This window comes from Bradyrhizobium cosmicum (assembly GCF_032290525.1).
In the GTDB taxonomy this organism is placed as follows: domain Bacteria; phylum Pseudomonadota; class Alphaproteobacteria; order Rhizobiales; family Xanthobacteraceae; genus Bradyrhizobium; species Bradyrhizobium cosmicum_A.
In genome coordinates this window covers 113815-170865 of sequence record NZ_JASXTA010000014.1, presented here as the reverse complement: position 1 = coordinate 170865, position 57051 = coordinate 113815, and the positions used below count along the sequence as shown (strand labels likewise).

General features: G+C 63.3%; 52 protein-coding genes (1 of these 52 only partly in view). 40 read left to right on the top strand and 12 right to left on the bottom strand.

Going from position 1 to position 57051, the window contains the following annotated elements; all coding sequences use genetic code 11:
- Nucleotides 1-254: 254 nt before the first annotated feature.
- The 5 genes from QSV46_RS24605 (at nt 255) to QSV46_RS24585 (ending at nt 6746) form a co-directional block, all read left to right on the top strand.
- Nucleotides 255-3098, top strand: a complete 2844-nt coding sequence (locus QSV46_RS24605) for an ATP-binding protein (protein WP_314957725.1) — start codon at nt 255-257, stop codon at nt 3096-3098.
- 118 nt (nt 3099-3216) lie between these two features.
- The gene (locus QSV46_RS24600; protein ID WP_314957723.1) at nt 3217-3924 is read left to right on the top strand and encodes a hypothetical protein; all 708 of its coding nucleotides are present in this window, start codon (nt 3217-3219) and stop codon (nt 3922-3924) included.
- A 198-nt stretch (nt 3925-4122) separates the two neighbouring features.
- On the top strand, nt 4123-4824 hold the full coding sequence (locus QSV46_RS24595) for a type 1 glutamine amidotransferase domain-containing protein (RefSeq protein ID WP_314957721.1): 702 nt from the start codon (nt 4123-4125) through the stop codon (nt 4822-4824).
- Nucleotides 4825-4901: 77 nt separating this feature from the next.
- Nucleotides 4902-5855 carry an alpha/beta hydrolase gene (locus QSV46_RS24590; RefSeq protein WP_314957719.1) on the top strand — a complete coding sequence of 318 codons (954 nt, stop codon included), beginning with the start codon at nt 4902-4904 and terminating at the stop codon, nt 5853-5855.
- A gap of 171 nt (nt 5856-6026) precedes the next feature.
- Nucleotides 6027-6746 (top strand): hypothetical protein, encoded by a 720-nt coding sequence (locus QSV46_RS24585; RefSeq protein WP_314957717.1) that lies wholly within the window; start codon nt 6027-6029, stop codon nt 6744-6746.
- Between the two features lie 5 nt (nt 6747-6751).
- Here QSV46_RS24585 and QSV46_RS24580 read toward each other — a convergent pair whose 3' ends face one another.
- Nucleotides 6752-9631, bottom strand: coding sequence for an ATP-binding protein (locus QSV46_RS24580; protein ID WP_409997207.1), 2880 nt, complete (start codon nt 9629-9631; stop codon nt 6752-6754).
- 333 nt (nt 9632-9964) lie between these two features.
- On the opposite strand from QSV46_RS24580, the gene QSV46_RS24575 reads away from it, so the two are divergent.
- Nucleotides 9965-10942, top strand: a complete 978-nt coding sequence (locus tag QSV46_RS24575; RefSeq protein ID WP_314957715.1) for an AraC family transcriptional regulator — start codon at nt 9965-9967, stop codon at nt 10940-10942.
- 167 nt (nt 10943-11109) lie between these two features.
- Here the strand turns inward: QSV46_RS24575 and QSV46_RS24570 are convergent, their stop codons facing one another.
- Both QSV46_RS24570 and QSV46_RS24565 read right to left on the bottom strand, forming a co-directional pair.
- Nucleotides 11110-13431 (bottom strand): molybdopterin guanine dinucleotide-containing S/N-oxide reductase, encoded by a 2322-nt coding sequence (locus QSV46_RS24570; protein WP_314957713.1) that lies wholly within the window; start codon nt 13429-13431, stop codon nt 11110-11112.
- A gap of 148 nt (nt 13432-13579) precedes the next feature.
- Nucleotides 13580-14434, bottom strand: a complete 855-nt coding sequence (locus QSV46_RS24565; protein WP_314957711.1) for a LysR family transcriptional regulator — start codon at nt 14432-14434, stop codon at nt 13580-13582.
- 178 nt (nt 14435-14612) lie between these two features.
- On the opposite strand from QSV46_RS24565, the gene QSV46_RS24560 reads away from it, so the two are divergent.
- The 3 genes from QSV46_RS24560 to QSV46_RS24550 all read left to right on the top strand — a co-directional run bounded on the left by QSV46_RS24560 (nt 14613) and on the right by QSV46_RS24550 (nt 17075).
- Complete coding sequence (locus QSV46_RS24560; RefSeq protein WP_314957709.1) at nt 14613-16178, top strand: MFS transporter; 1566 nt, start codon at nt 14613-14615, stop codon at nt 16176-16178.
- A gap of 123 nt (nt 16179-16301) precedes the next feature.
- On the top strand, nt 16302-16661 hold the full coding sequence (locus QSV46_RS24555; protein WP_314957707.1) for a RidA family protein: 360 nt from the start codon (nt 16302-16304) through the stop codon (nt 16659-16661).
- A gap of 204 nt (nt 16662-16865) precedes the next feature.
- Entirely contained in the window at nt 16866-17075 is a 210-nt protein-coding gene (locus QSV46_RS24550) for a hypothetical protein (protein ID WP_314957705.1), read from the top strand.
- Between the two features lie 220 nt (nt 17076-17295).
- Here QSV46_RS24550 and QSV46_RS24545 read toward each other — a convergent pair whose 3' ends face one another.
- Nucleotides 17296-17520, bottom strand: a complete 225-nt coding sequence (locus QSV46_RS24545) for a hypothetical protein (protein ID WP_314957704.1) — start codon at nt 17518-17520, stop codon at nt 17296-17298.
- A 265-nt stretch (nt 17521-17785) separates the two neighbouring features.
- Between QSV46_RS24545 and QSV46_RS24535 the strand changes: the two genes are divergently transcribed.
- Complete coding sequence (locus QSV46_RS24535) at nt 17786-18889, top strand: DUF305 domain-containing protein (RefSeq protein ID WP_314957700.1); 1104 nt, start codon at nt 17786-17788, stop codon at nt 18887-18889.
- A 52-nt stretch (nt 18890-18941) separates the two neighbouring features.
- Here QSV46_RS24535 and QSV46_RS24530 read toward each other — a convergent pair whose 3' ends face one another.
- Nucleotides 18942-20744 (bottom strand): SDR family oxidoreductase, encoded by a 1803-nt coding sequence (locus QSV46_RS24530; RefSeq protein WP_314957699.1) that lies wholly within the window; start codon nt 20742-20744, stop codon nt 18942-18944.
- A gap of 264 nt (nt 20745-21008) precedes the next feature.
- Here QSV46_RS24530 and QSV46_RS24525 point away from each other — a divergent pair, with 264 nt between their 5' ends.
- Both QSV46_RS24525 and QSV46_RS24520 read left to right on the top strand, forming a co-directional pair.
- A complete protein-coding gene (locus QSV46_RS24525; protein ID WP_314957698.1) occupies nt 21009-21347 on the top strand; it encodes a hypothetical protein in 339 nt (112 codons plus the stop codon).
- 937 nt (nt 21348-22284) lie between these two features.
- Nucleotides 22285-23253 (top strand): Crp/Fnr family transcriptional regulator, encoded by a 969-nt coding sequence (locus QSV46_RS24520; RefSeq protein ID WP_314957696.1) that lies wholly within the window; start codon nt 22285-22287, stop codon nt 23251-23253.
- 18 nt (nt 23254-23271) lie between these two features.
- On the opposite strand, the gene QSV46_RS24515 is transcribed toward QSV46_RS24520, so the two are convergent.
- Nucleotides 23272-23670: a DUF6894 family protein gene (locus QSV46_RS24515; RefSeq protein WP_314957694.1), complete on the bottom strand. Its 399-nt coding sequence runs from the start codon at nt 23668-23670 to the stop codon at nt 23272-23274.
- 125 nt (nt 23671-23795) lie between these two features.
- On the opposite strand from QSV46_RS24515, the gene QSV46_RS24510 reads away from it, so the two are divergent.
- The 4 genes from QSV46_RS24510 (at nt 23796) to QSV46_RS24495 (ending at nt 28089) form a co-directional block, all read left to right on the top strand.
- Nucleotides 23796-24221: a type II toxin-antitoxin system ParD family antitoxin gene (locus tag QSV46_RS24510; RefSeq protein ID WP_314957839.1), complete on the top strand. Its 426-nt coding sequence runs from the start codon at nt 23796-23798 to the stop codon at nt 24219-24221.
- Nucleotides 24218-27358, top strand: coding sequence for a CheR family methyltransferase (locus tag QSV46_RS24505; RefSeq protein ID WP_314957693.1), 3141 nt, complete (start codon nt 24218-24220; stop codon nt 27356-27358). Before QSV46_RS24510 ends, QSV46_RS24505 begins: the two co-directional genes overlap by 4 nt.
- On the top strand, nt 27348-27737 hold the full coding sequence (locus QSV46_RS24500) for a response regulator (RefSeq protein ID WP_314957692.1): 390 nt from the start codon (nt 27348-27350) through the stop codon (nt 27735-27737). Before QSV46_RS24505 ends, QSV46_RS24500 begins: the two co-directional genes overlap by 11 nt.
- Nucleotides 27738-27882: 145 nt before the next feature.
- A complete protein-coding gene (locus tag QSV46_RS24495; RefSeq protein WP_314957690.1) occupies nt 27883-28089 on the top strand; it encodes a hypothetical protein in 207 nt (68 codons plus the stop codon).
- A gap of 12 nt (nt 28090-28101) precedes the next feature.
- Here QSV46_RS24495 and QSV46_RS24490 read toward each other — a convergent pair whose 3' ends face one another.
- The 4 genes from QSV46_RS24490 to QSV46_RS24475 all read right to left on the bottom strand — a co-directional run bounded on the left by QSV46_RS24490 (nt 28102) and on the right by QSV46_RS24475 (nt 30545).
- Nucleotides 28102-29055 (bottom strand): cation diffusion facilitator family transporter, encoded by a 954-nt coding sequence (locus QSV46_RS24490; protein WP_314957688.1) that lies wholly within the window; start codon nt 29053-29055, stop codon nt 28102-28104.
- A gap of 34 nt (nt 29056-29089) precedes the next feature.
- Entirely contained in the window at nt 29090-30007 is a 918-nt protein-coding gene (locus QSV46_RS24485; protein ID WP_314957687.1) for an NAD(P)/FAD-dependent oxidoreductase, read from the bottom strand.
- 113 nt (nt 30008-30120) lie between these two features.
- The gene (locus QSV46_RS24480) at nt 30121-30336 is read right to left on the bottom strand and encodes a hypothetical protein (RefSeq protein WP_314957838.1); all 216 of its coding nucleotides are present in this window, start codon (nt 30334-30336) and stop codon (nt 30121-30123) included.
- Nucleotides 30337-30338: 2 nt separating this feature from the next.
- The gene (locus QSV46_RS24475) at nt 30339-30545 is read right to left on the bottom strand and encodes a hypothetical protein (RefSeq protein WP_314957685.1); all 207 of its coding nucleotides are present in this window, start codon (nt 30543-30545) and stop codon (nt 30339-30341) included.
- A 619-nt stretch (nt 30546-31164) separates the two neighbouring features.
- Between QSV46_RS24475 and QSV46_RS24470 the strand changes: the two genes are divergently transcribed.
- The 3 genes from QSV46_RS24470 to QSV46_RS24460 all read left to right on the top strand — a co-directional run bounded on the left by QSV46_RS24470 (nt 31165) and on the right by QSV46_RS24460 (nt 33837).
- On the top strand, nt 31165-32340 hold the full coding sequence (locus QSV46_RS24470) for a zinc-dependent alcohol dehydrogenase (RefSeq protein WP_314957684.1): 1176 nt from the start codon (nt 31165-31167) through the stop codon (nt 32338-32340).
- 16 nt (nt 32341-32356) lie between these two features.
- Complete coding sequence (locus tag QSV46_RS24465; RefSeq protein ID WP_314957683.1) at nt 32357-32890, top strand: hypothetical protein; 534 nt, start codon at nt 32357-32359, stop codon at nt 32888-32890.
- A 164-nt stretch (nt 32891-33054) separates the two neighbouring features.
- On the top strand, nt 33055-33837 hold the full coding sequence (locus QSV46_RS24460) for a Crp/Fnr family transcriptional regulator (protein ID WP_314957682.1): 783 nt from the start codon (nt 33055-33057) through the stop codon (nt 33835-33837).
- On the opposite strand, the gene QSV46_RS24455 is transcribed toward QSV46_RS24460, so the two are convergent.
- Together QSV46_RS24455 and QSV46_RS24450 are read right to left on the bottom strand one after the other, a co-directional pair.
- Nucleotides 33774-34766 (bottom strand): hypothetical protein, encoded by a 993-nt coding sequence (locus QSV46_RS24455; protein WP_314957680.1) that lies wholly within the window; start codon nt 34764-34766, stop codon nt 33774-33776. The genes QSV46_RS24460 and QSV46_RS24455 overlap by 64 nt on opposite strands.
- Before the next feature lie 13 nt (nt 34767-34779).
- Nucleotides 34780-35094, bottom strand: coding sequence for a hypothetical protein (locus QSV46_RS24450; RefSeq protein ID WP_314957836.1), 315 nt, complete (start codon nt 35092-35094; stop codon nt 34780-34782).
- A gap of 317 nt (nt 35095-35411) precedes the next feature.
- On the opposite strand from QSV46_RS24450, the gene QSV46_RS24445 reads away from it, so the two are divergent.
- The 21 genes from QSV46_RS24445 to QSV46_RS24345 form a co-directional block, all read left to right on the top strand.
- Nucleotides 35412-36512, top strand: coding sequence for an inositol-3-phosphate synthase (locus QSV46_RS24445; protein WP_314957678.1), 1101 nt, complete (start codon nt 35412-35414; stop codon nt 36510-36512).
- Complete coding sequence (locus QSV46_RS24440) at nt 36512-37108, top strand: histidine phosphatase family protein (RefSeq protein WP_314957676.1); 597 nt, start codon at nt 36512-36514, stop codon at nt 37106-37108. The genes QSV46_RS24445 and QSV46_RS24440 overlap by 1 nt, the downstream gene beginning before the upstream one ends.
- Nucleotides 37105-38208: a glycosyltransferase gene (locus tag QSV46_RS24435; RefSeq protein WP_314957675.1), complete on the top strand. Its 1104-nt coding sequence runs from the start codon at nt 37105-37107 to the stop codon at nt 38206-38208. Before QSV46_RS24440 ends, QSV46_RS24435 begins: the two co-directional genes overlap by 4 nt.
- A 1-nt stretch (nt 38209) precedes the next feature.
- Nucleotides 38210-39019, top strand: a complete 810-nt coding sequence (locus QSV46_RS24430; protein WP_314957673.1) for a nucleotidyltransferase family protein — start codon at nt 38210-38212, stop codon at nt 39017-39019.
- Nucleotides 39016-39780: a TIGR04290 family methyltransferase gene (locus QSV46_RS24425; protein WP_314957672.1), complete on the top strand. Its 765-nt coding sequence runs from the start codon at nt 39016-39018 to the stop codon at nt 39778-39780. Before QSV46_RS24430 ends, QSV46_RS24425 begins: the two co-directional genes overlap by 4 nt.
- Nucleotides 39780-40733, top strand: coding sequence for a beta-xylosidase (locus QSV46_RS24420; RefSeq protein WP_314957671.1), 954 nt, complete (start codon nt 39780-39782; stop codon nt 40731-40733). The genes QSV46_RS24425 and QSV46_RS24420 overlap by 1 nt, the downstream gene beginning before the upstream one ends.
- Complete coding sequence (locus QSV46_RS24415; protein ID WP_314957670.1) at nt 40721-41929, top strand: phosphopentomutase; 1209 nt, start codon at nt 40721-40723, stop codon at nt 41927-41929. The genes QSV46_RS24420 and QSV46_RS24415 overlap by 13 nt, the downstream gene beginning before the upstream one ends.
- 204 nt (nt 41930-42133) lie before the next feature.
- Nucleotides 42134-43246 carry an NAD-dependent epimerase/dehydratase family protein gene (locus QSV46_RS24410; protein WP_314957668.1) on the top strand — a complete coding sequence of 371 codons (1113 nt, stop codon included), beginning with the start codon at nt 42134-42136 and terminating at the stop codon, nt 43244-43246.
- A complete protein-coding gene (locus tag QSV46_RS24405; protein ID WP_314957667.1) occupies nt 43246-44313 on the top strand; it encodes an SDR family NAD(P)-dependent oxidoreductase in 1068 nt (355 codons plus the stop codon). The genes QSV46_RS24410 and QSV46_RS24405 overlap by 1 nt, the downstream gene beginning before the upstream one ends.
- Nucleotides 44310-45596 (top strand): TIGR04295 family B12-binding domain-containing radical SAM protein, encoded by a 1287-nt coding sequence (locus QSV46_RS24400; RefSeq protein ID WP_314957666.1) that lies wholly within the window; start codon nt 44310-44312, stop codon nt 45594-45596. Before QSV46_RS24405 ends, QSV46_RS24400 begins: the two co-directional genes overlap by 4 nt.
- Nucleotides 45593-46705 carry a glycosyltransferase family 4 protein gene (locus QSV46_RS24395; RefSeq protein ID WP_314957665.1) on the top strand — a complete coding sequence of 371 codons (1113 nt, stop codon included), beginning with the start codon at nt 45593-45595 and terminating at the stop codon, nt 46703-46705. Before QSV46_RS24400 ends, QSV46_RS24395 begins: the two co-directional genes overlap by 4 nt.
- A complete protein-coding gene (locus QSV46_RS24390; RefSeq protein ID WP_314957664.1) occupies nt 46702-47829 on the top strand; it encodes a glycosyltransferase in 1128 nt (375 codons plus the stop codon). The genes QSV46_RS24395 and QSV46_RS24390 overlap by 4 nt, the downstream gene beginning before the upstream one ends.
- A complete protein-coding gene (locus QSV46_RS24385; RefSeq protein ID WP_314957663.1) occupies nt 47826-48914 on the top strand; it encodes a glycosyltransferase in 1089 nt (362 codons plus the stop codon). Before QSV46_RS24390 ends, QSV46_RS24385 begins: the two co-directional genes overlap by 4 nt.
- Entirely contained in the window at nt 48911-50035 is a 1125-nt protein-coding gene (locus QSV46_RS24380; protein ID WP_314957661.1) for a glycosyltransferase, read from the top strand. The genes QSV46_RS24385 and QSV46_RS24380 overlap by 4 nt, the downstream gene beginning before the upstream one ends.
- Before the next feature lie 12 nt (nt 50036-50047).
- Nucleotides 50048-51109 carry a UDP-glucuronic acid decarboxylase family protein gene (locus tag QSV46_RS24375; protein ID WP_314957660.1) on the top strand — a complete coding sequence of 354 codons (1062 nt, stop codon included), beginning with the start codon at nt 50048-50050 and terminating at the stop codon, nt 51107-51109.
- Between the two features lie 214 nt (nt 51110-51323).
- A complete protein-coding gene (locus QSV46_RS24370; protein WP_314957659.1) occupies nt 51324-52916 on the top strand; it encodes an alpha-amylase family glycosyl hydrolase in 1593 nt (530 codons plus the stop codon).
- A gap of 93 nt (nt 52917-53009) precedes the next feature.
- Complete coding sequence (locus QSV46_RS24365; RefSeq protein ID WP_314957658.1) at nt 53010-53135, top strand: hypothetical protein; 126 nt, start codon at nt 53010-53012, stop codon at nt 53133-53135.
- A gap of 82 nt (nt 53136-53217) precedes the next feature.
- Nucleotides 53218-54228, top strand: coding sequence for a cytochrome c oxidase subunit II (coxB, locus tag QSV46_RS24360; RefSeq protein WP_314957657.1), 1011 nt, complete (start codon nt 53218-53220; stop codon nt 54226-54228).
- Nucleotides 54225-56138, top strand: coding sequence for a cytochrome c oxidase subunit I (gene ctaD / locus QSV46_RS24355; RefSeq protein WP_314957656.1), 1914 nt, complete (start codon nt 54225-54227; stop codon nt 56136-56138). The genes coxB and ctaD overlap by 4 nt, the downstream gene beginning before the upstream one ends.
- Nucleotides 56135-56734 (top strand): cytochrome c oxidase subunit 3, encoded by a 600-nt coding sequence (locus QSV46_RS24350; RefSeq protein ID WP_314957655.1) that lies wholly within the window; start codon nt 56135-56137, stop codon nt 56732-56734. The genes ctaD and QSV46_RS24350 overlap by 4 nt, the downstream gene beginning before the upstream one ends.
- 149 nt (nt 56735-56883) lie before the next feature.
- A protein-coding gene (locus QSV46_RS24345) for a hypothetical protein (protein WP_314957654.1) crosses the window boundary here: on the top strand, nt 56884-57051 show its 5' portion. It continues 33 nt past the right edge of the window; 168 of the gene's 201 nt are visible here — the first part of the coding sequence; it begins with the start codon at nt 56884-56886; its stop codon lies off the right edge, out of view.

The following is a 57051-nucleotide window of genomic DNA, read 5'->3' as shown; positions in this document are numbered from 1 at the left end:
CCTTGCGAGATTCTGTTATGATCAAAGCATCACCATCAGTGGCGTCAGACCGTCCTCCCAACGGTCAAGCACGCTGACGAGCCGCCCCCGATCGCTTCGTAAGCCGCTCACGTTTAAGCAAAATTTGTGACGGATAATCCCCGTGCAACTGACAGAGCGCCACGCGATTTCGCCACTTTCGGCCAGTTTACTGATGGCCTCGTTCTGCTAGATCAGAGTGCAGACGACGGCCCTTTCACCGGGATCATTGGCGCGTGCCGGACACCAACGACCAGGATTCGGCGATTTCCTTCGGGCCATTCCGACTATTCCCCAAGTCGCGCCTGATCGAGAAGGACGGCGTTCCGCTTCACCTCGGCGGCCGCGCGCTCGACATCCTGATTTTTCTCGCCGGGCGCGCCGGTGAGGTCATCGACAAGCGTGAGCTGATCAAACGCGTCTGGGCCGACGTGACAGTCGACGAAGGCAGCCTGCGCTTCCACATCACGACGCTGCGCAAGGCGTTGGGCGATGCCGGCGAAGGCTCCCGTTATGTCATCAACGTGCCCGGCCGCGGCTATTGCTTCGCGGCCCCGCTGGTCCGGCCTGAATCGCCGGAGAAACGCGCAGGCCCGGCCGTTCCGTCGCCACATGTACTCCCCTCGCCACTTGCCAGAATGATCGGACGAGACGACGCGGTCGCGCGGATTTCCGCCGAGCTTGCGCAGCATCGCTTCGTCACGATTGTCGGTCCCGGCGGGATCGGCAAGACGTCCGTCGCTCTCGCTGTCGCACATGGCGAGCTCCAGGCGTTCGACGGACAGGTCAATTTCGTCGATTTCGGCGCGCTGACGGATGCCAGGCTCGTTCCCGCCACCATCGCCGCCGCGCTCGGGCTGACCGTCAGTTCCGAGGACCCGATGCCGGGCCTGCTGACGTTCCTGCGCAGCCGGCGGTCGCTGTTGGTCTTCGACAGCTGCGAGCACATCATCGACGAGCTCGCGCCCCTGGCCGAGCGCATCGTCCAGGACGCACCCAGGCTGCATATTCTGGCCACCAGCCGCGAGTCCTTTCGCACCGAAGGCGAACGCGTCCACCGGTTGTTTCCGCTGGACTGCCCGCCCCAGCGGGGCGGGCTCGGCATCGCGGATGTCCTTGCCTATCCCGCAAGCCAGCTCTTCGTGGAACGCATTGCCGAGAGCCTGGGCGAATTCGAACTGAGCGAGGAGGATGCGCCGCTCGTCGCCGAGATTTGCCGGCGGCTGGACGGGATTGCACTCGCGATCGAGCTCGCGGCCGGACGCGTGAATGCCTACGGCATTGCCGGGACCGCCTCGCTGCTCGACAGCCGATTTTCGCTGCGGTGGCGGGGGCGACGCACCGCGATTCCGCGGCACCAAACCCTGAGCGCCGCACTCGCCTGGAGCTACGATTTGCTGCCGGCAGCCGAAAGCGCAACGCTGCGCGGCTTATCGGTGTTCGTCGGGCCGTTCACGCTGGAGGCCGCGCTCGCCGTTGCATCCAGCCAGGGCATCGGCGAGCCCGAAGCGGTCGAGGCGGTCTCGAACCTGCTCTCCAAGTCGCTGATCGCGACCTCGCCCGCGGAGCGGCGGCTGCGCTATCGCCTGCTCGACACGACCCGCGCCTTCGTCGGCGACAAGCTGGCCGAGAACGGAGAAGCCAATCGCGTCGCACGGGCCCATGCGGAATATTTCCGCGACTTCCTGCGCGACATCGCGATCACGTCCACGGGCATGCAGAGCGCGGGCGGTTTCCTTCCCTATGCCGACCATTTGCCCAACGTCCGGGCCGCGCTGTCCTGGAGCTTTTCGGATCATGGCGACCGGGCCATCGGCGTGGAGCTGGCGGCCTCGGCCGCCCAGTTCTTCATCGAGCTGACCTTGCTGACGGAGTGTTTTCGCTGGACGCAGCAGGCGCTGGCCGCTTCCGATGCGAGCACATTGGACGGCCGTCAGGAGATGACGCTGCAGGCGGCGCTCGGCGTCTCCGTGATGTTCACCCAAGGAAATACCGAGGCGGTCCGGTCGGCCTTCATGCGCAGTCTTCAGCTAGCGCGGGAGCTCGAGGATCTGCACTGGCAGCTCTGGCTGCTGCGCGGATTGCACATCTACCTGACCAGGGTGGGAGACTTTCACGGCGCGCTCGGCACCGGCGAGCAGGGCGAGAGTGTTGCGCGCAGGTTGAACGATCCTGCCGCCACGCTGAACGTGGAGTGGATGCTCGGCGTCGCGCATCATTTGATCGGCAACCAGGACAAGGCCGTACAGTTCTGCGAGAGCGCGATGGTGCACAATCCCGGCTCGCAGCGGCTGAACATCGGTCATCTCGGCTATGACGACCGCATCGTCGCCCTGGTGGCGCTGGCGCGCGGGCTGTGGCTCACGGGCCGGCCCAATCGTGCGATCGAGGCGGCGCGATACACGGTACGCGAGGCCGAGCTGCTCGAACAGCCGCTCACGCTCGGCATCTCGCTGATCTGGACGATCTACGTATTCCTCTGGGTCGGCGACTGGGCCAACGCCGAAATCCTGATCGAGCGGCTGATCGACCATTCGGCACGGCACTTCCTCGGCCCCTATCATGCGGTCGGCATCGGCCAGAAGGGCGAGCTGCTGCTTCGCCGCGGCGACATCGCGGGCGGGATCGAGCTTCTTCGCCGCAGCCAGGCCACGCTGTACGCAACGCGGCACCGGATCATGACGACGGTGTTTGCGACGGCGTTGGCGGAGGGCCTCGCCTCACAGAACCAGCCCGACGAAGCCTTGCGCACGATCGATGGAGCCATCGCGGAGATCCCCGATCACGGCGAATCCTTCGACATGCCGGAAATGCTCCGGGTCAAGGCGGATATCCTCGCCCGGTCGGGCAAGGCCGCGGAAGCCGAAAACTGCTTCCGGACGTCGCTCGATCTGTCGCGCCGGCAATGCGCGCTCGGTTGGGAGCTGCGCGTGGCGATCGGCCTCGGCCACCTCTGGCACCAGACCGGAAAGGCCGGCGAAGCACGCGCCCTGCTCGCCCCGCTCGTCGCGCGCTACCAGGAAGGCCTCCAGACCCGCGATCTGATCGCCGCCAGGGAGCTCCTTGGCGCGCTGAATTGACAATATCTTCAACGGGATACTGCCAAGGTGCCTGCTCGCAAGTCCTAACAACTTCTAACACGCCAAGCCGCATCCGCCCCGCCATGGTGGGGACACTTCATGGTGGATATGGCGGGACATGGCGCTTCTTGACGATGTAATCGATGCCAGCGGCGGAATGGCTCGCTGGAACAGCTTGAACCGGTTCACGCTCCACCTTTCCATCAGCGGCTCACTGTTCTCCGGCGCCGGACACGCCACTGAATTCAAGGATGTGACCGCGGAGGGGTCGACCCGGACCCAGTCGGTCCGCTTCACCGGTATTACCGGCGGCGAATACTCCGGCTCGTTTCAGCCCGACGCGATCACGATCGAAAGCCTCGAAGGTGAGGTCCTGCGCACCTGGAATAATCCGAGCCTTGCATTCCCCGAGACCGGCTCCCCCGCGCTCGCGGACGAACTGCACCTCGTCTTCTTCTGCGGCGTCGCGATCTGGAATTATCTGACCAACCCCTTCCTGCTCGCCCATCCCGACGTCGTCACGGAGGAGCTCACCCCGTGGCGCGAAACCGCGGACACCTGGCGGCGGCTGCGGGCGCAATTTCCTCCGCACCTGATCACGCTCGCACCCGAGCAGATATTCTATTTCGACGAGAACGCGCTGCAACGGCGCACGGACCACGATCTCTTCGGAACGAAGGTCGCGCATTACTCCTGGGCCCATGACAGCTTCGGCGGCATCGTCGTGCCGACGCTGCGACGTGCGCAGACGCTGCGCCCTGACGGAACCGTGATCGCAAAACCCGTGCTGATGGACGTCGAGATCTTCGACGCCGTGTTCGAGTAGCGCCTGCGGGGCATGCGAGAGCGACGCCACCGATCACTGCTCTCAACGCCTAACAAGACATAACGAGCAAACATGCGGCCTCGAGTGCAAATTGGGGTCACGAGCAACGATCAATCGTCGTGCTCGAACGAAAGCGAGGCCGGCGTATCTTCCGCGAGGGAGTGCGTCATTGCAGCGAAAGCACTCAAGGAGATCGTCATGAAAATACTTATGGTTCTCACCTCCCACGACCAACTCGGCAACACCGGACGCAAGACGGGCTTCTGGCTCGAAGAGCTTGCCGCGCCCTACTACGTGTTCAAGGATTCGGGCGCCGAGATCACGCTGGCTTCGCCCAAGGGCGGTCGTCCGCCGCTCGACCCCAAAAGCAACGAGCCGGAATTCCGCACCGACCTGACCTTGCGCTTCGAGGCGGACGCGGCTGCGGGCGCGCAGCTCGACCAGACGGTTCGCCTCGACAACGTCAGGCAGGAGGATTTCGACACGGTGTTCTATCCCGGCGGTCACGGCCCGATGTGGGACCTCGCCGAAGACCCCAATTCGATCAAGCTGATCGAGGCGTTCTTTGCCGCCGGCAAGCATGTTGCGATCGTCTGCCATTCCACGGCAGCGCTGCGCCACGTCAAGACGCCGGACGGCAAGCCGATGGTGGAGGGCAAGGAGGTCACCGGCTTCACCAACGGTGAGGAGGAGGCAGTCGGCCTCACCAAGGTGGTGCCGTTCCTGGTCGAGGACGAGATGCTGCGGCTCGGCGCCGTCTTCTCGAAGAAGGCCAATTGGACTCCTCACGTCGTCAGCGACGGCCTCCTCATCACCGGCCAGAACCCGCACTCGTCGAGCCCGGCCGCAGAGGCGCTGCTCGCCGCCATCAAGGGCAAGCCGCTGGCAAGGGCTTCGTAAACTTCGAATGCGGCCACATCCCGAGAGGCGCCTGACGGCGCCTCCCGGCGCCGCGATATCCCTCGGAGACCACGACCATGAATTCACTGACCCTCGCCCTCTCGGCGGCCCTCGCCTGCGCGACCGTGCAGGCTTCGGCGCAGGACCTGCGGTCGAGCCGCCGCTCGATCAGCTATCACAGCGTCGATATCCAGGGCCTCAGCATCTTCTATCGCGAGGCCGGGCCCGCCGATGCACCGACCGTGCTGCTGCTGCACGGCTTTCCCTCTTCGTCGCGGATGTGGGAACCGTTGCTGCCGCTGCTCGCCGACAAATACCACCTGATCGCGCCGGACTATCCGGGCTTCGGCAACAGCAGCGCGCCGCCGCTGTCCGACTTCACCTATACGTTCGACAATATCGCCGGCGTGATGAGCGAACTCGCGAACAAACTTGGTCTCACCAGCTACGTCCTGTTCATGCAGGACTATGGCGGCCCGGTCGGCTTCCGCATGGCGCTGGCGCATCCCGAGCGCGTGCGTGCCGTCGTCGTCCAGAACGCGGTCTCGCATGAGCAAGGCTTGAGCCCGCTCTGGGAGGCACGCCGGAAATACTGGGCTGATCCGGCACACGAGCTGGAAGCGCTCAAGGCCAATTTCACCTCGCTGGAGGCGACACGCCAGCGCCACCTCGGCTCCAGCCCGCACGCCGAACGCTACGATCCCGACACCTGGACCGACGAGTACGCGTTTCTGACGCGACCCGGCCAGGCGGAGATCCAGACCACGCTGTTCCTCGACTATCGAACCAACGTCGCCTCGTATCCGAAGTGGCAGGATTGGCTGCGCACAACGCGGCCGCCGACGCTGGTGGTCTGGGGCAAGTACGATCCGTCCTTCGCCGTCGCCGGTGCGTCGGCCTATCGCGACGATGTGCCGGATGCGGAGATACACATCCTCGAAGCCGGGCATTTCGCGCTGGATGAGGCGACTGACGAGATCGCTACTCTCGTCCGCGGCTTCCTTGCGCGTCTTGATCGGCGCAAGAGTTGAACCGCGGCACACACGAGGTGGCGAAGGCCTTTTGCCCACCCAACGCCCGCCATGGCGGACGCTTGGGCGCTGAGACCGCCAACGGCGCTTCACAAGGCTTAACGAGCGGCCGTCTGCGTTCGGGACTATCTCCATTGGCGCAACAGCATCCATGCGAGAGGTGAAGGCCGGATGATCCCGCTGCTGGCAAATGCGATCGAGGCCCATGGCGGGCTCGGCCGATGGAACGCCCACAAGCGCCTCACCGTCACCATCGTGACGGGGGGCGATCTCTGGGTATTGAAGGGCGTCGATCAGGACCAGGCGCCGCGCACGTTGCGGATCGACCTGCATCGTGAGCGGGCATCCGTGGAGCCCTTCGGCAAGTCCGGTCAGCGCACCGACTTCAGCCCGGAGCGCATCGCCATCGTGGCTGCCGACGGCCGTATCGTCGCCGAGCGCAACAATCCGCGCGGCTCGTTCGCGCGGCACGATATGCGTACGCATTGGGACCCGCTGCATCGCGCCTATTTCAGCGGCTATGCGCTCTGGACCTACATGACCGCGCCGTTCCTGCTGGCGGCAGACGGGTTCGAGGTCCGGGAGATCGCACCCTGGCACGAGGGCACAGAGGTCTGGCGCGGGTTACGGGCGACGTTCCCTGCCGTGATCGCGAGCCATAGCACCGAGCAGGACTTCTATTTTGGTCCCGACATGCTCATCCGCCGGCATGACTACCGGGTCGAGATTGCCGGAAATTTTCCCGCAGCCCATTACATGTCAGATCCGGTCAGTGTTGACGGCTTCAGGCTCCCGACCCGCCGCCGCATCTATCTGCGTGGCGACGATCTGTTGCCGCTGCGGGATGAGCTGATGGTATCGATTGATCTCGCCGATTTCCGGTTTGACTGACCTCGTCAGCCGGATCGCTGGTCCAGCATGAGCCGCGCCGACTTCAGGTCCGCCGTTGCGAATCCTTCGGTGAAGCGCGCATAGGTCGCGGCGAGATCGTCGAGCGGTTTTTTTGTCCCCCGCTCACGCCGAAGCGCCGCAAGCGACATCGCGGTCCGCAATCGCCAGGACAATGCGCCCTGTTGCTCGGCCAGCGCGAGCGACGCGACAAAGCTCGCTTCGGCGGCATCGAGGTCACCGGCGCGCGCCTCGAGCTCGCCCCGCCGGCGAAGCAGTTCCGGCATGTCGAAACCACCGCCGCCCTGCTCGACGCGAGCGATCGTCTCGTGCAGGATCTGCAGCCCTTCCGCATATCGGCCCAGGGCCGCCAATCCTTGCGACATATCCGCGGCGAACGCCGAAGCGTAGAGCTCGTAGCGATCTGCATGCAGGCGCGGCAGCACGCTCCGCAACAGATCGATGCCGTCGGCCTCCTCGCCGCGGGCGATCATGATCTGCGCGCGAAGGCCGCTCGCTACGGCCTCATAGGGGGCGAGCCCATGCATGCTCGCATGGGCTGCCAGGCGCCCGGTCATCGTCTCGACAGAGGTCCAGTCTCCGACCCAGCCGAACACCGAGGACGACCAGCACAGCGCAATGCAATGCATCACTACGTCGCGCGGCGCCGCGGCGCCGACCAGCGGGCGGACGCAATCGAGCGCACGGTCGGGAAAGCCGCGCAGCCACAATACGCGCGAGAGGGGAATCTGGGGCGTGCGCGAATAGGCAAAATGCCCGGGCTCGGTCCTGCGTAGCGCGCCGTCGTCCCGCATGCCGTCGTCCAGATGGGCCTGCGCCGCGACCTGGTCTCCGGCGAGATGATAGGACACGCCGAAAAGCGCCTTGCTGCCTGCGATACCCGCGGTATCGCCGATCTGGCGGGCGACGCGCTCGGCCTGGAGTGCGGTTGGCACGAGATGCTTGTAGTCGCCGGTCCGGCGGTAGAACATGTTCAGCCGCGAGAGCAGCCTGAACGCGTTGGCGTGATCGTCAAGCGCTTCCGCAATGCTCAGCCCGCGCCGAAGTGCGGCCTCGGCCTGCTCGCTGTTCCGCTCCGTAAACATGAAGGCGTGCCCGAGCGCCGACTGGAGTTCGAGCTCCCATCTACCGCCCCGGTTGGATTCGTCGAGCATCGCGAGCGCGCGGCCCGACCAGATGCGCGCCTCGTTCAGCAGATTGAGCTCGACGAACAGCCGAGCAGCGCTGCCAGCGAGCGGCATGCGCAAGGCGGCACCGTCGTCGTTGGCAAAACTCCATTCCAACGCCGCACGGGCGTCGGCGAGCAGGCTCGCGCGCTCCTGTAGGCGGGAAGTCTGGTCGCCGCCCTGTTCCGCCATGCCAGCTTCGAGCGTGCGCTGAACATATACGGTGTGACGACGCGCGATCGGGTCCGCTTCTCCTGCGTCGACCAGCTTTTGCATGGCATAGGCGCGCGTGGCATCCAGCAGGCGATAGCGCCGCGATGCGCCGTCGGGCTGTGCAGACACCAGCGACTTGGCAACGAGCTGCTCCAGCGCATCGATGACAGGATCACCCGGTGCGCCCTCCTCCACCGCGACCGACATCGCGGCCTTCAGCGTGAAGGGGCCTGCGAAGATGGCGAGCCGCTGAAACACGGTCCGCTCGCTGTCGCCGATCAGGCCAAAGCTCCAGTCGAGTGTCGCGCCGAGCGTCTGCTGCCGCGGCGGCGCGGTTCGCCGTCCTCGCCATTCGAGCTTGAGCCGGGAGTCGAGCAGCGCCGCCATCTGGCGCAATCCGTAGACGCCGACGCGCACGGCGGCGAGCTCGATCGCGAGCGCAATGCCGTCGAGCTTGCCGCAGATCCCGGCGAGGACCTCGGCGTCCTCATCGGTGATGTCGCCGCGATGGCCTGCGGCCGCGGCCCGATCCATGAACAGCTGCGCCGCCGGATAATCCAGCACTTCGCCGGCACTGAGGCGGGCGCCTTGCGGCGGGCCGGGGAGCGGAACGAGCTCGAAGATCTGCTCGCCTTCCACCAGCAGGGACTCGCGGCTGGTGGCGAGAATGGCAACGCCCGGCGCCTCACGATAGATGCCTTCTGCCAGACGGGCGACCTCGTCGATCACGTGCTCGCAGCTGTCGAGAATGAGAAGCAGCCGCCGTCCGCGCAGGAAATTGATGATGCTGCCCGAGGGATCATCATGATGCACAACAAGGCCCAGACCGGCGGCAACCGTGCTCGCGACCAGCGCGGCGTCCTTCAACGCGCCGAATTCGAGGAAATGTACCTGGCCCTCGAATGTCTGCCACATGTCATGCGCGACCGCGGTTGCAACCGTAGTCTTGCCGATGCCACCGGGTCCTCGCAGCGTGACGAAGCGGTCGTTCAGCAGGCGCTCCGACAGCTCGGGCAGCACGTCGTCGCGACCGATCATCCGGTCCAGCCGATGTGGCAAGGCCGCCCTCGGTGTCGCGGGTTCGGATGCCTGCGGCCCGAGTGCCGGCGCAGCGTTGCGCTCACCACGCTGCACGGGCGCGACGAAGCAATAGCCCCGGCCCGGGACGTTGGTGATGTAGCGGGCTCCGTCCTTGCCGTCACCGAGCACCTTGCGCAGCTCGGCGACATGGACCCGCAGGCTGATCTCCTCGACCGCAAGGCCTGCCCATGCATAACGCAGAATCTCGTTCTTCGGCACCACTTCGCCGGCACGGCTGAGGAGCAGGCGCAGAATATCCATCGCGCGGCTGCCGAGCTTGACCGGCGCTCCGTTCCTCTCGAGCAACCGGGATCTCAGAGAAAACGGTCCGAACGAAACCGAATCGAAATCGAGACCCGCTCCGGCGCCATTGCTGGGAGAGCTGTGTCCTGCCCGCAGCTCGATCACTTCTGCCTCATCTCGACGGCCACTTCAGACGCGCGGCGACTATAGAGGCCATCGGTGCACGGTCCAGCAAGAGCACTGCGCCGGCTTCAGGGACGCAGCGATCGGCCCGCGACGTCCTAACACCGCACCGATCCGCGCAAATAATTGAAAAGCTGGATAAAATCAAACGTCCTGCGGCCAGCTGTCACAGCCCATGCATGCGCACAAAATCTAACATCTCCTAATCACCCCTAACGGGCTTCTTGCTCGGCTCCCGCCTATCCTCTGACCATGGAAAGCACTGAGAGTTGGCCGAGCGTCGCTAACGGCGGCGAGGCCAGGAGGGGATGCGACATGTGGACTGACCTGCAGGCGATGAATGCCCGAATCGATTTTCCCGCCAGCCGGGGCGAGGGCGAGATTGCGCACGAGACGCAGGCGATCGCCCGGGAAAGCGAGTGGCGCACTATCGGCCGAGGCCCAGACGCGAACATCACGATTTCGCGATGGGAGGACTCCGGGGACATCTCGTCGCATCAGGCGACGACACCGGGGGACCACTACTTCGTCGCCATCGCCCTGAAGACGACGCGCGCGAAGCTGACCCGCGACCAGAAGATCATTTTCGACGGCACGATGCCAGCAGGCACCCTGTATGTCAGCGCGCCGTCGAAGCCTCTCGGCGCGCAATTTCACGCTCCTTGCGCCTTCCTTCACTTCTACATCTCGACCGATCATTTTCCGGCGGAGTTGCTGTCGACCGAAGGCCTCAATGATCTCGTCATGCTGCGCGATCCGCTCGCCGCCGAGCTCGCCAGGGCCCTGACCGAGCATGGCGATGCCGCAGCCCCGCAGTTCGCGCGTTGCATCGGCCAGACCCTCGCGATGCACCTGACCCGGCTCGAACCACCGCGCGCGAAGGTCAACGCCTTGCCGAAATGGCGGCTGCGGCGCGTCGAGCAATATGTCGCCGATCATTTCGATCGCTCCATCAGCCTGTCCGAGCTCGCCAATGTCGCAGGCCTTTCAAGGATGCATTTCGCGGCACAGTTCCGCGCCGCGACCGGCTATCGTCCACGCGAATATCTGCTCAATCACCGCGTTGAGCATGCGAAGACGCTGCTCACGACGACCGAGCGGCCGCTGGCGGAGATCGCGCTTGCTGTCGGCTTCAGTACTCAGTCGCATTTTTCGACCGTGTTCAAGCGTATCAGCGGCCAGTCTCCGGCACGCTGGCGCCTGGCCGGCAAGGCTGCGCGGCCTGAGCTCGAAGCGCGTCCGCGGCGGCGGGCCGCTGCGGACAAGGACTGGATCGCGAGCGTGGCCGCGTAGCCCGTCGGCGTGCAATGCCTTTGCGCAAGGGCCCTGCCCTCTTGCGCCGGCTCGAGCCCTCTCCTCCCGGGTGTACGAGCCCCTCGGGCCGTCCTGCGCCCACACAGGGCGGCCCCTTTTTTTGCACCGCTTCGCTCCCAATGACGGAGCAAGAGGCGAGCGATCCCCTACACCGGATCGAACGCACGGATCGGCGGCAGATTGCCGGTGAACTTCTCCACCTCGATCGTCGTCAGCTGCCCTGTGCAGCCTTGCGCGAAGGACGAGGTGCCGACGTCGCGGGTGAGCACGTTCGGATTGCCGTGAACGCAGAGCGGCGTTTCTTCTTCGGCGTCGACGGGATCGTACCACGCTCCGGTCGGAAGCTGCACCACGCCGGGCGCGATGCCGTCGGTGACGTGGACTGCGGCAAGGCATGCGCCGCGCTCGTTGAACAGGCGGATGATGTCGCCGTCCTTGATGCCGCGAGCATCCGCATCGCGCGCGTTCATGCGTGCGACCTCGCGGCCGCGATGTTTTGCCCCCTGCGAATGGCCACCGAAATCGAGCTGGCTGTGCAGGCGCGTCACCGGCTGGTTGGCGACGAGGAAGCACGGCGCACCCGCCTTCGGTACGTCGGTCTTGTCGAGCCAGACCGGGTGGCCCGGACAATCCGCATCGCCATGGCCGGCGATCTTGGCCGAGTAGATCTCGATGCGGCCGCTCGGCGTCGGCAGCGCGTGATTGACCGGGTCGTCGCGGAAGCGGCGCAGCCGGCCGCCGTCGTCGGGCCGTTGCGGCACAATCAGGCTGCCGCGCTGCCAGAATTTTTCGAAGCTCGGGGCCTCCAAGCCGCGCGCCGCGAGCGAGGCGCGGGTCGGCTCGTAGAGATGCTCCAGCCACTGGCGCGACGTGCGGCCCTCGGTGAAGGGCTCGCGGGCGCCGAGACGTTCGGCCAGATCGGCAAAGATCTCGTAGTCGTCGCGCGCAAGACCGAACGGTTCGGCGATCCGGTGCATGGCGACCATCAAGGGATCGTTGCTGGAATAGCCGATGTCCTCGCGCTCGAGCGTCATCGTCGCGGGCAGCACGATGTCGGCGTGCCGCGCGGTGGCGGTCCAGCCGAGATCATGCACGACCAGCGTATCGACTTTCGCGAAAGCCTTGCGGAGGCGGTTGATGTCCTGGTGGTGATGGAACGGATTGCCGCCGGCCCAGTAGACGAGACGGATGTCCGGATAGGTGCGCGTCTCGCCATTGTAGCGATAGGTGGCGCCGGGCTTGAGCAGCATGTCGGCGATGCGCGCCACCGGGATGAAGTCACGGATGCCGTTGCGGCCCTGCCCCAGCGTCGGCCCCGGCACGTCGTTGACGCGGCGGCCGTAATAGCCGATCGCACCCAGCGAATAGGCGTAGCCGCCGCCGGCTAGGCCGATCTGGCCGAGCGCGGCCGCGAGCACCATGCCCATCCACACCGGCTGCTCGCCATGCTCGGCGCGCTGGAGCGAATGCGAGACGGTGATGAGCGCACGCTTTCCGGCGAGACGACGGGCCAGATTACGGATGGTATCCGCATCGACGCCCGAGATCGCGGCCGCCCATTCGGCGTGCTTGGCTTGCCCGTCGCTCTCACCCATGAGGTAGCGCAGGAACACCGGCCAGCCTTCGGTGTAGCGATCGAGGAAGGGCTGGTCGTGCAGGCCGTCACTCACCAGCGTGTGGACGATGCCGAGCATCAGCGCGGTATCGGTGCCGGGCAGGCAGGTGATCCATTCGGCGCCGGCCTCGACCGGAAGATCGTCGCGCAGCGGGCTGACCAGAATGAACTCGCAGCCGCGACGGCGCGCGGTCTCCATCGCGCCGCGCTCGACATGCTTGCTGATAGAGCCGCCGGCCACCATCGAGTTCTTCAGCGCCATGCCGCCGAACGCAAGCACGATGTCGGTCTCGGTCGCGATCTGCTCCCAGGTGACGTTGTGCTTGGTGATGTCCTCATAGCCCGCGAGGATCTGCGGCAGCAGCACCGAGGACGCGCCCGAGGAATAGGAATTGACGGATCGTACATAGCCGCCCATCGCGATGTTCAGGAAGCGATGCACCTGGCTTTGCGCGTGATGGAAGCGGCCCGCGCTCGACCAGCCATAGGAGCCGCCGAACACGGCGCCAGGCCCGCTTGTGTCGCGGATGCGGCCGAGCTCGTCGCCGAGCAGGTCGAGCGCCTTCTCCCAGCTGACGGAGACGAATTCGTCGCGGCCGCGGCGATCGTCCGGACCGGGGCCGCGCTCGAGCCAGCCGCGGCGGATCGCCGGCTGGGCGATGCGCGCCTGATGCCGCAGCGCGCCGGGGAAATTGTCGATGATACCGTTCGGATCGGGATCGCCCGCATAGGCCCTGACCTCGAGTCCGGCTTGGCTTTGACGGGCGGAAAACACGCCCCAATGCGAGGTGTGGGGCCTGAATCCGTCGGACAGGTCGAGGCCGGGGTCGGGGAAGCCAATCGTGTCGTCCATCGTCTGATCTGATCCTTGTTCCGATACGCGGTGGCAGTATACCGATCCGCATTCCGATGTCATCGAGATCAGGACTGACGCAAACGCCGGTCTCCCGTGCACCGTGGGGCGTGGCGAGCCCGGCGCTACCGAATGACGGGGACGAGACTCACGCCTGGGTGCGATGCTCGCGGAATGCGCTCGCCAATGCACCGAGGGCAGCGCGCGAGCGCCGATCCGTCAAGGACGAATGAAGCACCACCTCGGACGGCGGGAGCTTTGGAAGCCCGAAGGTCTGCCCGACATCGATGGTCCCGGCGGGCGCGATGCGATACGACAACGGCGCGACGGCGAGGCCCGCCACGACCGCGGCATGGACGGCCGAGGAGCCGCCTCCCAGGAACACCTCTGTCCATTTTATGCCGGCGGCGTCCAGCGCCTGCGTGGCGATGTTGCGGACGCCGCAGGTCGGAGCCAATGCGGCGAGGCGCAAGGGCTCTCCCGACCTGTGCTCGAATCCTTGCGCGGCGAACCAGCCGAAGCGCTCGTGCGCCAGCGTCTCGCCATCGCGACGATCGTCCTCGCGCTGGACGATGGCCGCATCGAGCCGCCCCTGGTCGAACAGATCGAGGAGGTTGCGCGAACTGTCGAGCTGGACCTCGATGGTCAAATTCGGATCGTGCGCGTGAAGCCGTGACAGCAGGGCCGGGACTTCCGGGCCTGCGACATGCGCCGCAATACCGAGCCCGAAGTGGCGCGGAGGCGCATTGAGTCCGGCGATCGCGCGTTCGTGAGCCGCGATGAAGTCCCGCGCGCCTTGCAGGAACGCCGTCCCCTGCGCAGACAGCCGCACCGATCGCGGCGTACGTTCGAGCAATCGATGCCCGACGCGGTCCTCGAGCCGCTTCAGCCTGACGCTGATCGCGCCTTGCGTGGTCCCCAAGGCCTTGGCGGCGCGCGTGAAGCTGTGGAGGTCCGCCACCGTCACAAACGCCCTGACGGCATCGACATCGAGCGAGAGCATTTCATCATCCGCCTTTGTTGTCTCTGAAATCTATATTGATCCGATTTTGTTGTGGTCAAGGGCCTCCTATGTTCGCGCAGCCCGACGCAAGCGGCGCAGCGGAAACCAACGTTGCTCGATCGACCGACGTCCCGCGTTTGCGTATTGGCAATCGGCATCGAACCCGGAGGTCACGGCTGTGACGGTCCCGACATCACGACGAAATGCGGTCGCCCTGGCCGCAGTGTGCCTCGCGTCTCTCATGTTCGGCCTGGAGATCTCCAGCGTGCCGACGATCCTGCCGACGCTGGAGACGGTGCTGCACGCAAACTTCCAGCAGCTTCAGTGGATCATGAACGCCTACACCATCGCAGTCACGACGGTGCTGATGGCGACGGGCGCGCTGGCGGATCGCTACGGCAGGAAGCGCGTGTTCATCGTCAGCATCGTCGTGTTCGGCCTTGCCTCCCTGATCTGCGGCCTTGCACAACACACCCTCGTCCTCATCGTGAGCCGCTTCCTTCAGGGCATGAGCGGCGGTGCAATGCTGATCTGCCAGGTCGCGGTTCTCTCCCATCAATTCCACGAGGGGCTTGAGCGCGCACGCGCCTTCGCCGCCTGGGGAATCATCTTCGGAATCGGTCTCGGCTTCGGCCCCATCATCGGCGCGGCGATCGTCGCGGTTTCCGGCTGGCAATGGGTCTTCCTGATCCACGCATTGATCGCCATCGCCACGACCACACTCGCGGTGACCGGCGTGCGAGAATCGCGCGATCCCGATGCAAAGCACCTCGACATCGCCGGCATCGCGACGCTCTCGACGTCGGTGTTCTGCGTCGCCTTCTATATCACGCAAGGGGCCGATTTCGGCTTCACTGGCCCGACCGGCCTTGCGATCGTCGCGACGGCCGTTCTGAGCCTTGTCGCGTTCGTGATCGCGGAGACGCGGAGCGCCCGTCCGATGTTCGACTTTTCGGTGCTCCGGATCCGCGCCTTTTCGGGCGCGCTGCTGGGATCGGCGGGCATGAACTTCAGCTTCTGGCCCTTCATGATCTACCTGCCGATCTTCTTCCGCAGCGCGCTCGGTTACGACAATGTCGCGGCGGGCCTGGCGCTGCTCGCCTACACGCTGCCGACACTCGTCGTTCCGCCGCTCGGCGAACGGCTGTTGCTGAGGTTCGGCGGCGGTATCGCGATTCCCGTTGGCCTGTTCGTGATCGGCCTCGGCTTCATGCTGATGTGGGCCGGCAGCGGCGCCGCCCACGTCACCTGGCTGACGCTGGCGCCGGGATGCCTGCTCGCCGGCATCGGCCTTGGCCTCACCAACACGCCGGTGACCAACGTCACCACCGCATCGGTGCCGAGCGCGCGCGCCGGCATGGCCTCCGGGATCGATATGAGCGCCCGCATGATTTCGCTGGCAATCAACATCGCCTTGATGGGCTTCATCCTGATCGCCGGCATTTCCGCCTGGCTGCGCAGCGCACTTCCCGGCACGCTCGATGCCGGCCGCCTGCAAGAGCTCGCCCAACGGATCGCAGCCGGCGCCGCCCGCGCGTCGGATTTCCCCGAGCTCGGCCCGCTGCCAGAGACCGCTCTGCAAGATGCGCTGGTCCATGGCTTCAGGCTGGTGATGCTTTACGGCGGGATTTCCGCCTGGATTCTGGCGCTGGCGAGCCTTGTGATCGCCGGCGAACGCCATGTGTGGCAGCGCCAGTCTCGAAGCGGGAATGAACCGTGCTGCGTCCCCCGCTCCTCGTCGTAATCGCAATGCGGCCCAGCCGCTGAACAGGGACCCGACTATCGAGACGAGCGAAGTGCGAGCCCTCGCATTGGTAGTGGGAATGTGCGATAGACCCACCCTCCTCACGGCAATATCGGTCTCATCATGATCAAGCGCGTCTCGCCCTATGAAGGTTTGCTCCACGAAGTGGTCGAGCATAATGGCGTGCTTTACATCGGCGGAATCGTCCCAGAGGACACGAACCTCGACATGTCGGGCCAGGCAAACGACGTCCTCGGACAGCTCGCACAGCTGCTGAAGACCCGCGGATCCGATTTGGCCAACGTCCTGCAGGTGACCATCTACATGACGAACCTGAACGAGAAGGCAGAGTTCAATGCGGCCTGGAAGGCGCGCTTTGCAGAAGCTCATCTGCCGGCGCGCGCCGCAGTCGGCGTGGCCGATCTCGGTCCGGGCGTCAAGCTCGAGATGACCGCCATCGCTGTTCGGCCGACCCAGGCTTGAGGGCCGCAGCGCTCGTCGGGATCGCGCGAGGCCATGCGTACGACATCGTCACTCACGCCCATCGCATCCTGCCAACCCGGATGTGAACCCATTCGGGCGCCATCGGCCCGTCATGGCCGGTAGCTGCGCATTCCGCGCCGTATTCGCCCTTGGAACCCGATGTGCGGGCGACGGTTGAGCCGACTGACGATGAGGAGACTCAAAATGGCAAGTTCCGTTGATCGCGATCCCCGCCATCATACGCAGAAGATGCAGAAGGCCCTCGAGGAACTTCGCACTCACCTGCGGGAAGACATCCGGAAGGTCGACGAGCCTCAGCTAAAGGCAATGTTCGAAACCGCCGCGGAGGTTCTGGGCGGCCTCGAAACGGCATTCAGGGACTACGAAAAGAAAAATGAAAGCGCTTGGCGATGATCGGTGGTCTTCGCACTGATTGGCCAGGCCGGCCTTGTTGAGAGGTTATCGCCTGCGGCAGGCCTTGCCTGCATGTGAAGGAATTTCTCCCGATGTCTTACGGACGCGAGCTCCGTTGCGCTGGAACGGATCAGGGCGCCGTTCATTGCACGCATCGGAAGCACGGAGCGCCGTCGTGGGAAAGCTGTTTGTCGCCATCATGCTGGTCGGCCTCGCCGTTCTAATCGGCGCCGCTGCGTACATCATCGCGCTGTAGGTTGTTTCTGCGGTGCCTGACCGGTCGCGGCTGCCGCAGAAAGCGAAGGCCCTCTATGGCAAGCTGACGCTCGGTACCCTCGCAGGCAGCGAGATGACGCTCAAGCCTGCTCCGCGCCGACCGCGCCTCCTCGTCGGTCAAGTTGGCCATCATGGCAAAGGTCCGCATGACATGGTCGACAACGTTCACGCTCGTTCTCCCTTTTCGGCAGAACGCAGGAGCAAATCGAGCGTTCCCTCGATCGCAACCCGATACAGGCACCCGCCTGTCCAATCCCTGAGAGCTCCGGCCGCTGCTAAGCTACGGGAACTTCAACCCAGCGCTGCGCTTCTGTCTTCAACTTCTCGTTCGGAGCTCTTCAAATGAATGCTCTCACCTGGCATGGCAACGCCGATATTCGCTGCGAGACGCTATCGGATCCGGAAATCAAGCTGGCGATGAAGCCGTCTGGCGCATGACACCCGGCAAATCGCGCTGGCTGGCGGCAGCCCAGCTCGGCCTTGTCAGCAGCACCTTCTCAACCCTGCTCAGCCAAGTGACCGCGGCCCAGCTTGGCCGCGACCCGCTGGTCGACTGGATGACGGTCGCAGCGATACCTGCCCGCGATGCGGTGCTGTCCAGCACTCCTGCTGCGAGCGCGGTCGCCATCGGCATCGCCTTTCACCAATGGGCGGACTTTTCGTGGGCGCTGGTGTTCTTTGGCCTGCTGGGCCGATGGACCGAGAAGCTACACCCCGCCGCCATCGCTGGCCTCGCCGTGCCCTGGGCGATCTTGACCTCGGGGGCGGAATGGTTGCTGCTCGTCCCGCTGTTTCCGTTCTGGCAGCCGATCTTCACCTTGCAGCAGCCCTATTGGATCGGCTTTCTGGTGCATCTCTCGTCAGCCCTGATGTATCCCCTGTTTGCGTGGCTGCGCTGGCCGGCCGGCCAAGCGCCGTCGACGAGCGCCGTGCGCTTCGCGCAGCGCTGGACCGTGGGGGCCGGCTGCGTCTTGGCCGTATCGGCGACGATCGGCCTTGTCGACGCGCTCGCCCTCCCCTTGCCTCTCATGAGCGGTGATCCAGACGGGGACCAGCGATACATTCGCCACATGACGACGCATCATCAGCAGGGCATTGAACTCGCGCAGCTCGCCGTCGCGAGGGCGCAAGCGCCGCATCTGCGCGCGCTGGCGGCCCTGATGATCGCATCGCAGTCGGGAGAGAAGCGCATTTTCGAACGTTGGTGGGACGGCTGGTTCAGCGAGCCAATGCCGGTCTGTACAGCCGAGGAACGCGGGACGATGCCGGGATATCTGACGCAGGCGCAAATGGCAGAAGCGAGCGAAGCAACGGATCACGAGTTTGACGCGGTCTTTGTCCGCCTGATGAGCCTGCATCATGCCGGCGCAGTCCAGATGGCGGACGCCGAATGGCATTCGGCCGGCGACCTGAGGCTGCGCCTCATGGCTCACGCCATACGTCATGCACAGCAGGGCGAGATTGCCTTGATGAACAACGTCGAGGGCATCGAGGCGGTGCGCAGGGCAACCCGCAACATGCTTGCGAACAATCTTTAGGTCTCAACAAAACGCGAAAACAACCCCATGCACAGTAAGCAAGTCATTGAAATTATGTGTGTTTTCCCACGTCGAATTTTGTCGTCATGGACCTGGCCGGCGATCTGCGAACCTCACGCCTCTTCGGCAAGGCCGCCACACGCGCCGCCGACACCAGCACCAGAGTCGCAGCGCCGATCAACACCATGAGCTTGCTGACCTCGGCCGCCGGCGGAAGTCCTTTGCGCGCCAGCCAGCCACCACTGGCGGACGTCCCCTGAGGGCCGGGCTCCACCATCGTCCCCTCGGTCTTTTCTGCCCGATGCGCCCGCGACAACAGCCAGCCAAACGCGAAACCCAGAAGACGCTCGGTTGGTCGGGGAGCGAGTGCAAACGCGAATTGACCCGCCCGGGCCGGCCAACCGACTGCGATCTCGCTTCGAGGTTGACGGACCAGGCTCAGGAAAGTCTCGGCAACGTCCTCGGGTTGATAGAGCAGCGGACCGGGATCGAGTCTGCGCCCCGACATGTTCGCGCCGTGGACGAAGCCGGGCGTGTCCACCATCGCTGGGAACACGCCACAGACGTGGATGTTGCGGTGTGCCGCGAGCTCCTGCCGCAAGCTTGACGTAAAGCCGCGCAGGCCGAACTTGCTGGCCGTATAGGCCGCGGCAAACGGCGTCGGCGTCCAGCCGCCGATGGAGATATTGTTGATCAGAATTCCTCGCTCTTGGCGCAGGAAAATCGGCAGAACAGCATGCGCTCCGTTCATGGCGCCGAACAGATTCACCTCCACGGTTCTGCGATGCAACGCGATATCGGCGTCCTGATAGGCGCCGAAGACGCCGGTGCCGGCGTTGTTGATCCAGACGTCGATCCCGCCAAAGGACTGATCCGCTGTGTCAGCAAGGCGCTTGACGGCTTCCGCATCGGTCACGTCGGTCGGCACCGCAAGCGCACGACCGCCAACGGATTCGCATTCGGATGCGAGGCGTTCGAGCACGTCTGCACGTCGGGCGGCGAGGACCACACTTGCACCCTTCTCGGCAAAGGCCAGCGCCGCCGCGCGACCGATGCCGCTGGAGGCGCCGGTGATGACGACGCGTGTGCCCGCGATGTCCCTTGGCCCGGCTACACGTCCTGGACTGCTCTGGGGAAGCAGCCAACGCAAGGAGTGGCGCAGACGCTCCGCTCCCCGGCCGTCAAACCAGTCGCCGTGCGCGAAAATCACCTTCTCCGGCGCGAAGCTCACCATTCTCCGCGCCGCCGCTTGTACAGAACAGCCGCCAAGGCGCAGCAGAAGACGCAGGTAGACCGGTGCCATTCCGTCCGGTCTGGTGATCCCCAGCAGACCGGCGACAGGTTTCGCCGCGCCTGGAAATATTCCTGGATCAATGTTCTGCACAATGTCCGTCAGGATCAGCGTTCGACTGCGCTTGTCGAACAGCTCGACCTCGCAGAAGAAGGGAGCGCTCACGAGGACAGTCTCGATGTCGTTCGCCCATTCATCAGGAGTTCCATCGCCGAGATCGCGGTCGATGCGGACGCCGGACCGACGAACCTGATTGCGGCTCGCCAGGCCCGGCACGGCGAACGTGACCGCGTCGGGCACGGCGGCTTGCCAGCCGCGCAAAAACATCCAGTGCGCGACATTGGGCGCGAGCAGGTACTTGATCGGTCCCAGGCGCTCCAAATGCGCGCGCAGGGCCGGTGAATATTTCACAGGGGAATGTAGCAGCAGATCGCCAGTCGAGAGTCTGACGACCGTCATGCGCAGGGGCATCGGAAGACCCGCCGCCTGAATCGGTGCAGCATCAAATATCCAAACATCGTTCGAAACCTGTGTCAGGCCGTCATGCTGGACGTTCTCGCGCATATGCTGCTCCGCACCGAACGGGCTATCGAGCCCAACCAGCAATCGCGTCTATGGTTCTTAGCACCGCGTGTTTCTTTGCTGTTGCTGCCCCTGAGGGTCCGCCGGTGCGGCGCTTTTCTAACTTGAGTTAGAGAACGCAGAGGCGACGCAGATTGCGCGCTGACGTCACGACGATCGCGGAATTTCTCGGCACATCGATCCTATAGGAACGCTTCCAGCTGCACTCGATTGGACGAGCATTACTAGCCATGAAGGAGCAACGAGATGCGTAAGACAATCCTGACGATATTCGTCACGGCGCTGCTGGCCGGCGCTTCAGTCGGTGGTGCGTTCGCACAGGGCGCGGGCGGTGCGGGCGGCGGCGCTGGTGGAGCAGGTGGCGGCGCTGGTGCTGGTGGCGGCGCGGGTGCAGGCGGTGGCGCTGGTGCAGGCGGTGGCGGCGCTGGTGACGGTGGCGGCGCCGGCTCGGGCAGTGGCGGAGCAGGCGCATCAGGCGGCGGTGGCATCACGCATGTGGAACGCGGCGGACAAGGCGCCTCCAGTCCTCGCGGCATGCGCAACGAAACGACTCCGCCATCCAGTGGCGTCGTTCCCCCGCGCTAGCCGATTTAGGGATCGCGTATCCAAAATCCGTTCGCCTGGATGATGCGCGGCTGAGGGCGGCCTCGGCGGATTCCTCCCCGCCGTCGAGGTCGCCTCTTCTGCAGGTCGATCCCTGCCCAACATTCAGCAGAACAACCGAGCACCTCAACCCCACGTTTATTGCGCCATTGCAAAGAACGACTGGCGCTATTGCGAAAGATTGAACTGCCCACGACGCATGCGGTGACGTGGGACCGTTTGCGAGCTCGCTTTCATTTGCGGAGGGCTTCGCGGTCTAGCATCCCTTGCAGATGCTCTTGATCTTCTGGTCGACGTGGGAGCCCTGCGAGCTCTCGGACCGAATTGCCGCATCGCCATCCATCGACGGGCCCGGGGTCACCGTCCCGTCGATACGACCGCTGCTCGTGCCTCCCGCAGGATTTCCTGGCAAGCCGACCGTGGTCGACCCGCGCGGGCCGGTACCCGTGGACTGAGCCGTTCCGGCGCTGTTGGTCCCCGGGGGCGTTGTGACCGATGACGTACGAGAAGGGTCAGCCGGGTTTGCCTGGTTTGGTGTCGTTGCAGCCGTGGGATTCGAGGCATTTCCCGTCGTGGAAGACTGACCCGCACCGGCGCCCGCGCCGGTCCCTCCGCTTGCACTGGCAGCCCCTCCTGCGGACCCGCCCGAACCGCCACCACCACCGCCGCCACCCTGGGCCAAAGCGGCTGGGATGGAGGCGCTTGCGAGCAACGCGATCAGGATGCTGCACGAAATTGTCTGCCGCATAGGCTATCTCCGTTGATTTTGCGGCGACAATCACCGGCGGAATTGAACGTTCCTGAGCTCTCCCGAGACTCATGTTTCTCAGTCCAGGATAAGGAAGTTGGAACTCAACGGGAACCGAAAAACCGGTACTTCGTTTTAAACCTAAAAGGGCATCTAAAAGGGCACCTGGGCATGTTGCACCGCCTCACCCTACAGGGCCGAACGACCGGAGAGCTTCGTCAGCTGGCATCCGAACGGCGCGCGATGGCTGGATCCAAGGAGGGGCACCTCAAAACGCTGCTGCTGAACGAGGCGAGCCTGCTTGAGTTCTATGCCGAATTGCGGACCTGGATGGAGTGCCCCCCGGCGCCCTTCGGCCAAAGAGGCGCTCAGATGGCGCCCCCTCCTGCACAACCGGTCGCGACCAATCTGTCTCCCTTGCTGACGGCCTTCGCACACCGAATGGCTCTGTCCGTGGCGGATCAGCAGGCGCTGGTTTCGATTGCGCAGGCGCGAAACTTCGCCAAGGGCGAACTGATCGTCGAAGAGGGATCTGAATCCGCCCCCTTGCTCATGCTGTACAGCGGCGTGGCTCGCGCCACCCGCACCTTGGAAGACGGCAGCCAGCAGATCGTCTCCATTTTCCTGCCCGGCGACCCGCTCAATCCCGGAGATTTCGTGCTGGGCCGCTGCGGCAATTCCATCAGCACCTTCTCGCCCGCACTGGTCTTGTCGATTCAGGGCGCCGAATTGTATCAACTGCTGGAACAGCGGCCGACGATCATGCGGGCGCTATGGCGCGAAACAGCATGGAAAGCGGCCATTCAGAGGGAGTGGCTGATCTGGCTCGGCCGCAAGCCGGCCGAGGCCCGCTTGGCTCATCTGCTGTGTGAAATCGCCTGTCGTTCACTGGCCGGCAGGAGCGGCTCCGACGATTTCGAATTCCCGTTAACCCAGCGTGAGCTTGGCGATATTCTGGGGTTGTCGACCGTTCACGTGAACAGGGTGTTGCAGCAGCTCCGCAACAGGAAGCTGGTCGACCTGAGCCGGGGTCGGCTCACCATCTTCGACAGAGAAGGGCTGTACGAGGCCGCCGAATTCGATTCGGAATATCTCGACCCGGCGGGGGCGCTGGATTCCAGCGACAATGCCGACAGCTAGTCCGGGATATCTCTCTCCTTACTTCAGGCGCTCGAGGTTTGCCCGGATCGCGCCAAATGTGGTGTTCATCTTTTTCAGCTCTTCGCCGATTTCAGCCTTGAGGCGCTTGCCGCGGGTCAATTGCTGCTGGTAGGAGCTGACGATCCCGATCCATTGATCCTGTCTCGCACGCGACCGCGACGGCTTCGGGCGAAGCACATCCGAGAACGGCACTTGCATCAAGGGCCGGCGTCGGGCGTCCAGGATTTCGACCGAATCGAGGTGGGGATCGCTGCGGATGCGAAGTTTTTCGAAAGAGATCTCCAGGGCGGACTGGCACGCATCGAGATATGCCTCCTCGAGCGAGGGGAATTCCGTCCCGACGTCATCGACCACAATCCTGCCGTCCGACCTGAAGTCGAAATAGAAACGCGGCATCGCGACGTCCTTTCCTGAAAGGCATCAATTCGCCCGCAACGCCGTCACCGCCTGCTCGTGTCGGGCATTTTCCAACTATTCCAATCATACTCCGGTCCGAGCCGATAGGTCCTACCGATTTGCAGATGTCGAGACGATACTCGCTGCCGACCGCGGGCCGGCACTTGCCCGCGTCTCGCCGCATCGCAGAACGATCCCGACGGTGCGGACGAGGAACCATCATTTGGAACTCACCTGGGTGGGATCCCGTTCTTGACACGGGCAGGTTTGCTGCGAGGGTAGCAGTGGTTGCCACCCAGCGGAGCTCGCCAATGCCCAGCAAGCACAGCCTGAACGTGTCCCTCACGGGCGAACTCTGCGACTTCATCTCTGCGCAAGTCGCCTCGGGCCGTTTCCGGACGTCGAGCGAGGTCGTCAGGGCGGCCCTGCGCCTGCTGGAGAAAGACGCTTCGCGATCGCAGCCTTCATCCTGGCCCGGCCTTACCAAGCGACCACTTTCCGGAGCCAAGGCCAACGGCGTCGCCGCACGGTCGCGGAGTTCACGAACGTGACTGACACAGCAGACTTTCCCATCATCTGCCTCGGCGCGTCAGCTGGCGGCGTCGAAGCGCTGGAAGGATTTTTTCGCGGTCTGCCTGCACAACCGGGGCTCGCGCTGGTCATCGTGACCCATCTCAGCCCGGACAGGGAAAGTGTGCTGCACGAAATCGTGAGTCGCTATACGGATCTACCAGTGCGGGTCGCCGCCGATTCCATGACCGTCGAAGTCGACAATATCTATGTGATGCCGGCCGATTCCATCCTTGGCATCGAGAACCGACAGCTGACGCTGCGCAAAAACAACACTCGCCGCGAGCGCAAGCCGATCGACATCTTCATGAGCGCGCTGGCCGTTGATATCGGCGAGCTCTCCGGCGGCGTCATTCTCTCCGGTGGGGATGCCGACGGCACACTTGGCGTCAAGGCCATCAAGGAGCGTGGCGGGATTACGTTCGCGCAGGTCGGCGACGGCTTCGGCCCCCAGCATCCGGACATGCCGGATGCCGCAATCTCGAGTGGCTTGATCGATTTTGCCATTCCGGTACAGGACATGGGGGCGAAGCTGGTCGAGTTTGCCCGCAGCAACCATCTGTTCGAACAGCTGACCGGCGGCGCGGCCGATCCCGCCGAGGATTCGACGGTCAGCCAGGCTTTGCCGGAGATCTACGGCATCCTCCGAAATCAGATCGGTCATGACTTCAGCGGCTACAAGACGAAAACCTTCATCCGTCGCGTTCAGCGCCGCATGCAGGTCACCCAACTCACGACGATCGAAGCCTATGTGGAGCTGTTGCGGCAGGAGCCGCCTGAAGTTGGCGCCCTGTTCCGCGATTTGCTCATCAATGTCACGAATTTCTTCCGTGACGAGGACGCCTTCGAGGCGCTCGCGACGTCGGTCATTCCCAAGCTTTTTGAAGGGCGCGGGGCCGACGACACGGTTCGGATCTGGATCCCGGGGTGTGCCACCGGAGAGGAGGTGTTTTCAATCGGAATCCTGGTGCGGGAGTATATGGACCGATTGACCGCGGTGCCGCGGGTGCAGATCTTTGCAACCGACATCGACGACCGGGCGCTCTCGGCGGCGCGGGCTGCCCGCTATCCGGGTGCCCTGCTGGATACCGTGTCGCCCGAGCGGCGCAGGCGCTTTTTTGTGTCGGATGCCGGCAGCTATGTCGTGTCCAAGGACGTGCGCGAGCTTTGCATTTTTTCGCCGCACAGCGTCATTCGCGATCCGCCGTTCTCGCGCATCGACATGGTGTCCTGCCGCAACTTGCTGATCTACTTCGGCGCCGACATGCAGAATCAGGTGATCCCGACATTCCACTATGCGCTGCGCCCGGAAGGCTATCTCTTTCTCGGTTCAGCCGAAAATGTCAGCCAATTTGCGGAATTATTTGTACCGGTCGAGAAGCGACATCGGATTTTTCGCCGGCGCGCCGACTCTGCCTCTCCCGCACGACTTCCCATTGCCCTGCACGGTCTGCGGCCGAGTACGGACCTCGTTCCGCGGCGGCAGCCGCTCGCCGGCCTCGCCTTGCGCCACGTCGTGGAGGAGCAGGTCGTCGAGCATTTCGCTCCTCCGCATGTCGTTGTGAACCACGACGGCGACGTCGTCTACTACTCGACACGGACCGGCAAATATCTGGAAGCGCCGGCGGGGGCGCCGACGCGGCAACTGCTGACGATGGCTCGCAAGGGCCTTCGGCTCGATCTGCGGACGCTGTTCCGCGAGACTGTCGAGACCGGACGAATGGCAACGCGCAACGGCATCTCGCTGGACAGCGAGGACGGCGGGGTCCAGATCGTCAATCTGACAATCGAGCCGCTGGGCGATAGCACCACCGGCGAGCCGCTCTTTCTGGTGCTCTTCTCCGATCAAGGACCGGTTCTCAGCCGGGAGGAGGCCCTGAACCGGGCTCAGATCAGTCATGACGGCGCGGCTGCGCACACCGAGCGCGAGCTGCGCGAGACCAGGGACCGTCTGCAATCCATGATCGAGGAGTACGAAACTGCGCTGGAAGAACTGAAGTCCTCGAATGAAGAGCTCGTCTCGGTCAACGAGGAAATGCAGTCGACCAACGAGGAACTCGAGGCTTCGAAGGAAGAGCTGCAATCGGTCAATGAGGAGCTTCATACGGTCAATGCCGAGCTCAACGGCAAGGTGGATGCGCTGGACCGGGCCAACAACGACCTGCAAAACCTGTTTGAAAGCACCGATGTCGCCACCATTTTTCTCGACAGAAAGCTCGCCATCCGCAGTTTTACCCCGGCGGTCTCCAAGGTGTTCAACATACTGCCGACCGACAAGGGACGGCCGATCACCGACCTTTCGAGCAGGCTGAACCTCACGGGCTTTGCAGACGACATCGCGCGGGTGTTCGCAGGCGCGGATCCGATCGAGAGAAGGGTCGACAGCGGACATGGCCCTCACTATTTGGTGCGGCTGGCGCCTTACCGCGACGGTGGCCAGAAGATCGAGGGCGTGGTCGTCACGTTCATCGATGTCACCAGCCTGACGCGTTCGGAAGCCCGACAACGCGTTCTCATCGCCGAACTTCAACATCGGACCCGCAATCTGTTGTCAGTCGTCCAATCGCTGGCTCAACAGACCCTCGGAAAAGGCGGCTCATTGCAAGCGTTCTCGACCCGGCTTGCGGCCCTCGGCCGCGTTCAGAGCCTCGTCAGCGGTGCCATGGACGGTCACATCGATCTTGGCGACATCATCCGGCTGGAACTGCAGGCCGTCGGCGCAGACGACGACAAGGTGTCGCTGTCCGGTCCGCCGGTCGCCCTGGATTTCGAGCTCGTCCAGACCATCGGACTTGCCCTGCACGAGCTCGCGACGAATGCGATCAAGTACGGGGCGCTTAGGGAGGACCAAGGAAAACTCGAGGTCTCCTGGAGCGTTCAAAGCAACGGCGAGAGCGTTCCGAGTCTGCTGCTGAACTGGAAGGAAAGCGGAGTTCCCAAGCTGTCCAAGCCATCGCACAAGGGCTTCGGGCGGGACCTCATCGAGCGGGCGCTCGCATATACTTTGCGCGCCAAGACCAAACTGTCGTTCGGCGAGGACGGGGTGCTCTGTCATGTTGAATTGCCGCTGCCGGCGACAGATGCCTCCGCAAGACAGGGAGCATTGAGTGCCGGGTGAATCCGCAACCCTTCGAGGCCGCCGGATCCTCGTCGTGGAGGACGATTACCTGCTCGCTCAGATTCTAAGCGATTTCCTGGAGGACGCTGAAGTCAACGTCATCGGACCGGTCGGCTCGGTCGATGAGGCGCTTGCCATGGTCGAGACCGCCCCCGAAAGTTTCGACGGCGCCATCCTCGACGTCAATCTTCATGGCAGCAAATCGTACCCTGTCGCCGATGCGCTCGCCGCGCGTTCGATTCCCTTCCTGTTTGCGACTGGATACAGCCGGAATGCGCTTGATGAGCGCTATCGAGATCATCCACGATGCGAAAAGCCGTTCGATCAGGTCACGCTCCTTTCCATGTTTGGCAGATTGTTCAACAATGATGCTGCCTAGGAGGATTTCTCCGCGTTCCTGAGGCTGGGCGGCACGGGGCACGCGGGCTCCCGACGACCCACCGCCCGCGCGTTCCATGCGACTTGGGAACCATGGCGCGGCGTTCGACGTTTCCATTCTGCAAAGCCAGAGCGAGTAGCGGAACATGGGCAACAGCGGCGTCGGAATGCTCCTTGGAGATATCTCGGTGACGGCACTTTGGATGCTGTTCATTGGCGCCTTCATTCTCGGTGGGGCGATCCTGTATGGCGTCATGAAGACCGGCCGGTTGCGCAGAAGCGAGCGTGCGCAACTCGATCGGAACACCGAGGCGGCCCAGCGCCGCGATGATCCCCAGAAGCGCGCCTTCTGAGAGGACTACGCTTCAAGCCTCCCCCAGCCGGCGCGCGCGATTGCTGAGATATCGCGCCTTGGTCTGCGGCTTGATGAAGAGCGTCACGACCGATGGATGATGCTCGCGTATCTGCGTTTCAATGGCCACGATGGCTTGCTCGATGTCATCGGCGCGTCTGTCATCGGAGAACTCGACGCTGAGAGCCGCGACGATTTCCGTCGGGGACATCTGAACCGTCAGCAAGCCGTTCGCCCGCAGCACACCCGGTGACTGCCTGGTCAGTTCCAGAATCGACCGTGCGAGTTCCGGGTCGGCCGGCTCTCCAATCAGGAGGCTTTTGCTTTCACGCGCCAGCACGACCGACGTCATTCCGAGGAGGACACCGATCAGAATAGACCCGGCGCCGTCCCACACCGGCTGCTTCAGCAAGACTGCCGCCGCCGTCGCGATGGCTGCGATGACGATGCCGACAAGAGCCGCACTGTCCTCGAGAAGAACCATGAATGCCGGAGGGTCCTTGCTCCGGATGAATGCCCTGTAATAGCCGAACCGCTCACCGTCTGCGCGAAAGCGGCGAAGGGCGATCAGCCAGGATGTGCCTTCAAAAACGAAAGACAGTCCGAGCACCACATAGCTGACGATGGGATCCTCGATGGGATCCGGACTGATCACGTGCACGACGCCCTGATAGAACGACACGCCCGCGCCGAGCGCGAAGATCAGCAATGCAACGATGAAACTCCAGAAATAGAGCTCGCGGCCGTATCCGAGCGGGTGGGACTCGTCCGGCGGCCGATTGGCACGACGATAGCCGTAAAGCAGCAGCGCCTCGTTGGTGGTATCGACGACCGAGTGGATGGCTTCGCTGGTCATCGCAGAACTTCCCGTCCAAAGCGCGGCGGCGATCTTCGTCAGCGCAACCATGGCGTTTCCAACCAATGCGGCATAGACGGCAGTTTTTGATGATCTTTCCTCCCCGCTCATCGCACTCTCTTCGCCAGGGTGGTGGGCAGACGGCCTACACGAGATGTCGCGGCAGGCTGTTATGGATTGCACATGCAGCCACCGCCGCGTGACCAAACGCAACGGAGATCTGATGAACGTCAGTGACGACGTCACCAATGCCATACAGGCCCTCTACGGAGGTGCGCTGATGATCATCAACACTGAGATATCCGTCTTTTGTATGTTTTGCACCCAGCGACACTGCGAGTTGCGAGCGGACCTCAGCTCCCATCGCCGGGTAGACGATATCGAATTCGATGATATCCCCTCTGTTGAAAGAGGCTTGAAGCCTGCGACCCCGGCGATTCAATTGCACATTGGGTGCATCGACGATTTCCACGCCGGCTGCGGCCAGCCGCGATCTTGCTTCGGCATCAGCAGGTTCGGTCGCGAGCACGGTCACGTCCCGAGAATAGCCGCGCAAGAACAAGGCTTTGCCTGCGGCATGAGCCGGCGGGCCTATGACGCCCATCCGGCGACCAATCGCTTCGTAGGCATCGCAAACAGGGCAGTAGCGCAAAAGGCCGTCGGCGATCGCAGTTCGCCACTCCTGGAAAGGCGGATGATGGTCCACGATCCCGCAGGCCAGCACGACGGCCCTGGCGTCGGTTTCGCCTCCGACCCAAGCGGCGTGGAATCCGTTCTGACTCCGCGTCAGGTGAGTGACCTCGGACGTGACTCGCCGCACCTGAAGGTCAGCGATTTGCGCTGACATCCGCGCAAGCAGGTCGGTGCCGGACAAGCCGTGCGCGAAGCCAGGAACATTATTGCTCTGCGGAATCAATTCAGCGCGGCTTGCACCGGCATCCACAACGCATACGCGGCGCCGAAACCGTGCAAGATAGATCGCGGCCAGCAACCCGGCCGGACCGCCCCCGATGATCAGGCAATCAAGCGGTGCTGCCTCGCTTGTTTCATGGTGGCGAGCCATAGCGCTGAACCCTGCCTTCGGCTTTCAAACCCGCGATGCGCGACCTTCGACCAACCCGGGTCGCAAGGCGCAGTTCCGCGCCATAGGAAGCAGAAGCGCGATCCGGTTTCGGACTAGCGGATGAAGGCGGCGGCGTGAGCGCCCTCGGCAGGCAGGTCGAATTGTGCGATTCGCCTGTCGAGGCGCCATAGCTCGATGCGATGGGTGAGCACAAGCGAAGCCGCCTCGCGTTTGGCCTCCTCGTCATCGCCACAGACGAGATTGATGCAGCCGAAAACATGGCCGTCCAAATCAATCTGGAAGGCGCGGTAATGCCTCATGCCGTGCATGGTCACTCGTCCGATCTCCTGTACCCGGGCGCGCTCAACCAATCCGTCAGGCTGGAGGCCACCTCGTTCTGCATCGCACGTTGCAGCAAGATATCTCGTGCCTTGCCCGGCGGCATGCGCTGCGCGTGCTCACGTGCCTTATCTGCCGATGTCAGCAGCCGCTGCTGGAGCGATTGCGTCTGTTTAGTTCGCTTGCGTGTGGCGGTCATGTGCGCTTCCACGGACTTACGAGGAAGGAAACGGCCCCGGCAGGAGGTATGGCGCCGGGGCCGATGCATGCCGGCCTGGGGCGGCCCAAGCGGCACTACCGTTAGCTTCAGGCGCAAGCCCTGTTCCCGCATTCGGATAGGTTAATCTCGCGCGAGATTTTCAAAAAATGGCAGACAAGCTCAGCGCCGAAGCGGGGCTGGAGACATCACGAAGTGTGTGCAGTCATAGCGCTCGCCAAAAAGGCGAGCCGCGGTGATTGCCTGTCAGGCCACAGCCATCCAGACCAGCGCTGCGACCATCATCAGAAAGCCGGCAACCGCAGTGCCCACAAAAAAGCGCTCTACGTGGTCCATCGCCACCGCAGCCCCCGTTCCACACCGAGAGTTTTGACGACGGCGACAGCATCGGCATTATAGAATGTGAATCGGCGGCCTGCGCTGCTGCGTATTTTTGAAGCCGCGCAGCACCTTGCGGGCTCGCCCTAGGACTTCGCTGTGCCGGGCGCAGCCATGTTGCGGTGCTGCCTGGCAAGCAGTTCGACAGCGATTTTTCAAGCCGCCATAGCAACTATCGCTTTTTGCTCGACTTAGATGCGTCAAGCTCAGGTTGGAGAAACCCATGAAAGCGCTCGTCTGGCATGGCAAGGAGGATATCCGGTGCGACACCGTGACCGATCCGGAGATCCAGGACCCGCGTGACGCCATCATCAAGGTCACAAGCTGCGCCATCTGCGGCTCGGACCTGCACCTGTTCCACAATTTCATTCCAGGGATGCTGCCCGGTGACATCATGGGACATGAGACCATGGGAGAAGTCGTCGAGGTCGGCTCCGGCGTCGATGGCAAGCTCAAGAAGGGCGATCGCATCGTGGTGCCCTTCACCATCATTTGCGGCGAATGCGATCAGTGCAAACGCGGTAATTTTTCGGTCTGCGAGACCACCAACCGCAAGCGGGAGCTCGGCGACAAGGTATTCGGGCACAGCACCGCCGGACTGTTCGGTTACACGCATCTGACCGGCGGCTATCCGGGCGGCCAGGCGGAATATTTGCGCGTGCCCTTTGCCGATGCCACGCACATCAAGGTTCCCGAGGGCATTCCGGACGAGCAGGTGCTGTTTCTCAGCGACATCTTTCCGACAGGCTGGCAGGCCGCCGTTCATTGCGACATAGAGCCGACTGACACCGTTGCGATCTGGGGCTGTGGGCCAGTCGGCCAGATGGCGATCCGCAGCGCTATCCTGCTCGGTGCCAATCAGGTCATCGCCATCGACTGCATCCCGGAACGGCTCAGCATGGCCGAGGCCGGCGGCGCCACGACGATCGACTTCGAGACCGAAAGCGTGCTCGAGCGGATCAAGGAGCTGACGGACGGCAGGGGTCCGGAAAAATGCATCGATGCGACCGGCATGGAAGCGCATGTGACGGCCTCGCAGCCGGACACGCTGCTCGACCGCGCCAAGCAGATGGTGATGCTCGAAAGCGATCGACCGCATGTGCTGCGTGAGATGATCTATGTCTGCCGCCCCGGCGGCATCATCTCCGTTGCGGGCGTCTACAGCGGCTTCTCCGACAAGATTCCGATGGGCGCTTTCATGAACAAGGGACTGACGATGCGATCGGGACAGACCCACGTCAACCGCTGGACCGACGACCTGCTCCGCCGGATCGAACAAGGCGAGATCGATCCGTCTTTCGTGATCACGCACACCGTCCCCCTGGAACGCGGCCCGGAGATGTACCAGGTGTTTCGCGACAAGCGGGACTCCTGCGTCAAGGTCGTATTGAAGCCCTGAAGCAAGCGAGCAAGACATGTTTCATTTCTCCAACATCGTGAGGACCAAGGGCGATCCGAGGATCGTGGACAGCGGAACCAGTCTCGCGCGGCCCGAAGATCGGCTGGCGCGTGCGCTCGGCTGGTTCAGCATCGGCCTCGGACTGGCCGAGCTTTTCGCACCGCGCCGGGTCACGCAGACGCTGGGGATGGAGGGGCAGGAAACGCTGGTGCGCGCGTTCGGTGCCCGGGAAATCGTCAGCGGGATCATGTCCCTCTCCGTCGACAAGAACGCCGGCCTGTGGGCGCGCGTCGGCGGCGACGGCCTGGATGCTGCCGCCCTCTTCTCGGCACTGACGCCGGACAATCCCAAGAAGGGCAACGTCGCATTGGCCCTTCTCATGATCGGCGGCATCGCAATGCTCGATTATCGCGCCGCGCAGGAGACCAGGCCGAAGCGTCCTTCGCCCGGAGCAAGGCGCCGGCTCTACCCGGACCGGAGCGGATTTCCAAGCGGGCTCGCGGCTGTCAGAGATCGGGCCAGGCAGTTGACGAACGGCGTCCGCTCTTGAGCATGTTGCGACGGTCAAGGCCGCAAGGCATGTCGTGAAGTCCCAAGCAATGTGACCGAGGATGCCGGCGAAATGTACTTTGCCCGCTGACTTAGCAAACGTTAATGTGACACTCCTCCAACCAAGGTCAAATACCACGCTGGCAACGTGTAACTGGACGCCTGATGCAAGCAGGATTCGCTTTCTCCAAGCTGGCAGACAGACTGTCGAGCCTCACCGATCTGACCACCCAGGACCTTGACTTGCTCGCGCACATGCCGAGCACCATCGTGCACGTTGGAGCTCATCAGACCGTGGTGCGACACCACGGTGAGACGGAGCATTGCTGCCTTCTGCTGCAAGGCTATCTTTGCTGGCACGTCGCGGCGGGACAGGACGGGCAGATCACGTCGATATATGTTCCCGGCGACGTTCCCGATCTGCCCACACTTTACCATCCTTCCGCCGGGGCCAATCTCGTCGCGCTCGGATCAGCCGTCATCGCTCTCGTGCCTCACGACTTCTTTCGGGAGCTGTCCGCGAACTCGCCCGCGATGTCCCGGGCGTTGCTTCTGATGATGCTGGCCGATCTGGCCATCCAGCGAAACTGGACCGTGACCCTGGGCAGCCGTGATGCCCTCTGCCGCGTGGCGCACCTTCTTTGCGAAATCAGGGAGCGCCTGCACGGCGTCGGTCTCGCGAAGGACTTCAGCTTTTCTTCACCCTTCACGCAATCGGACCTCGCGGCGGCGTGCGGTATCTCCCCAGTCCACGCAAATCGAACGATACAGGAACTGCGTCGGCGCAACCTCCTGCAATGGCATGGAAAGACCATGACCATCACGGACTGGCCGGGCCTGGTCCGTCTTGCAGGTTTCGATCCCGCCTATCTGCACACGCGTCCTCACGGCGGCGGAGCGCGGCCGCCGCAGCCGGCAGCAGTCTCGATGGGAGTGGAACTCGCCTGAAGCTTCATGCGGCCCGGTTTCCGCTCGGCGCGCGAGAGCAGCGCCTGCCGCACTTCATCGACAACGCCGTCCCATTGGCCTGACGTTTCCTGGTGGAAAAGCCGCAAGCTTGGATACCAGAAGGTATGTGCTTCCGAAGCAGGCCAACGCCAGTCGCAGTCGGCATGCAGCAACACCCAGGCTTCGCATCCCAGCGCTCCCGCCAGGTGCGCAACCATCGTGTCGACGCAAACGACGAGGTCGAGCTGACGGAGACGATGTCCGAGCGCGACGATGTCAGGCGTGCTGATGTCCCGTGCGCCCGTTTCCGCGAGACGATCGGCGCCCGCGCCGCGCTGGAGCGAGTATAGCGTTATGTTGTCATGCCCAAGACGTCGCAAAAGCTCCGCAGGAATGGCACGCCGCTTGTCCCAGGCGCCGACCTCCCAGACCAGGCCGACGGCCAAGCCGCTGGAGTGCTCCAGTGGTTCCGCACATGCGCCACCGTGCGGCAGCGTCAGGTACGGCGCTCGCATCTCGGCCGCGTCTCGCCCGACACGGAGGGCATGGGGGACTTCCATGATCTCGATATCCGTCTCGAATTCAACGCAGGGCGTCCCATCGTGAAGCGGAATAGCGAGGTCGACGCCTTCCGTTCGCTCGACCAGCGGCAACAGCTCGGCCTGGCACCAGACTGTCACGCTGCGGGCGACGGCTGCAAGCGCGGGCATAAAACGGAGAAACTGGATCGTGTCACCGAGTCCGTGATAGCAGCGGACAAGCACATGCTTGTCTGCGAGCTGCTCGCCTCGCCAGATCCGTTGGAGATGACGAGGCCCCGCATGCTTGGGAGGCAGCGCAAGCGTCGCCAGATCCCGATCTGTGATCGCCCAGGCCTGCAGGAACGCGCCCGCACGCATTGCTTCTGTCCAGCCGCCCTGCCCGCCCATGCGAGGCCACCGACTAGGATTTTACGAACTTGTGGAAACGGCTCAACTCACCGTCCTTGGTCCGATCCTGATGAAGGAACGCGATCCCGGCGTCATCGAACTTCTCGAAGAATTCGTCCCAGCCGATCCGCTTCAGACCTTCATCGGGAGGATCGAAATCGATCCGCAGGATACCGGCATGTCCGTTGTCCTCGGTTGCCTTGACGGTGGCGGGCTTTCCGCCGCGCTGATCCGCCCATTTCCGAATGACATCGTGGTCGGTGGTCTTCTGGGCTTCGCTGTCCTGAGCGGTCGAATGGTCTTGGGTCTTTGAATGGCTCGCTTTCATTGGGCACCTTCCTTGCTGGCGCGCTGGACTCCGACGTGCGGGTGAGGGCCCCGCTTTCCCGTCCAACGCCGGCCGGCAGCATTGGTTCTTTGGGCGCCGAAAGGCGGCAGCATCATCATCTTCTTCTTCCACCAGGAAGCTCTTCGTTCCCTCCAAGCGCCTGCAGATTCTAATCCAGGTTAAGCCTCTTGCATTTTGTGTGGCCTAAAGCGCTCTGGCCGCTCCGCAGCATGACCTGAGCAGGAACGAACATACCCGCCGCACGTTCGCCGATCTACTTACGTCGACGCCACTTGCGTCCTGGAGGGCCTCAATCCATGCATTCACGTCTTCAAGACAGGCGGCGCGTGCGCGTCGGCATCGTCGGTGTCGGCAATTGCGCAAGCTCTCTGGTCCAGGGGCTCACCTACTACCGGAGCGCCGAGTCGAACGAGCCGGTGCCCGGGCTGATGAATGTCGATCTCGGCGGCTATCACATCAGCGATATTCAGATCGCTTCGGCATTCGACGTCAACGCAACCAAGGTCGGATGCGATGTTGCCGAAGCGATCCTGGCCAAGCCGAACAACACGCACCGCTTTTGCGATGTTGCCGAAACCGGGGTGATCGTGCAGCGCGGGCCCGTCATGGACGGGGTCGGCCGCTACCTCCAGGACGACATCCCGATCGCCGACGTTCCGGAAGCCGATGTCGTGGAGGTCCTGTCGACATCGCGCACCGACGTTCTGGTATCGTATCTTCCCGTCGGGTCCCAGCAGGCGAGCGAATGGTACGCCGCACGTGCGATCGAGGCCGGCTGCGGCTACGTGAATTGCATCCCGGTCTTTATTGCCTCGAACCCCGATTGGCAGCGGCGGTTTGAGGACGCAGGCTTGCCGATCATCGGCGACGACATCAAGAGCCAGGTCGGCGCCACCATCGTTCACCGCGTGCTGGCCAATCTGTTTCGCGACCGCGGCGTCAGGCTCGACCGAACCTACCAACTCAACGTCGGCGGCAATACCGATTTCAAGAACATGCTCGAGCGGGAGCGGCTGACGTCCAAGAAGATATCCAAGACACAGGCCGTCACCAGCCAGTTCGAAGTTCCGATGGAAGCCGACAACATCCACGTCGGCCCCAGCGATCATGTGCCCTGGCTTACCGACCGTAAACTTGCTTTCATCCGGCTGGAAGGAACGACATTCGGCGGCGTTCCCCTGAGTGCGGAAGTCAAGCTGGAGGTTTGGGACTCCCCCAATTCGGCCGGTGTCGTGATCGACGCGGTCCGCTGCGCCAAACTTGCGATGGATCGCGGACAGGCCGGCGCGCTGACGGGCCCCTCGAGCTACTTCATGAAGTCGCCGCCGCGGCAGTTCACCGATGAGGAGGCCGGACGCCGGACACGGGCCTTCATCGCAGACAAGGCCTATACGTGATGGCGATGATCGTTCACCTCGTGCGTCACGGTCATCACGGCCTGCTGGGACGCACCCTATGCGGACGGATGAAGGGGATCTCGCTCGACAATCTCGGCTGTCAGGAGATGGCGCGTTGTGCCGACACCATCAGGCCGCGGCCGACCTTGATCCTGTCAAGCCCGCAGCGGCGCTGCATGCAGTCGGCCTGCATCGTGGCCGCTCGCTTCGGCCTCCCGGTCGAGATCGTGCCCGCCCTCGATGAACTGAATTACGGCGAATGGACCGGACGAACCTTCGAAGACCTCGGCCGCGATCCGCAATGGTCCAGTTGGAATACGCGGCGCGGAGCGAGCCGTCCGCCGAGCGGCGAATGCATGCGATCGCTCCAGCGCCGCGTCGTAGGCCATCTCGAGCAACTGCGAAGCGATCATCGCGACGACACCATTGTCGCTGTCAGCCACGCGGAGCCGATTCGGGCCGCGCTCCTGCATTATTCCCGAATTGAGCTCGATAACTTCCTCTCCATCGAGATTGATCCAGCCAGCATCAGTACGCTCAGCGTTGAAAACGGTGGGCTCACGATCACCGGCATCAACCAGCGGGTGTCTGCGTGAAGATCGTCATCTTCGGCCTGACCATCTCTTCCTCCTGGGGCAATGGCCATGCGACCCTGTGGCGTGGCCTCTGCAAGCATCTGGCGCGGCTCGGACACACAATCGTGTTCTTCGAGCGCGACGTGCCGTATTACGCCGGAGCCAGGGATCTTTACGAGTTGCCCGGTGGTCGTCTGACCCTGTTTTGGGATTGGGACAACGTACGTCCCACGGCGAGAAGCGACATTCGCGACGCGGACGTCGCAATCGTGACCTCGTATTGTCCGGACGCGATCGCGGCGACCGAACTGATCCTTGACGAGGGTCGCGGAGTTCTAGTGTTCTACGACCTGGACACGCCGGTCACTCTGGCGAAGCTCATGGCGGGAGAAGCGGTGAGCTATATCGGCCGGCGCGGCCTGAAGGACTTCGATCTGGTCCTGAGCTTCACCGGAGGACCACGGATCTCGGACGAGTTCCGCACCAGGCTCGGCGCACGTCATGTCGACGCGCTTTACGGTCATGTCGACACCGACATTCACAGGCCGGTATCGCCACAACCACATTATCGCGCAGACCTGTCCTACCTCGGCACGTATTCCGAGGATCGTCAGCAAACGCTCGAAACATTGTTCGTGAAGCCCGCGCAGGCGCGGCACGACCTTCGCTTCCTGATCGGAGGCGCCCAATATCCCGACACTTTCCCATGGTCGCCCAACATCTATTTCGTCCAGCACTTGCCGCCGTCTGAACATGCGCCGTTCTTTGCGTCGTCTCGTCTGACGCTCAATGTCACGCGCCCGGCAATGGCGGAGATGGGTTGGTGCCCGTCTGGCCGACTGTTCGAAGCCGCGGCTTGCGGGGCGCCACTCCTGAGCGACAACTGGCAAGGGATCGAGGCGTTCTTCGCTCCCGGCGACGAGATCCTGATCGCACGCGACGAGGCCGACACACTCGCGGCCTTGGCGATGCCCGATGCCGAGCTTCGACGCATTGCGCAAAGGGCGAGCGAGCGAACCATGGACAAGCACACATCGGACAAGCGGGCCCGCGAACTCATCTCGCTGCTGGAACGAGCCGCATGCGCTGGCACGCGCCATCAACAATCCGAGGAGACCTGACATGTGGGGCATCGTGCCGGCTGCTGGTCGCGGCAGCCGTATCCAGCCACTCGCCTTCTCGAAGGAATTGCTACCGGTCGGCCGCCGGGAAGATGACGGCACCGACCGTCCCTGCGCGGTCTCTGAATATCTTCTGGAGCGCCTGATCCTGGGCGGTGCAGACAAAATCTGCTTCGTGATCTCGCCCGGCAAGTCCGACATTCTCGAATATTTCGGTGACCATTATGGCAGCGCCCAGCTCGCCTATGTCGTGCAGCCGGAGCCATCCGGACTGTGCGACGCAGTGTTCCGAGCCGGCACGGTCGTCGGCAAGGACGAGGACGTCGTCGTCGGTCTTCCCGACACTGTCTGGTTTCCCAAGGCCGCGTTGCAGGCGCTGCCGAACGCCGACCTCTCCTTCCTCCTGTTTCCGGTGGAACACCCAGAGCTTTTCGACGCTGTGATGCTCGATGGCGACCAGGTGAAAGAGATTCAGGTGAAACAACCGGATCCCGCGTCAAAATGGATATGGGGAGCCTTCCGGATGTCCGCCCAAGGGTTCCGCCAGCTCCAGGCGCTCTGGAGCGAGCGCGATCGCCAAGACGAATATTTCGGCACGCTGGTTAATGCCTATCTCGCCGCCGGCGGTCGCGGTACTGGCGTGAAGGCGGGCGAATCCTATGTCGATGTCGGCACCATCGATGGCTATCGGACGGCGATGGCCCTGCTCGCTGGGAGCGCCACGGGAAACGGCCGCTCGCGATTGCGAGCCGGCGGATCCCCGGATACGGGGCGCGCGCCGGCCATCACGAACGACGGAGCGGTTGCATGACCCGAGGCGTCCTTTCCCGTGATGAAATTCGCCGGCGCATCGATGCGCTGGGTCCGTGGTTTCATAATCTCGATCTTGACGGCGTTCCGACCGCACCCACGCATTTCCTCGGCGACTACCCGAACGTCAAATGGCGACGGTTCTCCGGCGTCATTCCTGACCGGCTCGAAGGAAAGACCGTGCTGGATATCGGCTGCAACGCCGGCTTTTACGCGATGGAAATGAAGCGGCGCGGCGCCGAGCGTGTGCTCGGGCTCGATACCGACGAGGAGTATCTGGAACAAGCTCGCTTCGCCGCGGACGTCAAGGGGCTCAGGATCGAGTTTCGCAAGATGTCGGCCTATGACGTGGGCCAGCTCCACGAAAAGTTCGATCTCGTGATCTTCATGGGCGTGCTCTATCACCTTCGGCATCCCCTGCTCGCGCTGGACCTCATCCATGAGCACGTGGCTGGCGATCTGCTGCTGTTCCAATCGATGCAGCGCGGCGATAGCCAAGTCGATTTCGTGGATAGGAATTACGACTTCTGGACCACGGAGCATTTCGACTCGGCCGGCTATCCGAAGCTGCATTTCGTCGAGCACAAATACGCCGATGATCCCACCAATTGGTGGGTGCCCAACCGGGCCTGCGTGGAGGCCATGCTCCGCAGTTCTGGTTTCGCTATCACCGCACATCCGGAAGACGAGGTCTATCTCTGCAAGCGGACAGAGCGGCCGCAAGCTGACGGCCCCGTCTATCCCGTCCGGAGACCAGGCTGATGATCGAAGCTGCCAAGATCTGGAACGAACCGAACAACAAATCGCACTGGGACATCCTGATCGATCCCGACTGGGCAATGTTCGCAGACATGGTCACCGCCGCGGGCAAGGCGATCCGTACCGCGCATCCGGCGTTGCCGCGCGTGCTGGGCGGCATATCACCGATCGATCCATCCTTCGTCCGGAACATGCAGGTCCGGGGCGTTCTCGACCACGTCGATGCGGTGGCCGTGCACGGCTTTCCGCTGGACTGGAATCTGTGGAAAATCGGGGAATGGCCGAACAAGCTGGATGAAATAAGGGCGGTCACCTCGCTTCCGGTCTGGGTGACCGAAGTCGGCGTTTCGTCCTTCGGCGCCGAAGAGGTGCAGGCCTGGGGTCTGTCGCGCACGGCAGAACTCCTGATCGGCCATGCGCCACGTATTCACTGGTACAGCCTCTACGATCTCCCCTCCACCTGGGAAGCCACCACGCGGCACAAGGAGGCTGAGGGCTCCTCCTACTATCGCCATTTTCACATGGGGTTGCTGCGTGAGGATGGGACGCCGAAGGCCGCGCTCGACCTGTTTGGCCGCTACGCGCGCGACATGGGCCTGTGCCAGTGGTTTCACTTCGAGGATCATCGCCTGGATGATGCAGCGCGCTGGATGCAGCGCCTCGGCGTGGTGCATCTCAGGACGGGCTTGTCGTGGGCTGACAGCTTCCGTCCGAACGCCCTTGATTGGTTCGATCGTCAGATGGATGCCCTGGCAGGCTTTCAGGTTACCGTCACGTTCTGCTTCACGCCCGAACACAGGGGCATCGCCCCTCACCACACAAGTCCACCGCTTGACGTGAACGAATTCGCGGACTTCTGCGCGCAAATGGTCGAGCGTTACTGCGTGAGAACCGGCGTCTCGGCTCGCACCCCGCCTCCTGCGCCCGCCGATGAGGAGCGTGCATGCGTGCCCTGATCCTGGTAATGGATTCCGTGGGCATCGGTGGCGCCCCCGATGCCCGGCACTACGGCGATCAGGGCGCCGACACTGTCGGTCATATCGCCGACGCCTGCGCGCGGGGGCACGCCGATGGCGACGCGCGCGAGGGACCCTTGCGTCTTCCCAATCTCGTGGCAATGGGCCTGGGCCAAGCCTGCCGCCTCGCCACCGGGCGTATTCCTCCGGGTCTGGGCGGCGTCGCCGTCGAGCAATCCCAGTTCGGATGCGCGAGCGAGGTGTCGCGGGGCAAAGATACGCCATCGGGGCACTGGGAAATCGCCGGCGTTCCCGTCCCGTTCGAGTGGGGATATTTTCCAAGAACAACACCTTGCTTTCCTGGCGAACTGGTGGAGCGCCTGTGTGCGCAAGCGATGCTGCCCGGCATTCTCGGGAATTGTCACGCCTCCGGAACGGACATCATTGCCGAGTTCGGCGAGCGCCACATGCAAAGCGGGGAACCGATTTGCTACACCTCCGCCGACAGCGTTTTCCAGATCGCCGCACATGAAGAGGCCTTCGGGCTCGAACGCCTCTACGAGGTCTGTTCGATCGCACGCAAGCTGGTCAATTCCCTGAATATCGGCCGCGTTATTGCGCGGCCGTTCATCGGCACTTCCGGACGCGACTTCAAGCGGACCTCGCACCGCCGGGATTATTCCGTTCCCCCGCCGGGACGAACACTCCTCGATCTCGCCGAGAGCGACCATCGCGACGTCGTCTCGATCGGGAAGATCGACGACATCTTCGCCCACCGCGGCACCGGACGTAACACGCGAGGCGACGGCAATGATGCACTCTTCGACGCCACGCTCAAACAGCTGCATGGCCTTGCGGACGGCGGCCTGTTGTTCGCGAACTTCGTGGATTTCGACACGATCTACGGCCATCGCCGCGACGTGACGGGATACGCCGCGGCGCTCGAAGCCTTCGATGCACGCCTGCCGGAGTTGCTGGACGGCCTGCGAAGCGACGATCTTCTGATCATCACCGCGGACCACGGCTGCGATCCGTCCTGGAGCGGAACAGATCACACCCGCGAGCAGGTGCCGATCCTGGCCCTGAATGCGAGGCGAAGCTCACGGATCGGGCGGCGGACCGGCTTTGCCGACATCGGAGCGTCCGTCGCCGCGCATCTCGAGCTGCCGCCGCGCCTCCAGGGCACCAGCTTCTGACAGCACGCCTGCGATTCACTCAGGTTATTGATCCAGGTTAGGGAAATTTTCGTTTGTACATTCCGGAGGAACGAACATTCCTTGCACCGCTTCTAACTTCGAACGTGACTGGCGCGCGGGTCGCCCGACCAATTAGCAAAGCGCGCTTCCACTCTCATTCAGGCCGCTCTCGCAGGATCGGCCTCATGCGGCACGGAGCGGTGAATGACGCGAGTAATGATCACTGGGGGCGCGGGGTTCATCGGCTCCCATGCTGCGGATGTCCTCCTTGCGGCCGGCTACGAGGTGAGACTCCTCGACAATCTCTCGCCCCAGATTCACGGCGGCAATCGTCAACGCCCGGCCTATCTCGCCGAGGACGCTGAACTCGTCATCGGGGACGTCACCGATGCACTTGCCGTCGAACACGCTTTGCGCGGGGCCGACATGGTTCTCCATCTCGCCTCCGCCGTTGGCGTTGGCCAGAGCATGTACGACATCGAACCTTACGTCAGAACGAACGAGGTCGGCACAGCCGTGCTGTTGCAGGCGCTGTCGAAGCGGCCGGTCGAGCGGCTGGTCGTGGCATCGTCCATGAGCATCTATGGCGAGGGCCTCTATTGCGGCACCGACCGCGGGGTCGTTGCCTGCGAAGAGCGGCCGATCGAACAGCTTCGCCGCGGTGATTGGGAATTGCGCGACAAGGCCGGTCATCCCCTCGAACCCATTCCGACGCCCGAGACAAAGCAGCCATCGCTGAGCTCGATCTACGCGCTGAACAAATACGCGCAGGAGCGCATGTGCCTGATTACGGGCAAGGCCTATGGCATTCCCACGATAGCCCTGCGCTTCTTCAACGTGTTCGGTCCCCGCCAGGCCTTGTCCAACCCCTACACCGGCGTGCTCGCCATTTTTGCCGCGCGGCTGCTCAACGGACGCTCGCCACTGGTGTTCGAGGACGGCCTGCAGCGCCGCGACTTCGTCCATGTGCATGATGTCGCACGGGCATGCCGCATAGCGCTTGAGGCCGAACACGCCCAGGACGTCTTCAATGTCGGCTCCGGCCTCAGCCGAACCATCGTTTCGGTGGCGCGAGATCTGGCCGAAGTGATGGGCCGAACTCACATCGAACCTGAAATCACCGGAAAATACCGCGCGGGAGATATTCGGCACTGTTTCGCCGATATCGGCAAGTCGCGCGATCTGCTCGGCTTTGAGCCGCATGTTGCCTTCAAGGATGGCCTCGAAGAGCTCGCCGAATATCTCGCGGACCAGATTGCCGATGATCAGGCCGAGCGAGCCCACAGGGAGCTGCTGCAACGGGGATTGGTGGCGTGATGACCCAGACCAGCGACAACAAACCAGTCCTTATCACCGGCGGCTGCGGCTTCATCGGCTGCAATCTGGCCGATCGGCTTGCGGAGCGTGGCCAGAACGTTCTGGTGCTGGACAATCTGGCTCGCTTGGGGGTGCGCGAGAACGCGCAGTGGCTGAAGTCCAGGCATGGCGAGAAGATTGCCATCACGGTTGCCGATATCCGTGATCCTATACCGGTGATCGACGCCGTGCGCGAGGCTCGCGCCGTGCTGCACCTGGCAGCCCAGGTGGCGGTCACCGACAGCGTGAGCGATCCCGCCTCCGATTTCGAGATCAACGCGCGCGGTACGCTCAACGTTCTCGAAGCCGTCCGCCTGCACAACAAGCAGGCCCCCGTGATCTTCGCTTCGACCAACAAAGTCTATGGCCGCCTGATCGACGACAGCGCGATCCGGCTCTCCGGTCGCCGCTACCTGCCGAACGACGATGTCTTGGCCGGCGGTGTCTCCGAGAATGCGCCGCTCGATTTCTATAGCCCCTATGGCTGTTCCAAGGGCACGGCAGACCAATACGTTCACGACTACGCTCGTGTGTTCGGTCTCCGGACGGTGGTGATGCGGATGAGTTGCATCTACGGCCCCCGCCAGTTCGGGACGGAGGATCAGGGCTGGATCGCGCATTTTCTGTTGAGCGCAATCCGCGGAAATCCGCTCACGATCTACGGCGACGGCAAGCAGGTCCGTGATGCACTTCACGTCTCGGATGCGGTCACCGCCTGGCTTGCCGCGCTCGACGGCATGGACACGGTCCGCGGACGCGTGTTCAACCTCGGCGGTGGCCCCGCCAATGCGATCAGCCTGCTGGAATTGATCGACGGCATCGCCGATCTGACCGGTCGCAAGGTCGCATACAACTTCGCCGATTGGCGTCCCGGCGATCAGCCCTGGTACGTCACCGACACACGCGCGTTGTCCGTAGCGCTTGGTTGGGCTCCGCAGATTGCCGTCACGGAAGGCCTCCGCTCACTCCACACATGGCTCGACAGCCGCTTCGCATCCCCGCATGGCAGCCGCGAGGCTCTGGCATGACGCGCGTCGCTCTCATCAACCCCAACTGGGACTTCGGCGGCAGCATCTATTTCGGCTGCCGGTCCCCTCACCTGCCGCTCGAGCTCGGAATTTCCGATCACCATTTGAAGACCGCCGGGCACAAGACCCTGCTGCTCGACGCGCACATGTTCGATCTGTCCCTGATCGAGATCGAGGCCGAGCTGCGGGCATTCGGCCCCGACTTGATCATCATCACGACGGCGCCGACCTATCTGTTCTGGCGTTGCGCGCCGCCCGAGCTTCGGGTGCCACAGGAGCTGGCGCTGGCGATCCGCGACCTCGCTCCGGTCCTGGTCGCGATTGGCCCCCACGGCTCGACCACGCCGCGGGCGGCGCTGAAGAAGCTCGGCGTCGACATCGTCGTGATGGGAGAATGCGAGACCTCCCTGCTTCGGCTGGCCAATGGCGAGCGCGACTTCGCCGGCCTGTGCTTTACCGACGGAGCCTCGATCCGGGTCAATGGAGGCCCTCAGGCGGTCGACTTTAGGGATCAGCCGCCGCTGCGCTGGCCGGACGAAATGGTGCGGCGCCACCACCACCATCATCACCGCTTCGAGGCCGAGCCGCTCGCTCCGGGCGCTGAAGTCGAGGCGTCCCGGGGTTGCCCATACAGCTGCACGTTCTGCGCCAAGGACAATTTTCGCAACGGCTATCGCAAACGCCCTCCCGCGATCGTCCTGGATGAAATCGACGGGCTCCGCGAACAGGGCATCGAATATGTCTACTTCATCGATGAGATCTTTCTCCCGAACAGAGAGCTGCTCGAGGGACTGATCGCGCGCGGGCTGAAGTTTGGCGTGCAGACGCGGATCGACCTCTGGAAGCCGGACATGCTGGCCTTGCTCGGCGAGGCCGGCTGCGTCTCGATCGAGGCCGGTATCGAGAGCCTGACCGTGGAGGGGCGCGCCGCGCTCGCCAAGAACTGCAAGATGACCACCGACCAACTGGCCGAGCGGCTGGTCGAGGCACGCCGTCATGTTCCTTTCGTTCAGGCCAATTTGATCGAAGTGCCCGAGGACGATGATCCGGTCGTGCAGCGCTGGCGCCGGCAGATGCGAGATGCGGGAGTCTGGGCGAATGATCCGGTGCCGCTCTACCCCTATCCGGGCTCGCCGGATTACAGAAAGCTATGGGGTGAGCCCGACGATTTCGCCTGGGAACGCGCGCATCGGCACTATCTGGCGTTGTTCGATCAGTTCAGCGACGTACAGAACGATCGTCCCGTCCCCCTCGATAACCTCGAACTTCGGGTTGCGCCATGAGCCATCTCGCGGAGGTCAGGATCCTGATGACCACCGACACCGTGGGCGGGGTGTGGACCTATGGCTGCGGCCTCGCGACGGCGCTCGCCAAAGCCGGCGCCGAGGTCGACCTCGTGACATTGGGGCCCCGCGCGCGCGCAGATCAGCGGGCGATGCTGCATGGCTCTCGGGTGCGCCTGATCGAGACGGACCTGGCGCTTGAATGGCGGGATCCTGAAGGGCAGAACGTCTCGGACGCACGGCGCGTCCTTACCGGCCTCGAGGCCAAACTCAGGCCCGACCTTGTTCATCTCAACAGCTTTCGCGAAGCATCCTTCGGATGGCGCGCGCCGACCGTGCTCGCGGCACACTCCTGCGTTCGCTCCTGGGCGCGGGCCTGTCGGGACACGGCCTGGCTGGAGGAGCCACGATGGCGCCGCTACACCGAACGGGTTGCTGCAGCTCTCGACATCACCCAAGCCTGGGTGTGCCCGAGCCGGTCCTTCCACAGCGAGATCGTGGAGATCTACCGTCCCCGCACCCCTGGCGCCACGATCTGGAACGGGATCGCGCCCGGCAGTCCCGGCGGGCGAAAACAGAACCTGATCCTGGCGGCCGGTCGACTTTGGGACCGCGCCAAGAACCTCGAGGCTCTGACGGCCGCGGCGCCCGGACTGCCTTGGCCCATCGAGGTTGCGGGACCGGCCGACACAAGCCCGTCGGCTTCCGTGAGCTGGCTTGGACAATTGCCGCACGAGGTCCTGCGCGCACGCCTGCAACATGCCGGAATCTTCGTCACCCCGGCGCTCTACGAGCCGTTCGGGCTATCAGTTCTCGAGGCCGCGGCAGCGGGTTGCGCACTCGTCCTGTCCGACATTCCGACCTTCCGGGAATTGTGGAGCGGAGCTGCCCTGTTCGTCGATCCCGCCGACGGCCAGGCGCTGCATCGCGCGCTTGCGCATCTGTGCACCAATGAGCGTGAGCGCACCCGGCTGCAACGTGCCGCCTATGAGCATTCCCTGACCTATTCCCTGACACGGATGACGAACGCCTATCTGAAGCTCTACGAAGCGTTGCTCACATCGTGGCGCGCGCAGGCGCCGGACGGCCCCATCGAGGTGCGCGCATGAAATGCGTCCTGTTCTACCACGCGTTCAGTTCCTGCTGGAACAACGGCAATGCGCATTTTTTGCGAGGCTATTCGCGCGAGCTGCACTCGCTCGGTCACGAGGTCATTGTCTATGAACCCGTCGACGGCTGGAGCCGGTTGAATGCGATACGAGAGGGCGGCACTCAGGCGATGGACGACATTCCGGCGCTCTTCCCCGGGATCGACGTTCGCCGCTATGACGCATTGCTGGATCTTGATAGCGCGCTGCACGGCGCCGATCTCGTGATTGTTCACGAATGGAGTTCGCCCGATCTGATCGCCCAAATCGGGCGCAGGCGTGCGCGAGGCGCTTCGTTTGCGCTGCTGTTTCACGATACCCACCACCGGGCCGTCACTGCGCCGGAAGAACTTGCGCAGTTCGACCTCGATGGGTTCGACGGCGTGCTCGCCTTCGGTGAGGTGCTCCGCCAGATCTACCTGAAGCTCGGCTGGGCCAACCGGGCCTTCACGTGGCACGAGGCGGCGGACGTCGCCCTGTACCATCCGTTGCCGCACATCGAACGGACCGACGATTTGATCTGGATCGGCAACTGGGGCGACGGCGAGCGAGCCGCTGAACTCAACGAATTCCTGGTTGATCCGGTCGCCGAGCTGAAGCTCAGCGCGAGTGCCTACGGCGTCCGCTACTCGGATGCAGCGCTCGACACCATTCGGGCCGCAGGCATCCGGTATGGCGGCTGGCTGCCGGCCCATTGGGCTCCCGCCGCTTTCGCCAGCGCGCGCGCCACGGTGCATGTGCCGCGTGGCCCCTATGTCCGGTCTCTTCCCGGCATCCCGACCATTCGCGTGTTCGAGGCGATGGCGTGCGGCGTCCCACTGGTGTCGGCGCCCTGGGTTGATGCCGAAGGGCTGTTCCCGGAGGGCGCCTATCTCAGCGCCGCCAATGGCGCACAGATGAAGAGCGCCCTGCGCGCACTGCTGGATGACCGCGAGCTGTCTTTTGCAACGGTGCAAGCGGGGCTCCGGACGATCACGCAAAAGCACACCTGTCACCATCGCGTGCAACAGCTGCTCGCAATCGTCGAGGACATCCGGGCTCCGGACCAGCCGCAGCACCGGCCGTACATCGGAGCTGTCGCATGAAAATCTGCTTCTTCGGTTCGAGCCTCGTCTCGTCTTACTGGAACGGCGCAGCGACCTATTATCGTGGCATGCTGAAGGAAATCGCGGCACTCGGGCACGATATCACCTTCTTCGAGCCTGATGCCTTCGAGCGCCAGGCGCATCGCGATATCGCAGATCCCGACTGGGCAAGGGTGGTCGTCTATCCGGCAACGCCCGACGGCTGGCAACGCAGCATCGAGACGGCGGCGAACTCGGCCGACATGCTGATCAAGGCGAGCGGCGTCGGCGTGTTCGATCAGGAATTGGAAATCGCCGCGGCCAACGTTCCATCAAAGGCGATGCGCATCTACTGGGATGTCGACGCGCCTGCCACGCTGGAGTCGATGGCGGATGACCCTCATCATCATCTCCGCCGCGCAATCCGATCCTACGACATGGTGCTGACCTATGGCGGCGGCGAGCCGGTCGTCTCCGCCTATCGCGCCATCGGTGCGCGGGAGTGCGTACCGATCTACAATGCGCTCGACCCCGCAACGCACTATTCCGCCCCGCCGAATCCACGGTTCGGCTGCGATCTCAGCCTGCTGGCGAACCGCTTGCCCGACCGCGAGCAGCGCGTCGAAAGGTTCTTCATCGACGTTGCACGTTCGCTGCCGGCAAAGACGTTTGTGCTCGGCGGCTCCGGTTGGGACAACAAGGACACCCCTGCCAATCTGCGCAAGGTCGGGCACGTCGGAACGTCCGACCACAACGCATTCTTCGGCTCAGGCCTGGCCACACTGAATATCAATCGCGACAGCATGGCTCGATACGGGTTCTCGCCTCCGACACGTGTCTTTGAGGCCATCGGCGCCGGCGCCTGCCTGATCACCGATCAATGGGATGGCATCGATCATTTCCTCGAGCCCGGCCGCGAGGTCCTGGTGGCCTCGACAGGCGACGAGGTCGCGGACCACATCAGCGCCTTGAGCCCTGGTCGCGCACAGGCAATCGCCAGCCGCGCACGTGTGCGCATCCTTGGCCATCACACCTACCGCCATCGCGCGCGCCAGTTCAACGATCTATTTGTCGGAAGCAGTTCGCGAATCGAGGCAGCAGAATGAACCTCAACATTGTCGTCATCGGTCTTTCGGTCACATCATCCTGGGGCAACGGTCACGCCACGACCTACCGCGCCCTGATCGAGGCCCTGGCGCAACGTGGCCACCGCGTTACCTTTCTGGAGCGGGACGTCTCGTGGTACCGAAACCATCGCGATCTGGTGAAGCCTTCTGCATGGAACGTCGGTCTCTACGAGACTCTGAGTGACATTCCACGCCGCTTTGGACAGCTTATCCGTGGGGCCAATCTGGTTATCATCGGCTCCTTCGTCCCGGATGGCATCGCGATTTCCGAATGGGTCACGACCCACGCCCAGGGCGTCACGGCCTTCTACGATATCGATACGCCGGTCACGTTGTCCCGACTCGAACAAGGGCTCGATTACCTTTCCGCCGCGATGATCCCGCGTTTCGATCTCTATCTCTCCTTCTCCGGTGGTCCAGTCCCGCAGATGATCGAGGAGAAATACGGCAGCCCATTGGCAAGAGCCCTGTATTGCAGCGCCGATACGGAGCGATACACGCCTCAGCAGGCGGAGCTGAAATGGTCGCTCGGCTATCTCGGGACCTACAGCGACGACAGGCAACCGACGCTCGAACAACTGCTTCTCGCTCCCGCTCGCACGCTCCCGTTCGAGCAGTTCGTCGTCGCTGGAGCCCAATATCCGGAACACCTCACTTGGCCCGGAAACGTGTCCCGGATCGAGCATCTCACGCCACAACAGCACCCGATGTTCTACTCGGAGCAGCGCTTCACCCTCAACGCGACGCGAACCGACATGCGCGCTCTCGGCTTCTCGCCGAGCGTTCGGCTGTTTGAAGCCGCCGCTTGCGGAACACCGGTTATTTCAGACCAGTGGTCTGGAATCGAGACCATCTTCAAGCCGTCGCATGAAATTCTTCTCGTCTCGAACCCGCACGATGTCGTCGATATCCTTCGGGACATGACCGAGGAACGCCGTCGCACGATCGCGGACAATGCGAGACGGCGAGTGCTCGCGGATCACACCTCGTATCATAGGGCCGAGCAACTGGAGACTTACTATCTGGAAGCATCCGCGCGGCGGCGGCGCAAATCAAGAAAATTGTCCGAAATCCGGCCGGTGCAGGTCGCCGAATTCTGAAGGGAGAGTACCATGACGTTCCAGACCCGCATCAATGCGCCCCGTCGCTCCACCACCGTCCTGGTTACCGGCGGCGCCGGCTTCATCGGATCGCATCTCTGCGACGCCTTGCTACAGCGCGGCCACAGAGTGATCTGTGTCGACAATCTCTTTACCGGGACGACCGACAACGTCAGGCCTCTGCTCAACCATCCGAACTTTCGCTTCATCGAGCATGACGTGCGCGAGCCGCTCGACGTCGACGAAGACGTCAACCGGATCTACAGTCTGGCTTGCCCGGCCTCGCCGCGCCATTACCAGACGGATCCGATCGGCACGATGAAGACGTGCGTCATCGGGACCCTGAACATTCTCGAACTGGCGCATCAAAAGGGAGCACGCGTGCTTCAGGCCTCCACCAGCGAGGTCTACGGTGATCCCGAAATTCACCCTCAGCCCGAGTCTTACCTTGGCAACGTCAATCCGATCGGCCCACGAGCTTGCTATGACGAGGGCAAACGGGCCGCAGAGACCTTGATGTTCGACTATCACCGGATGCACGGCGTCGAAATCAAGATTGCGCGCATCTTCAATACCTACGGGCCGCGCATGCTCGAGAATGACGGCCGGGTCGTCTCGAACTTCATCGTGCAGGCATTGCGGGGAGAACCCATCACGATCTATGGACGCGGAACTCAGACCAGGAGCTTCTGCTTCGTTGAAGATCTCGTGCGGGGACTGCAGCTCCTGATGGAGAGCCCGGCCTCCGTCACCGGGCCATGCAATCTGGGAAACCCGCACGAGGTGACGATCGAAGCGGTTGCCCGTGAGGTTCTGTCATCCACGCGTTCGGAATCCCCTTTGCGCTTCGAGGAATTGCCAAAGGACGACCCTCAGCGTCGCAAGCCGGTTATTGATACCGCCGAAAGGTCATTGGGGTGGCGTCCACGCGTGGCGTTGAAAGAGGGTCTTCAGGCGACGATTGCCTATTTCGCTCTCCGCATGGCAACGGAGACGCCCGCACTGGTGCCGGCAATCGCGCCCCGGAAGGGCCGGATGGCACGCGCCCGGCTAACCGTAGCCGACCAACCTTAATGCCGTCGGCGAAGACGGCGCGTCATCATCCGGTGCAGGATCGACGCCGTGCGCCATGGCGCCGCGACCGTCCTCAATTCGCGACGGCCGTGGTGCACAAACAGCATTCCCAGTTGTTGCGCGATGGCCATGATGCCGCGAGCCTGGACGCAAAGGAACCTAACCCGCGAGAGCGGCTTGATGATTGAAACAGATAGCGAGCCGCAAGTCATTCATGAATGAAGCCACAGGCGATTGGTGGAAGTCCGCAGTCATCTACGAGTTGGCGCCGATCTCCTTCCAGGACTCCAATGGAGACGGCAAGGGAGACCTGCCCGGCCTTCTCTCGCGCATCGAGTATCTCACCTGGCTCGGCGTCGACGCGGTCTGGCTCACACCGATCTACAAAAGTCCCTTCCGCGATTTCGGCTACGACATTTCCGACTTTCAGACGATCGATCCCGCGTTCGGCAGCCTTGAGGACATGGATCGCCTGATCGCCAGGCTCCACGAGCTGGGCATCAAGCTCATTCTCGACCTCGTACCGAACCACTCGTCCGATGATCACGCCTGGTTCGTCGAGAGCCGTGCCTCCCGCGACAATCCGAAGGCAGATTGGTACGTCTGGGCCGAGCCGGCCGAGACCGGCGCTCCGCCTAACAATTGGCTGAGCCGCTTCGGCGGCAGCGCTTGGGAATGGTGCGAGGCGAGAGGCCAATACTACTACCATTCATTTCTGGCCGAGCAGCCCGACCTGAACTGGCGGAATCCCGATGTCCGGGCGGCAATCGCAGGCGTCATGCGGTTCTGGCTGGATCGCGGAGTGGATGGATTTCGTGTCGACGCCAGCGCCGTCCTGATCAAGGATCCTCTTCTCCGCGACAATCCGCCCGCTCCGGAAGGTCAAACCAAGCCGCCGCCGCAGCGCTTGATGCCGGTCTTCACCGACGATCGGCCGGAAACCATGCAGTGTATCGAGTTCATTCGCGAGGTGATCGATCGCTACGAAAGCAGGCTGCTATGCGGGGAAGTCCAGGGCAAGACGGACCGCATAGGCCATTTCTACGGCACCGAGCGGCCACGCCTTCATCTGCCGCTGAATTTCGCATTGCTCGATTGTCGCTGGGACGTGCTCGACCTGCAAGCAACGATCGATGCCTACTTGAACGCGCTGCCCGAGGGCGGCTGGCCGGTCTGGGTGATCGGAGGTCATGACAAGCAGCGCATCGCCAGCAAGATCGGGCAAGCGGCGATGCGCACCTTGGCGATGTTGTTGTTGACGATGAAAGGTACGCCGTTCTTCTTCATGGGCGACGAGATCGGTCGCGAACGCGTTCACATCCCGGGCGATCGAATTGACGACCCCTTCGAGAAGTTGGTGAAAGGATACGGCCTCTGCCGCGATCCCGAGCGCGCTCCGATGCGGTGGGACGACAGCCCGACGGGCGGCTTCACGACTGGCGAGCCCTGGTTGCCCCTGGAGGCCGACGGCGCCCGCAACGCCGACCATCAACGCAGCGACGAACGCTCTATCCTGCATCTATTCCGGAGCCTGATCTCGGTGCGGCGAGCATACCCGGCCCTGCAGCGTGGCGCATATCACCCGGTTCGCGCCCGTAACGACATCCTGGCCTACAGGCGTGCTCTGGACCAAAGCGAGTTGCTCATCGTGCTCAACATTGCGACTGAGCCCCGCAAGTTCGAATGGGATCGTCGTGGGAAGGTACTCCTGTCGACGCATTCGGGCCCACCTTTCCAGTCTGTCCAACCGATATCGGTCCTGCTTCGGGCGAACGAAGGCCTGATCATCGAGCTTGGAAGTGAATGAGCCGCGGCGCAAGCGTCATTCTCCTCTGCAAACTATTGGAACGACTGCTCGCTGCAGCCATTCCTCAGGACAGCCCGATGGAGACCACGACTCATGCTCGAAGATCTGCGCGCTCTCACTCAGCCGGGAGCGATGGTTGCCATTGCACTTGTTCTCCTGCTGATGGCAGTCGGCGCTGCGGCCATCACGGTCGCGGCCAAAGGATGGCCGGCGCTTTAGGCTTCTCCGAACCACGCACCCGCGAATAGGAACCTTTGTAACTGCCACCGGTTCCCAGCAGGCGGAGCGTCTGTAATCACCAATGTCGGCGTGGATGAGATCGGGTCTTGTGCTACTTGCGGCTTGGCCGCTCGGCGCCTGCGCTGGGCGACAATCTGCGCTGGACCCTCACGCGCTGCAATCCGCAGACATTCTCCGCATCTTTGTCGCCTTCCTGGTCGTCGCAGCGGTCGTCTGGATTGCCGTGGTGGTGGTGCTCGCCGTCGGGCTATGGCGCCAGCCCTCGCTGTCCCGGCATCCACTTGCGCTGCATCCGCCGTTTGAGAGACGCGCAGGCCAAATTGTCCTTGGCCTCGGGATAGCAACGGTCCTCATCGTGCTCGCGCTATCACTGGTCAGCTACGCCGGACAACGTAGCGTGTTCGCAAAGGACCCGAACGCGCTCACCCTGAAGATCACCGGGCATCAATGGTGGTGGGAAGTCAGCTACGAGGCAGATAGCCCGCATTTGAGCTTCGTCACGGCAAACGAGATTCGGATTCCGGTCGAGCAGCCCGTGAGGGTGCAACTGCAATCGGCCGACGTGATACACAGTTTCTGGATCCCGAGTCTCACGGGAAAAATGGACCTGATCACAGGCCAGCAGAACGAGATTCAGTTCACGGCGAAGAGGGCGGGCGTCTATCGCGGCCAATGCGCCGAGTTCTGCGGACTGCAGCACGCGCACATGGCATTCGCGGTGATCGCGCTGCCGCAAGACGAGTTCAAGCGCTGGCGCGATCACGAGAACCAGAGCGCAGGCAGCCCGGTCGACCCGCTGTCAAAACGGGGCGAGGAGCTATTTCGCGCGCGCGGCTGCGCGCTCTGTCACACCGTTCGCGGCACCCTGGCTGGCGGCCAGCTCGGGCCAGACCTGACCCATTTCGGCAGCCGAACCACGATTGCGGCGGGTACGTTGCCCCTCAATTCAGCAAGTCTGGGCGCATGGCTGGCCGACCCGCAACACATCAAGCCCGGAAATCTCATGCCGCAGATGGCGTTGCAGTCAGATGAACTCATCGCGATTCATCATTATCTGGAGCAGCTCAAGTGACCCTGGTCGCCCAGCACAGCGAATTGCACGACGATGCTCTGGACGGACTACAGCTCTCGACGCGGCTCGACAGAATCTGGCGAACCCCGTCCGGCCTGATCGGCGCACTTACCTCGGTCGATCACAAGGTCGTTGGACGGCGCTACATCCTGACGGCTTTTGTATTCCTGCTTCTCGGAGGCATTCTCGCGATCCTGATGCGCCTTCAGCTCGCGGGCGCCGAGAAGCACGTCCTGTCGGCAGACCTCTACAACCAGGTCTTCACGATGCACGGCTCGACCATGATGTTCCTGTTCGCCGTGCCCGTCATGGAAGCCTTTGCCGTCTATCTGGTGCCACTGATGGTCGGGACGCGGAATATCGCCTTTCCCCGCCTCAATGCCTTCAGCTACTGGATCTTCCTGTTCGGTGGTTGCTTTCTGTGGATTTCGTTTCTCTTCAACGTCGGTCCGGATGTCGGCTGGTTCGCTTACGTTCCTCTGTCGAACCTTCAGTTCACGCCCAGCAAACGCGCCGACGTCTGGGCGCAGATGATCACGTTTACCGAAGTCGCCGCGCTCGCAGTCGCCGTGGAGATCATCGTCACCGTCTTCAAACAGCGGGCGCCCGGGATGACGCTCGACCGCATCCCCATCTTCGTCTGGTCGATGCTGGTGACCGCCTTCCTCGTGATGTTCGCGATGCCCTCGGTCATGATCGCCTCGATGTCGCTGATCCTCGACCGGCTCGTCAACACGCATTTCTTCGATGCCGCGGCCGGCGGGAACGCGCTGCTGTGGCAGCATTTGTTCTGGTTCTTCGGACATCCCGAGGTCTACATCATCTTTCTGCCTGCGACCGGGATGGCATCCGCGATTCTCGCCACGTTTGCGCGCAGGCCGGTGATTGGCTATCCCGTGATCGTCCTGTCCCTGATTGCGACCGGCTTCCTCTCGTTCGGGCTGTGGGTGCACCATATGTTCGTGACGGGATTGCCGCAGCTTGGCGCCGCGCTGTTCACGGCCAACAGCATGCTGATCGCGGTCCCGAGCGGTCTGCAGATCTTCTGCTGGCTCGCCACGTTGTGGGATGGTCGGCCGATTTACCGCACACCCCTGTTGTTCGTGCTCGGCTTTGTCGTGGTGTTCGTGATCGGCGGCCTTTCCGGCGTGATGGTCGCCTCGGTGCCGATCGATACTCAGGTTCACGATACTTATTTCGTGGTGGCCCATTTTCATTATGTGCTGATCGGCGGAGCGGTGTTTCCGCTGATCGGGGCTGTCTACTACTGGTTCCCGAAGATCAGCGGCCGCATGTTGAGCGAGAGACTGGGGCGGTGGAATTTCTGGCTCGCATTCATTGGCTTCAATGTTGCGTTCTTCCCGATGCATATTCTCGGACTCATGGGCATGCCCCGCAGGGTCTACACCTACACGCCCGATATGGGCTGGGACCGGTTGAACCTCCTGTCGAGTTGCGGCGCGGCACTTTTCGCCGTCAGCTTCGTCCTGCTGATTGCAAACGTGGTCGTCAGCGTTCGAAGAGGCGCGCCGGCCGGCCGCAATCCCTGGGACGCCTCCACATTGGAGTGGGCGACGACGTCGCCGCCGCCGTCCTACAATTTCGATCGCATTCCCGCGGTCGATCATCGCGAGCCGCTGTGGTCTGATACCGAAAGCCTGCGCGTCGTGGCTGGCTTGAGCGTGGAGCGCCGGGAGGTGTTGCTGACCTCACTGGCTGAAGCCGATCCCCAGATCCGCGAAGCCTCGCCAGAGCCGAGCATCTGGCCACTGCTCACCGCGCTCGCCACCACGGTGTTTTTCATCTGCACGATCTTTACGCCCTGGGCCGTACTCTGGGGCACGCCCCCGATGGCGGTCGCCCTGATCGGCTGGTTCTGGCCGACCGGCAGCAGGGAGGACGAGGAGTGAATCAGCACATCGTTCAGAACGTCGGAGAGCTGCCGACCTATGGTTTCGGCCCCCGGAGCGGACCCTGGTGGGGCGCCATGGGATTCATAACGCTCGAAGGCATGGGCTTTGCTGTCGCCGTCGGTGCATACCTCTATCTGTATGCGGTGAACCCGACTTGGCCGATTGGAGCACCCCCGCCCGACCTTTGGCCGGGGAGCCTCGCGACCGCGCTGTATCTGCTCAGCGTCATCCCGAACCAATACACCAACCGCGTGGCGCATCGCCAAGATCTGCGGAAGGTCCGCGCCTGCCTGATCGTCATGTCGCTGATCGGAATCGTGCTGCTGGTCTTGCGCGGCTTCGAATTTGCGCATCTCAACACCAGGTGGGACAATTCGGCCTATGGCTCCATCGTCTGGCTCATTCTCGGTCTGCATACGACGCATCTGGCGACCGACCTTGCCGACACCGTCGTTCTGACGGTGCTGATGTTCACGTCGCACGCAAAGCCGCGCCGCTTCAGCGACGTCACCGACAACGTCTTCTACTGGAATTTCGTCGTGCTCGCATGGCTTCCTTTGTACGTCCTGCTCGATTGGGTGCCACGGCTATGACGGCTCCTGAGCCAAACTCGAGACTGCTCTATTGGGCTGGCGTCGCTCTCGGCCCCGCCGCCTGGGCTGTAAATTTGCAGGGCGTTTACAGCGTCGTACATTTTGCGTGCGAGAACACGGCCTTCAGCGGCTTGGTCATGGGGGCTATCTTGATTCTGGTCTCCCTGACCGGCTCCCTGCTGTCGGCGCGGGCGGTTTGTCGCAGTGCCGCAACAGAATGGGCCGAGGCGCGGGGCGCCGGCCCCAGAACGTTCATGGCCTGGTTGGGGGTCGGTAGCGGCATCCTGTTCGCGCTTGTGATCGCAAACCAGCTCATC

What these genes read in the sequence shown, in the direction of transcription:
- QSV46_RS24600 (WP_314957723.1), top strand. Translation starts at nt 3,217, where the DNA reads ATGGCGCTTCTTGACGATGTAATCGATGCCAGCGGCGGAATGGCTCGC.
- QSV46_RS24595 (WP_314957721.1), top strand. Translation starts at nt 4,123, where the DNA reads ATGAAAATACTTATGGTTCTCACCTCCCACGACCAACTCGGCAACACC.
- QSV46_RS24590 (WP_314957719.1), top strand. Translation starts at nt 4,902, where the DNA reads ATGAATTCACTGACCCTCGCCCTCTCGGCGGCCCTCGCCTGCGCGACC.
- QSV46_RS24585 (WP_314957717.1), top strand. Translation starts at nt 6,027, where the DNA reads ATGATCCCGCTGCTGGCAAATGCGATCGAGGCCCATGGCGGGCTCGGC.
- QSV46_RS24575 (WP_314957715.1), top strand. Translation starts at nt 9,965, where the DNA reads ATGTGGACTGACCTGCAGGCGATGAATGCCCGAATCGATTTTCCCGCC.
- QSV46_RS24570 (WP_314957713.1), bottom strand. Translation starts at nt 13,431, where the DNA reads ATGGACGACACGATTGGCTTCCCCGACCCCGGCCTCGACCTGTCCGAC.
- QSV46_RS24565 (WP_314957711.1), bottom strand. Translation starts at nt 14,434, where the DNA reads ATGCTCTCGCTCGATGTCGATGCCGTCAGGGCGTTTGTGACGGTGGCG.
- QSV46_RS24555 (WP_314957707.1), top strand. Translation starts at nt 16,302, where the DNA reads ATGATCAAGCGCGTCTCGCCCTATGAAGGTTTGCTCCACGAAGTGGTC.
- QSV46_RS24550 (WP_314957705.1), top strand. Translation starts at nt 16,866, where the DNA reads ATGGCAAGTTCCGTTGATCGCGATCCCCGCCATCATACGCAGAAGATG.
- QSV46_RS24535 (WP_314957700.1), top strand. Translation starts at nt 17,786, where the DNA reads ATGACACCCGGCAAATCGCGCTGGCTGGCGGCAGCCCAGCTCGGCCTT.
- QSV46_RS24530 (WP_314957699.1), bottom strand. Translation starts at nt 20,744, where the DNA reads ATGCGCGAGAACGTCCAGCATGACGGCCTGACACAGGTTTCGAACGAT.
- QSV46_RS24525 (WP_314957698.1), top strand. Translation starts at nt 21,009, where the DNA reads ATGCGTAAGACAATCCTGACGATATTCGTCACGGCGCTGCTGGCCGGC.
- QSV46_RS24520 (WP_314957696.1), top strand. Translation starts at nt 22,285, where the DNA reads ATGTTGCACCGCCTCACCCTACAGGGCCGAACGACCGGAGAGCTTCGT.
- QSV46_RS24515 (WP_314957694.1), bottom strand. Translation starts at nt 23,670, where the DNA reads ATGCCGCGTTTCTATTTCGACTTCAGGTCGGACGGCAGGATTGTGGTC.
- QSV46_RS24510 (WP_314957839.1), top strand. Translation starts at nt 23,796, where the DNA reads ATGTCGAGACGATACTCGCTGCCGACCGCGGGCCGGCACTTGCCCGCG.
- QSV46_RS24495 (WP_314957690.1), top strand. Translation starts at nt 27,883, where the DNA reads ATGGGCAACAGCGGCGTCGGAATGCTCCTTGGAGATATCTCGGTGACG.
- QSV46_RS24490 (WP_314957688.1), bottom strand. Translation starts at nt 29,055, where the DNA reads ATGAGCGGGGAGGAAAGATCATCAAAAACTGCCGTCTATGCCGCATTG.
- QSV46_RS24485 (WP_314957687.1), bottom strand. Translation starts at nt 30,007, where the DNA reads ATGGCTCGCCACCATGAAACAAGCGAGGCAGCACCGCTTGATTGCCTG.
- QSV46_RS24480 (WP_314957838.1), bottom strand. Translation starts at nt 30,336, where the DNA reads ATGCACGGCATGAGGCATTACCGCGCCTTCCAGATTGATTTGGACGGC.
- QSV46_RS24475 (WP_314957685.1), bottom strand. Translation starts at nt 30,545, where the DNA reads ATGACCGCCACACGCAAGCGAACTAAACAGACGCAATCGCTCCAGCAG.
- QSV46_RS24470 (WP_314957684.1), top strand. Translation starts at nt 31,165, where the DNA reads ATGAAAGCGCTCGTCTGGCATGGCAAGGAGGATATCCGGTGCGACACC.
- QSV46_RS24465 (WP_314957683.1), top strand. Translation starts at nt 32,357, where the DNA reads ATGTTTCATTTCTCCAACATCGTGAGGACCAAGGGCGATCCGAGGATC.
- QSV46_RS24460 (WP_314957682.1), top strand. Translation starts at nt 33,055, where the DNA reads ATGCAAGCAGGATTCGCTTTCTCCAAGCTGGCAGACAGACTGTCGAGC.
- QSV46_RS24455 (WP_314957680.1), bottom strand. Translation starts at nt 34,766, where the DNA reads ATGGGCGGGCAGGGCGGCTGGACAGAAGCAATGCGTGCGGGCGCGTTC.
- QSV46_RS24450 (WP_314957836.1), bottom strand. Translation starts at nt 35,094, where the DNA reads ATGAAAGCGAGCCATTCAAAGACCCAAGACCATTCGACCGCTCAGGAC.
- QSV46_RS24445 (WP_314957678.1), top strand. Translation starts at nt 35,412, where the DNA reads ATGCATTCACGTCTTCAAGACAGGCGGCGCGTGCGCGTCGGCATCGTC.
- QSV46_RS24440 (WP_314957676.1), top strand. Translation starts at nt 36,512, where the DNA reads ATGGCGATGATCGTTCACCTCGTGCGTCACGGTCATCACGGCCTGCTG.
- QSV46_RS24430 (WP_314957673.1), top strand. Translation starts at nt 38,210, where the DNA reads ATGTGGGGCATCGTGCCGGCTGCTGGTCGCGGCAGCCGTATCCAGCCA.
- QSV46_RS24425 (WP_314957672.1), top strand. Translation starts at nt 39,016, where the DNA reads ATGACCCGAGGCGTCCTTTCCCGTGATGAAATTCGCCGGCGCATCGAT.
- QSV46_RS24420 (WP_314957671.1), top strand. Translation starts at nt 39,780, where the DNA reads ATGATCGAAGCTGCCAAGATCTGGAACGAACCGAACAACAAATCGCAC.
- QSV46_RS24415 (WP_314957670.1), top strand. Translation starts at nt 40,721, where the DNA reads ATGCGTGCCCTGATCCTGGTAATGGATTCCGTGGGCATCGGTGGCGCC.
- QSV46_RS24410 (WP_314957668.1), top strand. Translation starts at nt 42,134, where the DNA reads ATGACGCGAGTAATGATCACTGGGGGCGCGGGGTTCATCGGCTCCCAT.
- QSV46_RS24405 (WP_314957667.1), top strand. Translation starts at nt 43,246, where the DNA reads ATGACCCAGACCAGCGACAACAAACCAGTCCTTATCACCGGCGGCTGC.
- QSV46_RS24400 (WP_314957666.1), top strand. Translation starts at nt 44,310, where the DNA reads ATGACGCGCGTCGCTCTCATCAACCCCAACTGGGACTTCGGCGGCAGC.
- QSV46_RS24395 (WP_314957665.1), top strand. Translation starts at nt 45,593, where the DNA reads ATGAGCCATCTCGCGGAGGTCAGGATCCTGATGACCACCGACACCGTG.
- QSV46_RS24390 (WP_314957664.1), top strand. Translation starts at nt 46,702, where the DNA reads ATGAAATGCGTCCTGTTCTACCACGCGTTCAGTTCCTGCTGGAACAAC.
- QSV46_RS24385 (WP_314957663.1), top strand. Translation starts at nt 47,826, where the DNA reads ATGAAAATCTGCTTCTTCGGTTCGAGCCTCGTCTCGTCTTACTGGAAC.
- QSV46_RS24380 (WP_314957661.1), top strand. Translation starts at nt 48,911, where the DNA reads ATGAACCTCAACATTGTCGTCATCGGTCTTTCGGTCACATCATCCTGG.
- QSV46_RS24375 (WP_314957660.1), top strand. Translation starts at nt 50,048, where the DNA reads ATGACGTTCCAGACCCGCATCAATGCGCCCCGTCGCTCCACCACCGTC.
- QSV46_RS24370 (WP_314957659.1), top strand. Translation starts at nt 51,324, where the DNA reads ATGAATGAAGCCACAGGCGATTGGTGGAAGTCCGCAGTCATCTACGAG.
- QSV46_RS24365 (WP_314957658.1), top strand. Translation starts at nt 53,010, where the DNA reads ATGCTCGAAGATCTGCGCGCTCTCACTCAGCCGGGAGCGATGGTTGCC.
- coxB (WP_314957657.1), top strand. Translation starts at nt 53,218, where the DNA reads ATGTCGGCGTGGATGAGATCGGGTCTTGTGCTACTTGCGGCTTGGCCG.